Origin of the sequence: Streptomyces sp. NPDC004435, assembly GCF_042873895.1 — a bacterium.
GTDB lineage: Bacteria > Actinomycetota > Actinomycetes > Streptomycetales > Streptomycetaceae > Streptomyces.
In genome coordinates this window covers 274,495-330,237 of sequence record NZ_JBIAMB010000004.1, presented here as the reverse complement: position 1 = coordinate 330,237, position 55,743 = coordinate 274,495, and the positions used below count along the sequence as shown (strand labels likewise).

The following is a 55,743-nucleotide window of genomic DNA, read 5'->3' as shown; positions in this document are numbered from 1 at the left end:
CGGTGACCAGCATGGTCAGCGCGCCGTGCAGCATGGCCGGGTTGAAGCGGGCCGTGCCGGCACCTATCGCCTTCATCTGGGTGAGGAATCCGCCCAGGAGGGAGGCGATGCCGATGATGTGGAGCGCGACGAAGACATTGATGAGGACGTCCATGGGGCGGAGCCTAACCGGGCCCCTAGCACCGCTTTCCGGGCGGGTCCACCCACTCCCCCGCTTCGGTCGCGCGCCCCGCGGAATCCATCTCCGACCGCCCCGGCGGGCGGCACCGATCGGTCCCCGCCGGTCATCCGGCGCCAATAGCGGTCAACCCGCCGCCGGGGCGTGACCCCCGGGTCTAGCGTCCTGCCCCAGGTGGTCGGCTCCCCACCCCGCCGGTCACCCGGCGGTGCCGACCACCCCCGCCGGAGAACCCCGGCGGCGGCCCGTCTCCCCTGTGCGGTCCGCCGCCGGCCCCGGCCGGCACCGTCCCCCACAGGCAGAGGATGTGACCCGCCCTCGTGGCAGCTCACCGAAAACCCGGGCCGTCTCCGCTCGGCCGCCCAGCGGCCCGCACGGCCCTCACGCTCGTCCTGGCCTCGGCCGCCGGCGCCACCCTCTTCGAGGGCTCGGGGCACGCCGACCCGGCCCGCCCCGACCGCACCCCCGCCCAGGTCAGGGCCGAGGTCGACCGGCTCTACCAGCAGGCGGAGGCCGCCACCGAGCGGTACAACGGCGCGAAGGAGCAGGCCACCGCGGCCCGCACCTCCTTCGACGAGCTCCGCGACGAGGCCGCCCGCCGAACCGAGCGGCTCAACACCGCCCGCCGCAGTCTCGGGGCCGTCGCCACCGCCCAGTACCGCTCCGGCGGACTCGACCCCGCCGTCCAGCTCGCCCTCACCTCGGACCCCGACCAGTACCTCCGGCGGGCCGCCCTCGCCGAGAAGGCGGGCGACCGGCAGGCCGCCACGGTCACCGCGGTACGCCGGGAGCTCGCCGCCCTCGCCCAGCTGCGCGCCGAGTCCACGGGCCGGCTCAGCGCCCTGCGCGGCCACGAGACCGAACTGCGCCGCCAGAAGGCCGTCGTCCTCGGCAAGCTCACCGCCGCCCGGGAGCTCCTCGCCCGGCTCACCGCCGAGGAGCGTGCCCGGTACGAGGCAGCCGTCGCCGCCCGCTCGGACCCTTCCGCCCCGGCCTACGCCACAGCCCGACCCGGCACCGCCGCCGCCCCGGCCTCCCGCGCGGACCGCGCCTCGGGCGACCGGCTCCCGGTGGCCGCCGCCACCGGCCGTGCCACGGCCGCCATCTCCTTCGCCCGCGCCCAGATCGGCAAGCCGTACATCTGGGGCGCGACCGGCCCGTCCGGGTACGACTGCTCCGGGCTCACCCAGGCGGCCTGGCGCGCCGCCGGCGTCTCCCTGCCGCGCACCACGTACACCCAGATCAACGCCGGGCGCCGGGTCTCCCGCTCCGAGCTTGCCCCTGGCGATCTGGTCTTCTTCTACTCCGGGATCAGCCACGTGGGCCTCTACATCGGCGGCGGCCAGATGATCCACGCGCCCCGGCCCGGCGCCCCGATCCGGATCGCGCCGATCGACGAGATGCCCTTCGCGGGCGCCACCCGCGTCGCCTGAACCAGGACGGGGGCCGGGCCCTTGGGACCGGATCCGTCCGCCGCGGCTCAGACCAGGCGAGGGGCAGTGACCCAACGGACGGGGGCCGGGCCCGTGAGACCGGATCCGTCCGTCGCGGCTCAGACGAGGCGGCGGGCGCTGACCCAACCGACGGGGGCCGGGCCCCGGGGACCGGATCCGCCCGTCGCGGCTCAGAGGAGGCGAGGGTCGTGGCCCAGCGGACGGGGGCCGGGCCCTTGGGACCGGATCGCCCGTCGCCGGCTCAGACCAGGCGGCGGGCGGTGGCCCAGCGGGTCAGCTCGTGCCGGTTGGAGAGCTGGAGCTTGCGGAGCACCGCGGAGACGTGCGACTCGACGGTCTTCACCGAGATGTAGAGCTGCTTGGCGACCTCCTTGTACGCGTACCCGCGGGCGATCAGCCGGAGCACCTCGCGCTCCCGCTGGGTCAGCCGGTCCAGGTCCTCGTCCACCGGGGGCGCGTCGGTGGAGGCGAAGGCGTCCAGGACGAAGCCGGCCAGGCGCGGGGAGAAGACGGCGTCGCCCTCCTGGACGCGGAAGATCGAGTCCACCAGATCGTCCCCGGTGATCGTCTTGGTGACATAGCCGCGGGCACCGCCCCGGATCACCCCGATCACGTCCTCCGCCGCGTCGGAGACGGAGAGCGCGAGGAAGCGGACCGGGTCCTCGGCCGCGGCCATCAGACCCGCGCAGCGGCGCAGCACCTCGACCCCGCCGCCGCCCGGCAGGTGGACGTCGAGCAGCACGACCTCCGGCCTGGTCGCGGTGATCACGGTGACGGCCTGGTCGACGTCGGCGGCCTCACCGACGACCTCGACCCCGGTGATGTCGGTCCGGCCGATCTCGGCCTGCACGCCGGTGCGGAACATCCGGTGGTCGTCGACGAGGACGACCCGCACCCGGCGCCCGGGTCCGTCCGCCGTGCCGCCCGCGCCCGGCTCCGTCGTCCCGCCGGCCCCGGTCGTCGCCCCGGTCTCGTCACTCATCCGTCCGCCCTCTCCATCTCCAGCTCGACTTCGGTGCCCCCGCCGGGTACGGCCCGCAGACGGGCCGTACCGCCGTTGCGCTGCATCCGGCCGATGATCGATTCTCGTACGCCCATTCTGTCCTCGGGGACCTCGTCCAGGTCGAACCCGGGGCCGCGGTCGCGCACCGAGACGAACACCGTGCGCCCCTCCACCTCGGCGTACACCTGCACCGCCCCGCCCTCGCCACCGTACTTCGCGGCGTTGACCATCGCCTCGCGCGCGGCCTGCATCTGCGCGGTCAGCTTCTCGTCGAGGGGGCAGTCGCCGACGACGACGACCTCCAGCGGCACTCCGTGCTTGTCCTCGACCTCGGCGGCGGACCGCTTCACCGCCTCGGCGAGCGTCTCCGGCTCCTCGTCCTTGCCGGTGCCCTCCGGCTTGTACAGCCAGTTCCGCAGCTCGCGCTCCTGGGCGCGGGCGAGCCGGCGGACCTCTCCGGCGTCGTCGGCGTTGCGCTGGATCAGGGTGAGGGTGTGGAGCACGGAGTCGTGGACGTGGGCGGCGACCTCGGCCCGCTCCTGGGCACGGATCCGCAGGGTCCGCTCGGCGGTGAGGTCCTGCGACATCCGTATCAGCCAGGGGCCGGCGAGCAGCGCTATGCCGGTGAGGACGGCGACGGAGGCGGTGAGCGCGGTGCCGATCTGGGCGACCGAGCCGCGCACGACGACGAAGACGGCGAGGCCGGTGCCGACCAGGGCCACTCCGACGAGCCCGCGCAGCAGGTGGAAGCCGCGCCCGTGCTTGACCGGCCGCCCCTTCCAGGTCTCGGCGCGGGCGTTGTCGGCCTGGCGCCACACCAGGACGACACCGACGCCGATGAGCAGCGTCGGCCACACGTAGCGGCCGGTCTCGCCGTCGATCCGCAGGTTCGCGATGAAGATCGCGGCGCCGATCGCGAGGGCGATGAGAGCGAGGATCTGTCCGCGGTCCGGCTTGCGGAGGCGGCGTCTGCCGTCCTCGGTGGTCTCGAAGACGGGGCGGGGCTCGGCCCGGCCGCCGACGCCGAGCGGGACGACGATCCAGAAGACCGCGTAGAGCAGCAGCCCGAGTCCCTCGGTGAGGACGAGCACCGCGAAGACCGCGCGCACCCAGGCGACGGGCAGGCCGAGGTGTCCGGCGAGGCCGCGGGCGACACCGCCGAGCCACCGCCCGTCGGCGCTCCGGTAGAGCCTGCGCACGGGCGGTTCGTCGAGGTCGGTGACGCGAGCGGTTGCGGACATGGAGCGATCGTCACACGTCCGGCCCTCCCGGGGCATCAGGGTCGGCCCTGACTTCGACCCCGGGTTCGCCTCGGGGTCGTCGGGCCGGCGAATATCAGGGTCGTGCCAGGGTCGATCCCGGTGCCGTCCGGGGGGCGGGGGCGGTCACCATGGACGCATGACGAGTTCGACGCCTCCGCGCCCCGCGGAGCACCAGACCCCGCCGGCGGCCGAGGACGCCCCCGCAGCCCACCTGCGCCGCTCGCGCAAGAGTCGGGTGGTCGGGGGGGTCTGCGGTGGTCTCGGCCGGCACTTCGACATGGATCCGGTGATCTTCCGGATCGTGCTGGCGGTGCTGGCCGTGACGGGCGGGATCGGACTGATCTTCTACGGCTTCGCCTGGCTGCTGATCCCGCTCGCGGGCGAGGAGGAGAGCGAGGCGCGGCGACTGCTGATCGGCCGGGTGTCCGGTGCGGCGCTCGCGGCGATACTGATGGCGCTGGTCGGCTGCGGGATCTTCCTGTCGATGCTGCGTACGGGCTCGCTGGTGGGCTTCGCGGTGCTGCTGTCGCTGGTGACGGCAGGTGCCGCGTACTGGTCGCAGCGGCGGCACCTGGCCGAGGGGGAGACCGAGGGCGATCCCGAGGTGAAGCCGAAGGCACCGCACGTGCGGGTCCCGGTGCCGCCGGAGGCGAAGGCGCCGCCGCTGACACCCCTGGAGAACCAGATGAGTTCGTGGTGGCGCGACCCCATCGTGAAGGACGGTTCGACGGGCAAGGTGGCCTTCGGCTACATGTGGGGGCCGCACGGGATCGTCGACGCGGAGGGCCGGGTCGGCGGCGAGGTGCCGAAGCCCGGGAGACAGTGGGGCGCGCCGGCCGATGCGGCTCGTCCGGAGCCGTCGGTGCGGCGCAGCCCGTACTCGATCGCCGGTCTCATCCATCTGTTCGCGCTGGCCGCGGCGGTCACGGGTACGGCCCTGACGTGGGAGTCGCAGCCGCTGGGCACCAGTCTGGCGACGGGTCTGGCGGGGGCGCTGGCCGTGTTCGGTCTGGGTCTGGTCGTGAGCAGCTTCCTGGGCCGTACCGGGTTCGGCACGATCTTCCAGACGGTGGTGACGACGGCGCTGCTGGTCGGTGCGATCGCCCTGCCGGACCGGATCACCACCGACTGGTCGCGCCAGACGTGGACGCCGGCGACGGTGGCCGCCGTGGAGACGCAGTACGACCTGGGCGCGGGGGTCGGAACGCTGGATCTGTCCCGGCTGTCGGTGCCCGGGGGGACGACGGTGACGACGGCGGTCGACGTGGGCGCGGGGAAGCTGGAGGTGGTCGTGCCGCGGGACGTGGTCGTGAAGGTGCACGCCCAGGTGGGGCTCGGTGATCTCCAGCTGCCGGGGCAGGCGCCGGACGACATCGACATCGCCCCGGACCGCGACGAGACGCGGACGCTGAACCCGCCCGCCGGTACGGATCCGGCGGGGACGCTCGACCTCTCGCTCGAGGTCGGTCTCGGACAGGTGGAGGTCACCCGTGCTGCTTCATGAGTTCCGTCCGGGCCGGCTGGTCGTCGGTGTGGCGGCCCTCGGTCTGGCCGCGGCCTACGGCGGTGACCTCGCCGGCTGGTGGTCGGTGGCGTGGTGGCTGGCGATCCCGGTGATGTGCGGAGGGCTGGGGGTGGCCGGTCTGGTGACGTGGGTCGCCTACGGCATCCGGCGGCGTTCGGCGAGGAGCCGGTCGGCGGAGAGCACGGGCGCCCCGGCGAGCAGCAGCGGCAGCCAGGCCATGAGATAGGCGAGGTCGTTGCCCAGGTAGTAGGGGCTCACCTGCCAGCTCACGGTGAGCCAGAGGCTGAGCGAGAGGAGGGCGCCACCGAGGGCGGCCACCCGGGCGAAGAGGCCGAGGAGGGTGCCGAGGCCGACGGCGAGCTCTCCGAGGGCGATGGCGTAGCCGAAGGCGGTGGGGTTGTTGAGGGCGAGGTCGACGAGCCAGGGGACGGCGGAGGAGTCGCGGACGCCCCGCATGGTCTCGCCGATGGAGCCGGAGCCGGTGTCGGCGAGGAAGGCCGGGTCGGTGAGTTTGTCGAGGCCGGCGTAGACGAAGGTGACGCCGAGGAAGATCCGGAGGGGCAGGAGGGCGTAGCGGGAGGCGGTGGCCTTCCACCCGTCCAGGCGGCGGCGCAGGGCGGTTCCGCCGGTGCGGCCCGGGTACTCGCTCATGATCGTTCACCTCTCCACGCCCCGTACGACAGTTCGCGGATCGATTCTCGCCGCAAGTTCTGTGAACGGACACAGGAGGAGGGGAATCGGGTGTTCAGTCGGCGACGTCGATGGTGACGCGGTTGGTCTCGAAGCCGGCGGCGGTGACGACGGAGACCTCGACCCGGCCGGGCTCGACCTCGGCGGGGAGGGGGACGGTCAGCACGGTGTCGGTGGGGTTGGCGAAGCCTCCGGGGACCGGGACCAGGGGGACGTGGGCGTGGACGGGGCCGATGCGGACCACGAGCCGGGTGAGGGGGTCGGGGGCGGCGGCGCCGGGCGGGACGAAGCCGATGCCGCGGATCTCGATGTCGTCCCCGGTGCGGATGGGTGCGTCGAGATCGCCGGCCTCCCGGGCGCGGACCACTGCGTGGACGGCGGGCCGGCCGCCCTCGGTGCACTTGGCGGCGAGGTGCCAGACGGCGGAGACGGCGACGAGGAGGGCGAGGGACCAGGGCAGCGCGGGGAGACGGGCGGGGTCCGCGGCGAGCCGGACGGCGGCGAAGACCAGGACGGCGCCGGAGACGAGGACGTACTGGACGTCGGCGAGGTCGGCGCGGCCGTTGTCGTCGCAGAGGAGGTCGGCGGCGTGGGGCCGGTCGGCGCGGACCTTCTGGAGCCGGAGGGCGGCGATGCGGGTGGAGACGACCAGCCGGGCGGTGACGGCGACGGCCGAGACCAGGGCGAGGACGGTGACGAGGCCGGCGGCGCCGGAGAGACCGAAGGCGGTGGCGGTGAGCGAGCGGAAGGTGAGGAAGAGGAGGGCGTAGCAGAGGAAGAGGAGCCAGGCGGCGGCGACGGCGCGGGTGGTGGAGAGCCGGTTGTCCTCGCCGGTGAGGGCGGCGAGGAGGCCGCCGCGGGCGCGGTGGGAGTGGGCGGCGGCGGTGAGCGGCACGGCGAGGAGGAGGGCGGTGCAGAGGCCGGCGGTGCGGGCGGCGGTCCAGCCGGTGCCGAGGGCGGTGAGGGCCTGGCCGAGCAGGAGGGCGAGGACGGAGGCCCAGACGGCGGCGAGGCTGCCGGTGCGGACGCGGGCGAGCCAGGCGAGTCCGGCCTCCCGGCCGTGGGCGGTCACCGCCCTGGCGGACTGGGCGAGTTCGTCGGAGACCCATTGGCGGGCGGCGACCGGTGAGTGGGCGACGGCGGCGGGGACGCCGTGGCCGGCGGCGAGTTCCTCGCGGCGGGCGAGGAAGGCGGCGACGGCGCGACGGTGGCCGGTCTCGCCGCAGTGGGCGCAGCCGGCGCAGGCCGTCGGATGCTCGCCGGCGCCGTGGCGCCCGCCGTACTGTCTCGCCTCTTGGATCGCCACGGTGTTGTCACTTCCCGAGTCCGAGGTTTCGAGCTCAACCTGCCGCTGATTCCTCGGAATTGTTCCGCACCGAGGGTGCTCGCGAGGGCCGCGTGCGCCCCGCCGGAGAGTGATTGCCGCACCATCCCATTGACGTACAGAAGGGTGAAGCGATGGTGTTACGACAGGAGTTCGGGCTCCGCTCGGCTGATCCTGCGCCAGAGGGGCTGGTAGTTGATCCAGGCGACGAGGTCGCTGCCGAGCTGTTCGCGGGTGGCGACGGCGTCCTTGTGATCGATGAGGACGGGTTTGCCGGCGGCGCGGGCGGCGAGCTGGATGCGGGCGCAGCGGTCCATGGCGATGAACCACCAGGCGGCGGCGTCGACGGAGGATCCGACGGTGAGCAGGCCGTGGTTGCGCAGGACGATGCCCTTGAAGGGGCCGAGGGCGACGGCGACGCGGCGGGCCTCCTCGGTGTCTACGGTGACGCCGGTGTAGGCGTCGTAGAGGGCGTGGTCCTGGTAGAAGGCACATGCCTCCTGGGTGAGCGGGTCGAGGAGGTCGCCGAGGGCGGCGAGCGCGCGGCCGTGGGTGGAGTGGGTGTGGGCGACGGCGACGACGTCCGGGCGGGCGCGGTGGATCTGGGCGTGGACGGTGAAGGCGGCCTGGTTGACGTGCTGGCCGCCGAGGACGACCTGGCCCTCTCCGTTGGCGAGGACGAGGTCGCTCGCGGTGAGGTCGCCGAAGGGGGCGCCGAAGGGGTTCACCCAGTAGCAGTCGTCGTACTCGGGGTCGCGGACGGTGATGTGGCCGGAGACGCCCTCCTCGTACCCGAGCCGCCCGAAGAGCCGGAGCGCGCCGGCGAGCCGCTGCTTGCGGTGGGCGCGTTCCTCGCCGGCCGTCGCGTGGACGGGCGGCATGGCGAAGTGGAGCCGGTCGAGGGCGACGGGGGCCGGTATCTCGGTCATGCGCCGGAAGGTAACGCCCGGCCGGTCAAGTCACCAGAGTCCGGACGGGATCACGCCGAAGCCGCCGCCCCCGGACGGGGGACGGCGGCTTCGGCGACGTGCGGGAGGGGTCGCACCCGGTCGGGGGCCTACCCGGTCGGGGGCGACCCCACAGGGGGTGGTTCCCGGTCGGAGTCACGCCCCTTCGGGGGTCACTCCCACTCGATGGTGCCCGGGGGCTTGCTGGTGACGTCGAGGACGACGCGGTTGACGTCGGCGACCTCGTTGGTGATGCGGGTGGAGATCTTGGCGAGGACCTCGTAGGGCAGGCGCGACCAGTCGGCCGTCATGGCGTCCTCGGAGGAGACCGGACGCAGGACGATCGGGTGGCCGTAGGTGCGGCCGTCGCCCTGGACGCCGACGGAGCGGACGTCGGCGAGGAGCACGACCGGGCACTGCCAGATCTCGCGGTCGAGGCCGGCGGCGGTCAGCTCCTCGCGGGCGATCGCGTCGGCGTCGCGGAGCAGGTCCAGGCGCTCCTTGGTGACCTCGCCGACGATGCGGATGCCGAGGCCGGGGCCGGGGAAGGGCTGGCGCTGGACGATCTCCTCCGGCAGGCCGAGCTCCTGGCCGACCATGCGGACCTCGTCCTTGAAGAGCTGGCGCAGCGGCTCGACGAGCTCGAACTCGATGTCGTCGGGGAGGCCGCCCACGTTGTGGTGGGACTTGATGTTGGCGGTGCCGGTGCCGCCGCCGGACTCGACGATGTCCGGGTAGAGGGTGCCCTGCACGAGGAAGGCGACCTCGGGGCCCTCCTCCTGGAGGATCTCCAGCTGCGCCTGCTCGAAGACGCGGATGAACTCACGGCCGATGATCTTGCGCTTGGTCTCCGGGTCGGAGACGCCGGCGAGGGCGGTGAGGAAGCGCTCCTGCGCGTCGACGACGACCAGGCGGGCGCCGGTCGCGGCGACGAAGTCCTTCTCGACCTGCTCGGTCTCACCCTTGCGCATCAGGCCGTGGTCGACGTAGACGCAGGTGAGCTGGGAACCGATGGCCCGCTGGACCAGGGCGGCGGCCACGGCGGAGTCGACGCCGCCGGAGAGGCCGCAGATGGCGCGCTTGTCGCCGACCTGGGCGCGGATGGCCGCGACCTGCTCCTCGATCACGTTGCCGGTGGTCCAGGTGGGCTGGATGCCGGCGCCGCGGTAGAGGAAGTGCTCCAGGATCTGCTGGCCGTGCGTGGAGTGCAGCACCTCGGGGTGGTACTGGACGCCGTAGAGCTTCTTCTCGTCGTTCTCGAAGGCGGCGACCGGGACCACGTCGGTGGAGGCGGTGACGCTGAAGCCCTCGGGGGCGGCGGAGCAGGCGTCGCCGTGCGACATCCAGACGGACTGCTCGACCGGGGTGCCCTCGAAGAGGGTGGAGCCGGCCTTGGAGACGTGCAGCGGGGTCCGGCCGTACTCGCGGGCGCCCGTGTTGTCGACGGTGCCGCCGAGGGTCGTCGCCATCAGCTGGAAGCCGTAGCACATGCCGAAGACGGGGACGCCGGCCTCGAAGAGGGCGCGGTCGAGGCGCGGGGCGCCCTCCGCGTACACGGAGGACGGGCCGCCGGAGAGGATGATCGCCTTCGGGTTCTTGGCCAGCATCTCGGCCACCGGCATGGTGGACGGGACGATCTCGCTGTAGACCCGCGCCTCGCGGACGCGACGGGCGATGAGCTGGGCGTACTGGGCGCCGAAGTCGACAACGAGGACTACGTCCGGGTTGGTGACGTCGGGCGCGGCAGCGGGGGACGCTGATGACACTACGGCGGCCTTCCGGCGGTAGGAGGTTCCCGAGGGAGGGGGTCTGTTTGTCGATTCTACCGGCGAGCGCGTGACGCTTTTCGTCTCACCATCCGAACCCGGGTGGCCTTCGTCTCACCATCCGGGCCCGGCTTGCCCCGGGGCGGAGCGCAGGGTCCATACTGGGCGCCATGCGCAAGCACTCGACCTTCGTGTTTACCTATGGCAACCGGCCCACCGGCTGCCATGGTCGTGCTGCTTGAGCAACTGACAAGCGACTTCCCAGGCGCCCCGGGCCGACAAGGCCCGGGGCGTCTGGCGTTTCCCGGGCCGTGCCGATCCGGGGCCCCACACCACCCAGGAGCCCCGCATGACCACGAAGACCCTCACCGAGCAGACCGGCGCCCGCACCGACGAGGCGGCCTCGCTGATCGGCGACGCCCGCGAGCGGATCGACGCGCTGGACGACCGGATCATCGGCCTCATCCAGGAACGGGTGGCGATCTCGGCGGTGATCCAGGAGGCCCGGATCTCCTCCGGCGGCCGACGCGTGAACCTGGCGCGCGAGATGGACGTGCTCGCCCACTACCGGGACGCGCTGGGCAAGCCGGGTACGGCGCTGGCGATGACGATGCTGGAGCTGTGCCGCGGCCGCATCTGAAGGCCGGTACGGGCGTGCGGTGCGGGCACAGCCCAAGCCCGATGCGGGCTCAGCCCGAGCCCCGCGCGGGCGCGGAGTGCGGACACAGCCCGAGCCCGACGCGGGCGCGCGGGCCGGCGGGACGCGTGTGAGTGGGTGCCCGTACCCGAGTTCGGTGCCGGTCTCACCCGTACGGCGCGTGACCGGCGCCCGCCGGGCTTCGTTGAGCGGGGTGTCCGTGCCAGCCAGGGGCGGGCCCGCAGAAACCACGCGTGGCTTCGCTGGGGCGTGTGACGTGCTTCTGGCACGTCGTGGGACCTCGCTCCAGCGCGCGTGACCGGACGGCAGGGGACAGCAGCCCGGTCACCCGAAAAGGGCGGTCGGTCCCGGGGACGCCCGGGACCGACCGCAACCGGCTCACCGGGCGCGGCACCCGCGACCCGCACTCCCTCTCCCCCTCGTCCCCGTCCCCTCCCGAGCCCCTCCCGCGTCCCTCCCCCGACGCGGCGCGACCCCCCGGCGCCGCTCCGCTCGGCACCGCCGCTGCCCTGACACCGGTGCCGACCACGGGCCCGTGCCGCGACCGGAATCGCGGCACGGGCCCTTCTCCATACCCCTCCACCCTATGTGACGCGCGTCACACAAAGATCCCGTACATCGCCTACAACCAAAGGCGGGGGCCGGTGGTCATCTATGCAGCAACACCGAAAAGCCGGAAGGGCGCTGCACTCGGAGGGGGGTGCAGCGCCCTTTCCGTGTCCGCGGACGCGAAAGCGGACCGGACGTCAGGACGTCAGGACACGCTCTTCGGCGGAACGGCCGGGATGCCGAGGAAGGGCAGCCGCAGGGCGCCGAACGCCTCGGCGGGGACCGCCGGGGACTTCGGCTCGACCGCCGCCACGCGCGCGTACACCTCGCCCTGGCGCGGCCGCGGGTCCTCCTCGCCCTTGTTCGGCCAGAAGGACATGGCGCGCTCCGCCTGGGCGGTGATCGTCAGCGACGGGTTCACCCCGAGGTTCGCGGAGACCGCCGCGCCGTCCACGACCGAGATGCCGGGGTGGCCGTAGAGCCGGTGGTACGGGTCGATGACGCCGGAGGCCGCGTCGGCGCCGATCGGGCAGCCGCCGAGGAAGTGCGCGGTGAGCGGGGTGCCCATCAGCTCGCCGACGTTGGAGCCGGCGAAACCGTTGATCTCCTCGGCGAGCAGCGAGGCCGCCCGGGTCGCCGCCTCGATCTGGGTGGGGTTCGGCGCCCCGTGGCCCTGCCGGGCGGTGAGCAGGCCCTTTCCGACGCCGCCGGGCTTGCGGTAGGTCGTCAGCGAGTTGTCGAGGGACTGCATCACGAGGCCGATGATGGTCTTCTCGGACCAGCGCCGGTTGGAGAGCGAGCGGAGCGCGAGGACGGGGTGGCGGGCGATGTTGAGGAGCCATCCGCGGACCCGGTGGGCGCCGTAGGGAACCTGGAGGACGGTCAGCCCGCCCATCGAGTTGGAGCCCTTGCCGTAGCGGACCGGCTCGATGTGGGTGTGCTCGTCGGGGTGGACGGACGAGGTGATGGCGACGCCGCGGGTGAAGTCGGCCCGCTTCCGGCCGTGCCGGCCGCGGTAGCGGCGGTCGGTGGTCTGGGCGCCGACCAGTCCCTCGGAGTTGGTCCGGGTCAGCTCGCCGAGCCGGTCGGAGATCCGGGGCAGCAGCCCGGTGTCCTTCATCCGGTGGAGCAGGGTCTGCGTGCCGTAGGTGCCCGCGGCGACGACCACCCGGGGGGCGGTGAAGGTGCGGCCCCTGCCCTTCTTGCGGTTGTCGGTGGGGAGGGTCTTCACGGCGTAGCCGCCGCGCGAGTCCTCGGTGACGGCGACGACGGAGGTCATCGGGTGGACGACGGCGCCGGCCTTCTCCGCCAGGTAGAGGTAGTTCTCGTTGAGCGTGTTCTTGGCGCCGTGGCGGCAGCCGGTCATGCACTCGCCGCACTCGGTGCACGCCTTGCGCGAGGGGCCCACGCCGCCGAAGAACGGGTCGGAGACCTCCGCGCCCGGCTTCGCCGTCGCCTTCCCGTCCGCGTCCCGGCCGTCGCCGAAGAAGACGCCGACCGGCGCCATGTGGAAGGTGTCGCCGATGCCCATGGCCTGGGCTGCGGCCTTCAGGTGCACGTCGGACGGGGTCATCGTCGGGTTCAGCCGGACGCCCAGCATCCGCTTCGCCTGGTCGTAGTACGGGGCGAGCTCGGCCCGCCAGTCGGTGATGTCCTTCCACTGCGGGTCGTCGAAGAAGGGCGCGAGCGGCTCGTAGAGCGTGTTCGCGTAGTTGAGGGAGCCGCCGCCGACGCCCGCGCCGGCCAGCACCATCACGTTGCCGAGCAGATGGATGCGCTGGATCCCGTAGAGGCCGAGGGCGGGGGCCCACAGGAAGTTCTTCAGGTCCCAGGAGTTCTTCGGCAGGGTCTCCCGGGTGAAGCGGCGGCCGGCCTCCAGGACGCCGACCCGGTACCCCTTCTCGGTGAGGCGGAGGGCGGTGACCGAACCGCCGAAGCCGGAGCCGACCACGAGGACGTCGTAGTCGTACGAGCCTTCGTCGTCCTGAATTCGGGCAGGGGGTACCGCGGTCATGGCTCTCCTCGCAGAACCTCGTAAGGAAAAGGGCGGGAACGGACAGGGCGGGCGGGCCGCGCGTCAGCTCAGACGCAGGGCCTTCAGCGCCCTCAGGGAGAGGGTCATCACCTTCGCGTACGTCTCGTCGTCCATCCCGAAGGAGGGCGCGAGCGGCATCAGGCGCTGCTGGGCGACGGTCTGCGCCTCGGTGTACTTGAGGATGCCCTCGGAGCCGTGGCGGCGGCCGAGGCCCGAGTCCTTCATGCCGCCCATCGGGGCGCGGACGCTGCCGTACGCGGGCGAGTACCCCTCGTTGATGTTGACCGTGCCGGTGCGCAGCCGGGCGGCGACGGCGTGGCCGCGGCGCGCGTCCCTGGTCCAGACGGAGGAGTTGAGACCGTACGGGGTGCCGTTGGCCCGGTCGACGACCTCCTCCTCGTCGGTGAAGCGGTAGATCGAGACGACCGGTCCGAAGGTCTCCTCGGTGCACACGGACATCGGGGCCTCGACGCCTTCGAGGATCGTCGGCTCGTAGAAGAGCGGGCCGATGTCGGGGCGGGCGACGCCGCCGGCGACGAGCCGGGCGCCCTTGGCCACCGCCTCGTCGACGTGCCGGACGACGGTCTCCAGCTGGCGCTCGCCGACGAGGGAGCCCATGTCGGAGCCGTACGCGAGGGAGTTGCCGAGCCGCATGGCCTTGGTGCGGGCGGCGAAGCGCTCGACGAAGGCATCGGCGATCGACTCGTGGACGTACAGGCGCTCGATGGAGATGCAGAGCTGGCCGGCGGAGGAGAAGCAGGCGCGGGCGGCGCCGGCGGCGGCCTTCTCGACGTCGGCGTCCTCCAGCACGAGCATGGCGTTCTTGCCGCCGAGTTCGAGGGTGACGCCGACGAGGCGGGCGGCGGCGCCCTGGGCGATCTCGCGGCCGGTGCGGGTGGAGCCGGTGAAGGAGACGTAGTCGGCGTGGCGGACGACCTCGGGGCCGACGACCGGGCCCTCGCCGAGCACGATCTGGAAGACCTCGGCGGGCAGACCGGCCTCGATGAGCAGGTCACGGGCCCAGAGCGCGGTGAGCGCGGTCTCGGTGTCGGGCTTCATGACGACGGCGTTGCCGGCCACGAAGGCGGGCAGGGCGTCGCCCGCGGAGAGTTCGAGGGGGTAGTTCCAGGGGGAGATCTGGCCGACGACCCCGCGCGCCTGACGCAGCTCGGTGACCTTGGTGAGGGTCGGGACGACCCCGGTGTGGCGCTTGGGGCGCAGGTACGAGGGCGCCTTGCGGCCGTAGTGGCGGGCGGCGAGGGCGACCGCCAGGACCTCCTCGTGGGCGTGCAGCCGGGCCTTGCCGGTCTCCAGCTGGATGAGGTCGAGGACCTCGGACTGGCGGGCGAGGACGAGGTCGTGGAAGCGGAGCAGGACGGCGGCGCGGGCCCGGACGGGCGTGGCGGCCCAGGCGGCCTGGGCGGCGCGGGCGCGCGCGAACGCCTCGGTGACGTCCTCGGGGGTGGCCTCGGGCAGGTCCGCCAGCTTCTCCCCGGTGAAGGGGGTGTGGTTGGCGGTGCGGCCGGAGCCGACGACGCCACGGGTGAGCCGGGCGACCAGCTCGGGCGTCACGACGTCGGCGGCGGTCCGGGCGCCGACCGGAGCGGGCGCGACCGGGTTGGTCGCGCCGGCCGGGGCGGCGGTGCGGGCCGCCTGCGCGGCGTCGGCGGGAACCGTGGGGGCGGCCGTGGCCTGCGAGTCCGTCATGCGCCCGAGCGTAAGCGCCGTTCCGGTCTTTGGGTACCCGTCGGTAACGCGTTTTCACCCCCCGCACACATCACGCCAGTGATCACTGGCACATAAGCCCTGATCAGGGGCTTACGGCCGGCAGGGAGGCACGGGGAAGATTCTTCCGGCACCCGGCGGGCGCCACGGCGGGTGCCGCGACGGGTGCCGTGGCGGGTCTCGCGACAGGGGCTTTGGCGGGTGCCGTGGCGGGTGTCGCGACGACGTCAGGAGGCGGGCGGCTGCCAGTGCTGGAGGACGATGTCGAACTGCTGCCGGGTCGTGTCCCAGCTCGACTCCGGCGAGGTCATGTAGATCGCGTACTCGGTGCCGTTCGCGTCGAAGTACATCTGGTCGATCGCGTGCCGGGGGCCGGGGAAGTTCTGCTTCTCGGTCCAGGTGAACTCCCAGCTCGCGGACTTGATCTGGTCGCGGTAGGTGTTCTGGTTCAGCCACACCCGCCGGTAGTCCATCCGCTTCTGGAGCGCCTTCTCCAGGTCCAGGAGGTGCATGTACGGGTTCTCGAAGTCGGGGCTGGGGTCGATGCTGATCCGCAGGCGGTGGCGGCCGCCGTCCGGGGTGTAGTCGATGTTGGCGGAGCCGTCCGTCTGGCGCTTCCAGCCGTCCGGAACGACCAGGCTGAAGCCCGCCGGATCCTCGACCCGGTGCCAGCCCTCCGGCACTCCGTCCGCCACCGCTTCCTTGCCGTCGGTGGGGGTGGGACCGGCGGTGGCGCTGGTGGTCGGGCCGGGGCCGGGCGTGCCGCCCCCGCCGCCGTAGTGCATCACCGCGAAGACGGCGCCGCCCGCGAGGACGGCGGCGAGCACCGCGGTGAGGACGGCGGAGCGCCGGCGCCCCTTCCCGGACGCCTCGGAAGACGGCGCGGCGGGCACCACGGTGGGCGCGGAGGGCGTCGCCGGGGCGGGCCGCTGGGTGGCGGAGGACTGCGCCGGGGTGGGCCACTCGACCGTACGCGGGGTCTGCGGCGACACCGGCGTCGGCGCCTCCCCGGAGGCACCCGGTCCGAAGGCACCCGGCCCGGAAGCACCCGGCCCGGAGGAGGTGCTCACCGTGTCGACGTCCATCCGCTGCGTCGGCACGTACGCCTGGGCGGCCTCCGGGCTGCGGCCCTCCATCGCGTCGAGCAGCATCCGCTCGGCCTCGTCCACGCGCGGCCGCTGGTCCGGGTCCTTGCGGAGCAGCGCCACGATGACGGAGGCGAGCGGTCCGGCGTTCTCCGGGTACGGCGGCTCCTCGCCGACGACGGCCTGCATGGTGCTGATCGGGGAGGTGCGGCGGAACGGCGAGGAGCCCTCGACCGCCGTGTACAGGGTGGCGCCGAGCGACCAGAGGTCGGAGGCGGGGCCCGGGTCGCCGCCCCGTACCCGCTCGGGCGCCAGATAGTCGATCGAGCCGACGAGTTCGCCGGTCCGGGTGATGGTGGAGTCGCCCTCGATCGCCGCGATGCCGAAGTCGGTGATGAGCACCCGCCCGTCGCGGGCGAGCAGGACGTTGCCGGGCTTCACGTCCCGGTGGAGCACGCCGGCCGCGTGCGCGGCGCGCAGCGCGCCGACGACGTGCAGCCCGACCCGGGCCGCCTCGCGGGGCTCGATCGTCCCGGCCTCCTTGACGGCGTCCGCGAGCGAGGGACCGTCGACGAACTGCATGACGATCCAGGGCCGGTCGTCGTGTTCGAGGACGTCGTGGACGGTCACCACCCCGGGGTGGGAGATCCGGGCGGCGGCCCGGGCCTCCTTCTGGGTGCGGGCGTGCAGCACCAGGCGGTCCGCCTCCGCGACGAACCGACCCGCCGTCAGCTCCTTCACCGCCACCACGCGGTGCAGCACCTCGTCGTGCGCGCGCCAGACCTTGCCCATGCCGCCGCGCCCGATGGACTCGCCGAGCCGGTACCGCCCGGCGAGCAGCAGCCCCGCTCCTGTGCCCTGAGAGTGTTCCACGTGCCCCCGCCCCGTTGCTTCCGATGCCAGGTTACGGATGAGGGGACGGCGGACGGAACCGCGGGGCCCTCAAAGGAACCTCACTGTGACCGCCGAGGGCCCCCGAAGGGGGCGCGAACGGCACCGGCGGGCGTACGAGGGGGGCGCGAACGGCTTCAGCGGCCCGCGCGGAAGCCCTTCACGGCCTCGTCGTAGACCTCCGAGACCTTCTCCCGCTCGCTCTCCGGGCCGATCACCTGGACCACGTGGTAGCGCCCGCCGTCGATCAGGGCGAGGTTGCGGACGAAGACCTCCCGGCCGGTGCTGTCCAGCCAGGTGTAGTGCCCCTCGGCGGTGGGCGTGCGTCCGATGTCCACCCGCCGGGCCTTCACCAGCTGGGACCAGCTGGACTGCCGGTAGGGCTCCAGCTCGCGCTCCTTGGAGTTCTGGTACTCCAGCGGGTCCGAGCCGTGGTCCTGGACGCTGTCCCGGCCCGGCACGACGATCATCGTGAAGTCGCCGCCGGTGTAGCGGACTTGCCCCGCGTCGTTGATGGGGCTGCGCCGCCAGTCGCGCGGCACGCCGATCCGGAAGCCCTCCGGGTCCTCGCGCAGCACGTAACCGGCGGCCAGGGCGGGACCGGTGGCGGGCGCGGTGGTGGTGGGCGCGGGCCGGCTCGACGGTGCCGTCGGGGTCGGGGTGGGGGGCGCGGTGGTGGGTGGGGCCGTGGTCGGCGCGGGCGCGGACGGCGGCGTGGTCGCGGAGGGGCGGGCGTCCGCGGGCGCCTCGCCGCCCCTGGGCAGGGCGAAGGCGGCGTACGCGAGAGCGCCGCCGAGCAGGAGGAGGACCAGCATCAGCAGCCGGCGCCCGAGCGACCGCGGCCGCGCCGGGGCGCGCCGGGGCTCGAACTCGGCTTCCTCCTGGTCGTACGCGTACCCCTGCCCGGGCTCGTGGCCCTGCTCGGGAGCGTAGGGCCGCTCCTGTTCGTACGACCGCTGTGATGCGTACGGCCGCTCCGGCTCGTACGACGGCTCTGATGCGTACGGCCGCTCCGGCTCGTACGGCCGCTGTGATGCGTACGGCCCCTCCGGCTCGTACGACAGCTCCGGCTCGTGCGGTTGTTCGGGCTCGTGCGGTCGGTGCGGGGGCTCCGGTTCGTAGGCTCGGGCGGAGCCGTCCTCGTACGCCTCGAAGTGCCGCGGCGGGGGCTGCTCCCCGGGGGCGGGGGCGGGGGCGGGCGGCGGCGCCTGCTCGCGGCGGGGCTCCTTGCCGCGGCGGTGCCGGTGGCGGCCGGAGCCCGCGGCGGCACGGCGGCGGCGCACCAGCTCGCCCCTGCGGCGCAGGATCGGCAGCCGCCGCGCGTCGAACCGGGAGGGGGCGGGCGCGAGGTCCGCCTCCGGCTCCGGCGCGGACCTGACCAGCGACCGCAGCCAGCCCCGCAGCTCCTCGAAGTCCGGGCGCTCGGTGGGGTCCTGGCGCAGCAGCGACTCCACCACCGGGCGCAGCGGGCCGCACTCCTCGGCGAAGGCGGGCGGCTCCGCGCAGACCAGCTGGACCAGCTCGGCCGCGCTGTCCTCGGGGTACGGGGCATGGCCCTGGACCGCCCGGTAGAGCAGGGCGCCGAGCGCCCACAGGTCGGTGGCGGGGCCGATGGGCGGGGCCAGCCGCCAGTTCTCGTGCACGGGGCCGGCCTGTTCGGGCGCCCAGCGCTCGGTGACGGCGCCGACGACCGCGATGCGGGTCTGTCTGGCCCGTTCGGCGGCGAGCCGGGTCGCCGGGCCGCGGTAGCGCTCCGCCGCCGGGCCCGGCTGCTCCGGGACGGTCGTCCCGGTGGACGGCCGGGCCGGACGGGAGGCCTCGGGGGCGGCGGGCGCGTACCCGGCGGGGAGCGCCGGCCTGCCCGAGCCGGGCAGTACGGAGCCGCCACCGGCCGGGACGTGCGGCGCGCCGTCGCGGGAGGCGTGCGGGCCGTCGCTCCAGGTGCCTTTGAGCATCAGCCGGGGCGGGCGCCGGCCGTCGCCGCCCGGCCCGTCCTCGTCGTCCTCGTCGTCGTCCTCGTCCTCCGCCGTCCGCGCCCACCACTGGGGGGCGGGGCCGGGACGGGTGGTCTCCGGGAGCATGGGCGTCCCGGGCTCCGGCCCGGCTTCGGGAGCGGAGGCGGACCCTGCCCCTGAGTCGGACCCGGACTTCGACCCGGCCCCCGCCCCGGACTCGGACCCGGACTCGGACTCGGCGGAGGGGCGCGGGGCCGGGAGGGCGGCCGTGTCGCCGAGGCGCGCGGCGGCGGCGCGGGTGGCCGCGCGGTACGCGGCGATGGCGCCCGCCCTGGCCGCCCGGGGGTCGGCGCTGGGCGGCACCGCCGGGGCCTGCGGCGGGCTCGCGGGGCGGGGAGCGGGCGTCGCCCGGCCGTAGGGGTCGGCACCGTAGGGAACGGGTTCCGGGGCCGGCGGCGGCTCGGGCGCGGCGGTTTCGAGGCCGACGGGCAGCGCGGCGACGCCCTCGGGAGCCGTGTACGCACCGGTCTCGTAGACCTCGGTCCCGTACGTCCCCTCGTGGGTCTCGTAGGTCTCGTAGGTCCCCTCGTGCGTCTCGTACGTCCCCTCGTGGGTCCCGTACGTCCCCTCGTGCGTCTCGTACGTCCCCTCCGCGTACTCTTCCCGCTCCTCGTACGCCTCCTGACCCTCGTACGCCTCCTGCTCCGCGTACGCCTCCTGGCCCTCGTACCCCTCCTGCTCCGCGTACGCCTCGGTCGCCCCGTGGTCCCCGTACTCCCCCTGCCCCTCGTACGGTTCGTGGTTCCCGTACGCCTCGTGGTCCGGCGGGGGCGCGCGGAAGGCGGGGTCCTCGGGGTCGGGGACGGGGGCGTAGCCGCAGAGGGCCTCCTCGGCGGCGCCGGCGGCGAGGCCGGTGAGGAGGACGCGGCCGTCGTCGCAGACCAGGACCGTGCGGGCGGTGATGTTGCGGTGGACCCAGCCGTGGGCGTGGAGGGCGCGCAGGGCGGTGAGGACGTCCGCGGCGATCTCGGCGGCCCGGAACGGGTTGAGCGGGCCCTCGGCGAGCAGGGCGGAGAGGGGGCGGGCGGCGATGTGTTCGCTGACTATCCACAGCGAGCCGGCTTCCGCGAAGACGTCGAAGACCTGGTCGAGTAAGGGGTGGTCGGGGATCTGGGCCGCGGCCTGCGCCGCCTCGATCGCCCGGCGCGCGACCGGCTCGGCCGGTCTGCGGGTGGCACCCCCGCCGCCGTACGGGCCCGCGGGCGCGGGTCCTTCGCCGAGCACCTCGGCGTCCACGATCTCGGGCAGCGGGACCTGACGGACCCGCACCTCCTGACCGCTGTACGTGTCGAAGGCGCGGGTCTCCGCGAGGTCCACGAGGGAGTCGGCGCCGGCGGGCGGCAGCGGCAGGCGGTAGCGCTCAGCGAGCACTCTTCCCGCGTACTCGTCCACGGCGCCTCCCCCTGCGCTTCGGTCGTCCCCCGCCTCTCACGATACGGGGCCCCGGTCAGTCCTTGGGCGTGAACGTGGCGAACGCCGTGTCCCGCAGCGTCCGGCACTCCGCGCCGTCCCACTCGGCGGCCTTGCAGGTGATCATGATCGAGTAGCCGTGCTTCGCGTCGACCTTGAAGCCGCGGTTGAGGACGCGGACCCGCTCGCCCTTCTGGTTCCGCTCGAAGCTCCAGTCGGCGACGGTCGGGTAGCCCTTCCACGACACCGTGTCGATGCCGTGGTGCTTGTAGCCGCTGCTGGTGAGGCGGACCCCGCCGACGGCGGCGAGCCAGGCGGCCTTGGCGTCGTCCTTGGGGCTGCCGTTGAAGTCGACCTGCACGCGCGGGAAGCCGCCCTTCTCGCTCCATATGGCGCCGCCGCTGTACCCGTCTATGGGGCGCATGACGAAGGAGGAGGGCATGCCCATGGAGAAGCGGAAGCGGTCGTTGGTGACCAGCTTGTAGCCGGCCGGGAGCGTGGCGCCGGTGCCGCTGCCGGCGCTCGGCTTGGCGCTGGGGGTGGTGCCGGTCGGATCGGTGGACGGGTCGGGGGAGCCGGTCGAGCCGTCGGTCGCGCCGCCCGTCGCCGCCGCGCCTCCGTCGGCCGCCGCGCCGTCGCCGCCGGGCTGGGCGTCGCCCTGCTGGCCGGGGTCGCTGGGCGAGCCGCTCGCGCCGCCGTCGGTGCCGGCGCCGCCGTTGCCGCCGGCGGTGGCACCGGCCGAGGCGGTGGTGTCGCCGCCCTTGCCCTCGTCGCCCTTGTCGCCGCCGCTCAGGGAGACGGCGAGGATGGTGCCGAGCACGGCGAGGAGGGCGACCGCGGCGATGATGACCAGGGTGCGGCGGGGGACGACGTCGGTCAGCGGGGCGCGGACCGGAGCCGTACGAGGGCCGTCCTGCGGCGACCCGGTCCGGGACGGGCCCGCGCCGGTCGTCGCGCCCTTGCCCTTGGCGCGGTCCTTCGCCTTCGACTCGCCCTTGGCCGCCGCCGCCGCGTTCCGCACGGAGGCGAGGGCGCCCCGCACCCGCTCGGCGGCGGGCTCGGGAGCCTTCGCCGGGTCGGCGGCCGGGACCTGCGGCTCCCGCTCGGGGCGGGTCGGCAGCGGGACGACCCTGGTCACCTCGGGGCCCGGCTCCGGCGTCGGCTCGGGTGCGTCGAGCACGGCGCGCAGCAGCACCCGGGCGCGGGCGTCGTCGAGCCGCTGCGCCGGGTCCTTGGCGAGCAGCCCGTAGATGACCTTCTCCAGCTCGGGGCCCGCGTTCTTCGGCGGGTCGACGGGCTCGGTCATGACGGCGGTGAGAGTCGCGATCGCGGAGCCCTTGTCGTACGGCGGGCAGCCCTCGACCGACGCGTACAGCAGACCGCCCAGCGACCACAGGTCGGCGGCCGGGCCGGGCTTGTGGCCGCGGGCGCGCTCGGGCGAGATGTACGAGGGGGCGCCGACGAGCATGCCGGTGGAGGTGATGGAGGGGTCGCCCTCCACCTGGGCGATGCCGAAGTCGGTGAGGACGACGCGGCCGTCGTCGGAGATGAGGACGTTGGACGGCTTCACGTCGCGGTGCAGGATGCCCTCGCGGTGCGCGGAGCGCAGCACGTCGAGGATGGCGAGGCCGACCTCGGCGGCGCGGCGCGGGGTGAGCACGCCGTCCTCGCGCACCGCGTCGGCGAGCGACTTGCCCTCGATGAGCTCCATGACGATCCAGGGACGGTCGTCCTCGTCGACGACGTCGTAGACGGTCACGGCGCCGTTGTTGCGGATCTTGGCGATGGCCTTGGCCTCGCGCAGGGTCCGGGTGATCAGACGGCGCTTCTCGTCGTCGTCGATGCTGTTGGGGAAGCGGAGTTCCTTGACGGCGACAGTACGGCCCAGCGTCTCGTCGACGGCGCGCCAGACGGTGCCCATGCCGCCGCGTCCGAGGAGGGCGCCGAGCCGGTAGCGGCCGGCGAGCAGCCGGCCCTCGGTCTCGGCGGTGGTGGACGAGGAGCCCTTGCGGAGCCGGTCGGCCGCGGGGCGCTGCCCGTCGCCGTCCCCGGCGCCGAACCCGGCCCGGCCGGTGGACGGCTCGGTCCCCGGGACCCGGTCCCTCGGCGCGTCCGCGCCCGTACCCGCCCGCGCCTCCCGGGCCACGGCGTCCTGGGGCGCGGTGTCCGCGGACACGGCGTCCTGGGGCGTCGCCCGCCGGGGCTCCGTCTTCTGAGGCTCCGTCTTCTGAGGTTCCGTGCCCTCCGGCTCGGCGACCTGGGGCTTTCCGGCCGCGGCGGGCTCCGTGTCCCGCGCCGCACCGTCCCGCTCCGCCTCGCGCGCGGCCGGAACCGTCCCCCGCCCGCCGTCGGTCGCGGCCCCCGCGGCGGCGTCCCGCCGGGGGTCCTTCGCCGTGTCCCGCGACTGCTCCGACTCCGACATGCGTCCCCTCTGCGATCCCTGATCTCCGCCGCGCCCGCCGCACTCCGCACGCTCCGGCAACCCGCCCTGGAAGAGAGCCCATTGTCCCTCACCTCACGGCGGGCGGCGCCCCCGGGTCCAGACTCCGGTATGACGACGCGCCACCGCCACCCCCGGGTTCCCTCCGGTCCCGGACGGCCCGTCAGGCGGAGCCCCCGTCAGATCGGGACGATGTCGGGCGCACCGAGCCTGGCGGCGTCCGCCGTGAGGTCGTCGGGCTGCCGCTGCGACTCGCGCTCCGCCTCGACCCGCTTCTCGTAGTGCTCGATCTCCTTCTCGATCCGGCTCTCGTCCCAGCCGAGGACCGGGGCCATGAGTTCCGCCGCCTCGCGCGCGCTGCGGGTGCCGCGGTCGAAGGTCTCGATGGAGACGCGGGTGCGGCGGGTGAGGACGTCGTCGAGGTGGCGGGCGCCCTCGTGGGAGGCCGCGTAGACGACCTCGGCGCGCAGGTAGTCGTCGGCGGCGGCGAGCGGTTCGCCGAGCGAGGGGTCCTCGGCGACGAGGGCGAGCAGTTCCTCCGTCAGGGAGCCGTAGCGGTTGAGGAGGTGCTCCACGCGGACGACGTGGAGGCCGGTGCGGGCGGCGATCCTCGCCCGCGCGTTCCACAGCGCCCGGTAGCCCTCGGCGCCGATCAGCGGGGTGTCCTCGGTGACGCAGGGGGCGACCCGCTGGTCGAGGGCGTGCACGGCCTCGTCGACGGCGTCCTTCGCCATCACCCGGTAGGTCGTGTACTTGCCGCCGGCGACGACGACGAGGCCGGGCACCGGGTGGGCGACGGTGTGCTCGCGGGAGAGCTTGCTGGTGGCGTCGGACTCGCCGGCGAGCAGCGGGCGCAGGCCGGCGTAGACGCCCTGGACGTCGTCGCGGGACAGCGGGGTGGCGAGCACCGTGTTGACGTGTTCGAGGAGGTAGTCGATGTCGGCGCTGGAGGCTGCGGGGTGGGCCTTGTCGAGGTCCCAGTCGGTGTCGGTGGTGCCGACGATCCAGTGCCGTCCCCAGGGGATGACGAAGAGGACGGACTTCTCGGTGCGCAGGATGAGGCCGGTGGTGGAGTGGATCCGGTCCTTGGGGACGACGAGGTGGATGCCCTTGGAGGCGCGGACGTGGAACTGGCCGCGCTCGCCGATGAGGGCCTGGGTGTCGTCGGTCCACACCCCGGTGGCGTTGACGATCTGCTTGGCCCGGACGACGTACTCGCCGCCGGTCTCGACGTCCTGGACGCGGGCGCCGACGACCCGCTCGCCCTCCCGGAGGAAGCCGACGACGCGGGCGCGTCCCGCGGCGAGCGCGCCGTAGGAGGCGGCGGTGCGGACGAGGGTGAGGACGAAGCGGGCGTCGTCCATCTGGGCGTCGTAGTACTGGAGGGCGCCGGTGAGGGCGTCCTTGCGCAGGCAGGGGGCGACGCGGAGGGCGCCCTTGCGGCTGAGGTGGCGGTGGACGGGAAGGCCCCGGCCGTGGCCGGAGGAGACGGACATGGCGTCGTACAGGGCGACGCCTGAGCCCGCGTAGAACCGCTCCCAGCCCTGGTGCCGGAGCGGGTAGAGGAAGGGGACCGGCTTCACCAGGTGGGGGGCGAGCCGCTCCAGGAGGAGTCCGCGCTCCTTCAGCGCCTCGCGGACGAGGGCGAAGTCGAGCATCTCCAGATAGCGCAGCCCGCCGTGGATGAGCTTGCTGGAGCGGCTGGAGGTGCCGGAGGCCCAGTCCCGGGCCTCGACGATGCCGGTGGAGAGCCCGCGCGTGACCGCGTCGAGGGCCGTGCCGGCGCCGACCACCCCGCCGCCGACGACGAGCACGTCCAGCTCGCGCTCGGCCATGGCCTCCAGCGCCGCGGTGCGCTCGGCGGGTCCCAGTGTCGCTGTCCTCACGGCTGCCGCCTCCCGTCGTCCTTGCGTCGTCCCTGCGTCCCTGCGTCCCGGCCGCTTCGTCGCTCAGCGGCGAACCGGGCCTCCGTACGGCCCGGCTCATCGTCTCGATTCTGGACCGGTCCGGCGGCATCGGCCACCGCCCCGCACGGACCTGTGGATAACACCCGGTGTGGATAACACTCGGCGACCTTTGATCACGCAATGCCGCATATCGGTCATATTTACTCCTAGTCTGACATTGCATAGGCAGGCTGTTGCGTACGCAACGGACAACGGCTACCGGGAAGGACGGCCCACCCCCCATGCCCGCAGACCTCGCCGTCATCGGCCTCGGCCACCACGGACTCCCCCTCGCCCAGGCCGCGACCGCCGCGGGCATCGCCACCGTCGGCTTCGACACCGACCCCCACCCGGTCGCCGAACTCGCCGCCGGCCGCCCCCCGGTGGACGGCTGCCTCACCGCCTCCGAGATCCGCCGCATGCTCTCCGGCGGCTTCCGGGCCACCACCAGCCCGGCCGAACTCGGCCGGGTCCGCACCGCCGTCGTCTGCGCCCCCACCCCCCTCGGCCCCGACGGCACCCTCGACCTCACCGCCGTCACCGACGCCGCCCGCGCCCTGGCCGCACGGCTCCGCCCGCACACCACCGTGCTCCTGGAGTCCCCCGTCCCGCCCGGCACCACCGAGGGCGTCCTCCGCGAGCTCCTGGAGGACGGCTCGGGCCTGCGGGCCGGCCGCGACTTCCACCTCGCGTACTCCCCCGGCCGCCTCGACCCCGGCAACCGCATCCCCGGCACCGCCGGCACCCCGAAGGTCATCGGCGGCCTCACGCCCGCGTGCACCGAGTCCGCCGCCGCCTTCTACGGCCGCTTCACCGACAAGGTGGTACGCGCGCGTGGCCCCCGCGAGGCCGAGACCGTCAAGCTCCTGGAGACCAACTTCCGGCACGTCAACATCGCCCTCGTCAACGAGATGGCGGTGCTCTGCCACGAACTCGGCGTGGACCTCTGGGACGTGATCCGCTGCGCCGAGACCAAGCCCTTCGGCTTCCAGGCGTTCCGCCCCGGCCCCGGCGTCGGCGGCCACGGCCTCCCCGTCGAACGGCTCGGCACCCACCGCCCGCTCCGCCTCGTCGAACTCGCCGGCCAGGTCAACCAGCGGATGCCGCAGTACGTCGTCCAGCGCGCCGCCGCGCTCCTCAACGAACACGGCAAGTCCGCCCGCGCCGCCCGGGTCCTGCTGCTCGGCATCACGTACAAGCCCGACCTCGCCGACCGCGAGGGCTCCCCCGCCGACGAGATCGCCCACCGTCTGATGGACCTCGGCGCGACGGTCAGCTTCCACGACCCGCACGTCCCCGACTGGCGCGTGCGGGACCTGCCCGTGCCCCGCGCCGACTCCCTCTACGAGGCCGCCGCCCACGCCGACCTGACGATCCTGCTCCAGCACCACCGCGTCTACGACCTCCAGGGCCTCGCGGTGAAGGCGCAGCTCCTCCTCGACACCCGGGGCGCCACCCCGGCCGGCACGGCGCACCGCCTCTGACCACAGCGAACGCCTCGGCGAGCACCACCGCGAACCCCGACCGAAAAGATCCGGCCACGGCCCGCCCCCGCCCCGAGCACTCGGTAACGGGTGGGCCACTGTCCGAACGGACTGCTAGTCTCCGGCCCTCTCGATCGCACAACCGTGCGCCATCCACCGTAGGGGGACCCGTCATGAGCCAGCCCGTTCCGCCGCCCGGCAACCCGTACGCCGAGGGCACGCCCGGCCAGCAGCCGGCCGGCCAGAACCCCTACGGCCAGAACCCGTACGGTCAGCCCCCCGCCGGCCAGCCGCCGGTCGGACAGCCCCCGGTCGGGCAGAACCCCTACGGCCAGGCGCCCGCCGGCCAGAACCCCTTCGGCGCCTACCCGCCGGCGCCCGCCCCCCGCCGGAACAACGTGGGCCTCGGCATCCTCACCGCCGTCGTCGCCGCGCTGGTCACCGCCGGCATCTACGGCGCCATCCTCGGCGGCTTCGAGGCCGAGATCGGCTGGGCCGCCGTCGGCGTCGGCTTCGCGGTCGGCTTCGCCGCCGGCAAGGTCGGCGGCAACAACCCGGTGCTGCCCGTCGTCAGCGCGATCCTCTCGCTCGGCGCGGTCTACCTCGGCCAGCTCGTCGGCATCGCCGTCTTCGTCTCCAAGGAGTTCGGCGCCTCCTTCACCGAGCTCTTCTTCCAGGAGTTCGGGATGCTGACCGAGGCATGGAGCGAGGCCAAGGACCCGCTCACCTTCCTCTTCCTCGCGCTCGGCGCCGTCGCCGCCTTCTCCGGCGCCAAGAAGGCCGGCGCCTCCGACTGACCCGGAGCACGCGCGCGTACGGGAGAGGGCCCCGCACCGACCGGTGCGGGGCCCTCTCCCGTACGTACCGAGAGCGTCAGCGCTTGTGCTGCGCGTCCGCGACGGTGACCTCGACGCGCTGGAACTCCTTGAGCTCGCTGTAGCCCGTGGTGGCCATCGCGCGGCGCAGGGCGCCGAAGAAGTTCATCGAGCCGTCCGGGGTGTGCGACGGACCGGCGAGGATCTCCTCGGTGGTGCCGACGATGCCCAGGTCGACCAGCTTGCCGCGCGGCACGTCCTCGTGGACGGCCTCCATGCCCCAGTGGTGGCCCTTGCCGGGCGCGTCCGTGCCGCGCGCCAGCGGGGAGCCGATCATCACGGCGTCCGCGCCGCAGGCGATGGCCTTGGGCAGGTCGCCGGACCAGCCCACGCCGCCGTCGGCGATGACGTGCACGTACCGGCCGCCGGACTCGTCCATGTAGTCGCGGCGGGCCGCGGCCACGTCGGCGACGGCGGTCGCCATCGGGACCTGGATGCCGAGGACGTTGCGGGTGGTGTGCGCGGCGCCGCCGCCGAAGCCGACCAGGACGCCCGCGGCGCCGGTCCGCATCAGGTGCAGGGCGGCGGTGTACGTGGCGCAGCCGCCGACGATGACCGGGACGTCCAGCTCGTAGATGAACTGCTTCAGGTTGAGCGGCTCGGCCGCGCCGGAGACGTGCTCGGCGGAGACCGTGGTGCCGCGGATGACGAAGATGTCCACGCCCGCGTCGACGACGGCCTTGGAGAACTGGGCGGTGCGCTGCGGGGAGAGCGCGGCGGCGGTGACGACGCCGGAGTCGCGCACCTCCTTGATGCGCTGCCCGATCAGCTCCTCCTTGATCGGAGCGGCGTAGATCTCCTGCAGACGGCGGGTCGCGGTGGCCTCGTCCAGCTCGGCGATCTCGTCGAGCAGCGGCTGCGGGTCCTCGTACCGGGTCCACAGACCTTCGAGGTTCAGGACGCCCAGGCCGCCGAGCTCGCCGATCCGGATGGCGGTCTGCGGGGAGACGACCGAGTCCATGGGGGCGGCCAGGAAGGGCAGCTCGAAGCGGTAGGCGTCGATCTGCCAGGCGATCGAGACCTCCTTCGGGTCCCGGGTGCGCCGGCTCGGTACGACGGCGATGTCGTCGAACGCGTACGCCCTGCGGCCGCGCTTGCCGCGCCCGATCTCGATCTCAGTCACGATGTGTGGCCTTTCCCTCTATGTCTGCGCCTACCAGTATCCCCGACACACGCGTGGGGGGCGGCTCCGGCCACATGCCGGAACCGCCCCCTCCCGCGTGCGCGGACTACTTCCTGCTGTAGTTCGGCGCCTCGACGGTCATCTGGATGTCGTGCGGGTGGCTCTCCTTGAGGCCCGCCGAGGTGATCCGCACGAAGCGGCCCTTCGACTCCATCTCCTCGATGGTGGCGGCGCCCACGTAGCCCATCGTCTGGCGCAGGCCGCCGACGAGCTGGTGGACGACGGAGGAGAGCGGGCCGCGGTAGGGCACCTGGCCCTCGATGCCCTCGGGCACGAGCTTGTCGTCCGAGGTGACGTCGGCCTGGAAGTAGCGGTCCTTGGAGTAGGACCGGCCCTGGCCGCGCGACTGCATGGCGCCGAGCGAGCCCATGCCGCGGTACGACTTGAACTGCTTGCCGTTGATGAAGAGCAGCTCGCCGGGCGACTCCTCGCAGCCCGCGAGGAGGCTGCCGAGCATCACCGTGTCGGCGCCGGCGGCGAGCGCCTTGCCGATGTCGCCGGAGTACTGGAGGCCGCCGTCGCCGATCAGCGGGACGCCCGCGGCGCGGGCCGCGAGACCCGCCTCGTAGATCGCGGTGACCTGCGGGACGCCGATGCCGGCGACCACGCGGGTGGTGCAGATGGAGCCGGGGCCGACGCCGACCTTGATGCCGTCGACACCGGCGTCGATCATCGCCTGAGCGCCGTCGCGGGTGGCGACGTTGCCGCCGATCACGTCGACGTTCACGCTCGACTTGATCTTCGACATCCAGCTCAGGGCGTTGCTGTTGTGACCGTGCGAGGTGTCGACGATGAGGAAGTCGACGCCGACGGCGGCGAGCGCCTGGGCGCGCTCCAGGGCCTCGGGGCTGGCGCCGACGGCGGCACCGACGAGCAGACGGCCCTCGGAGTCCTTGGCGGCGTTCGGGTACTTCTCCGCCTTGACGAAGTCCTTGACGGTGATGAGGCCCTTGAGCACGCCCGCGTCGTCGACGAGGGGCAGCTTCTCGATCTTGTGGCGGCGCAGCAGCTCCATGGCGTCCACGCCGGAGATGCCGACCTTGCCGGTGACCAGCGGCATGGGCGTCATGACCTCGCGGACCTGACGGCTGCGGTCGGTCTCGAAGGCCATGTCGCGGTTGGTGACGATGCCGAGGAGCTTGCCGTCGGGGGCCGTGACCGGGACGCCGCTGATGCGGAACTTGGCGCAGAGGGCGTCGGCCTCGGCGAGGGTCGCCTCCGGGTGGACCGTGATCGGGTCGGTCACCATGCCGGACTCGGAGCGCTTCACGAGGTCCACCTGGTTGACCTGGTCCTCGACGGACAGGTTCCGGTGGAGCACGCCGACGCCGCCCAGGCGGGCCATGGCGATGGCCATGCGGGACTCGGTCACCTTGTCCATCGCCGCGGAGAGCAGCGGGATGTTGACCCGGACGTTGCGAGAGATGCGGGACGAGGTGTCGACCGCGTTGGGGAGCACCTCGGAGGCTCCCGGCAGCAGCAGCACGTCGTCGTAGGTCAGCCCGAGTGTCGCGAATTTACCGGGCACTCCGTCGACGTTGGCAGTCATGACACCTTCCCAAATGGCCTTGATCGGTGCGGGATGTCCATGCTAACGGGCTGGAGCGGTGTCTCATTCCACGAGCAAGATCAGCGGGAAGCTTTGGACGTTCGCACGTGTACGAAAGGGACGACGGCGGCCGGTGAGGCTTACTGCTCGGCCAGCGCCCGCAGCCGGCTGAGGGCGCGGTGCTGGGCGACCCGGACGGCGCCCGGGGACATGCCGAGCATCTGGCCGGTCTCCTCGGCGGTCAGCCCGACGGCGACCCGGAGGACGAGGAGCTCGCGCTGGTTCTCCGGGAGGTTGGCGAGGAGCTTCTTGGCCCATTCGGCGTCGTCGCTGAGGAGGGCCCGCTCCTCGGGACCGAGGGAGTCGTCGGGCCGCTCGGGCATCTCGTCGGAGGGCACGGCGGTGGAGCCGGGGTGGCGCATGGCGGCCCGCTGGAGGTCGGCGACCTTGTGTCCGGCGATGGCGAAGACGAACGCCTCGAAGGGGCGGCCGGTGTCCCGGTAGCGGGGCAGGGCCATGAGGACGGCGACGCAGACCTCCTGCGCGAGGTCCTCGACGAAGTGGCGGGCGTCGCCGGGCAGCCGGTTGAGCCGGGTGCGGCAGTAGCGCAGCGCGAGCGGGTGGACGCGCGCCAGCAGGTCGTGGGTGGCCTGCGCGTCCCCTTCGACGGCACGGTGGACGAGCGCGCCGATCTCCCCCTGCCCGGCAGGCATGGGGGAACCCATGGTCTCGTCGTCGCGCATCGCTCCATGGTGCCTTGACGCCTGTCCGTCCGTGGCACCCTGTCCGTTGTTGTGCACCGAAGCGTTATGAGCAGGTGCGCCGGGATTCATCTCTGGCGCCCTCCCCTTCCGCTCGATCGACTCGTCCCCGAGGAACTCCACACCTCAAGGATGCGGCATCGGGCGGGGAAGTGACACAGGCCCGCCCCGTCCGCCCCTCGGCGGACGGGGGTACGGACGGGGAGGCGGCGGGTGTCCGCCGATTCAGCGGACCAGACCCCAGCGGAATCCGAGCGCGACGGCGTGCGCCCGGTCGGAGGCGCCGAGCTTCTTGAAGAGGCGTCGGGCGTGGGTCTTGACGGTGTCCTCGGAGAGGAAGAGCTCGCGTCCGATCTCGGCGTTGGACCGGCCGTGGCTCATGCCTTCGAGCACCTGGATCTCGCGCGCAGTGAGGGTGGGCGCGGCGCCCATCTCGGCCGAACGGAGCCGGCGCGGGGCGAGTCGCCAGGTCGGGTCGGCCAGCGCCTGGGTGACGGTGGCCCGCAGCTCGGCGCGCGAGGCGTCCTTGTGCAGGTAGCCACGGGCGCCCGCGGCGACCGCGAGGGCGACGCCGTCGAGGTCCTCGGCGACGGTGAGCATGATGATCCGGGCGCCGGGGTCGGCGGAGAGCAGCCGGCGGACGGTCTCCACACCGCCGAGGCCGGGCATGCGCACGTCCATCAGGATGAGGTCCGAGCGGTCCGCGCCCCAGCGGCGGAGGACTTCCTCGCCGTTGGCCGCGGTGGTCACGCGCTCCACGCCGGGCACGGTCGCGACCGCGCGGCGAAGCGCCTCTCGGGCAAGCGGGGAGTCGTCGCAGACGAGAACGGAGGTCATGACTGACCTCCGCGGCTCTCGCAGCTGATGCGCGTCACCTTGAGCCTCCAGGGCTGGTACGTATCGTCACCTGTGCGGTTGACGCTCCCGGACACCTGCCCGATCGCTTGTTCATTCAACCGCCTCGCACTCTCAACGATGGTCACTCGAAAGAGTTACGGGTCGGACGGGACCTTCGCCACTCCTTGTGAGGGGCCGTGCACGGAGAAGAGCGCCGCAGGTCACGTTGTCCATCATCAGAAGCTATGCCCCATTTAGCGGGTTTTCTTCCCTTTTCGCGGTGTCTGTGGCTAGATTCGCAATGAGTCATATTTACATCTACTTCGACAGTAGTCGGATAGATCGGACCGACCGGGGAACGAGGACCCCGGGACGACAGCCACTTCCCGCCCACCCACCAACCCGTCTCGACACGGTTTCAAGGGGACTAGCGCAATGGCAGATTTCTCCCGCCTTCCCGGACCCAACGCCGATCTGTGGGACTGGCAACTGCTCGCGGCCTGCCGCGGCGTCGACAGCTCCCTGTTCTTCCACCCCGAGGGAGAGCGCGGCGCGGCACGGAGTGCGCGTGAGAACTCGGCGAAAGAGGTCTGCATGCGGTGCCCGGTCCGCGCGCAGTGCGCGGCACACGCACTCGCCGTGCGGGAGCCCTACGGCGTATGGGGCGGCCTCACCGAGGACGAACGCGAGGAACTCATGGGACGCGCGCGCAACCGCCTGATCGCGGCCGCGCCGGCGACGTCCGCCGGCCGATCGATCGTGGGGCACGCCTGAAGGAACGTTTCCTCACGAGGGGAGACCCGACCCCGGGGGCCCTGCCGGGAGGGGGCTACGCGCGCGTGGCGGCCCTGGTCAGCTCGTCCAGGGTGGCCGCGACCGCCGGGACCTGGGCCAGGTCCGGCAGGGTCAGCGCCACGATCTCCCGCTCCACGGCGGGCTCGACGGCGACGGTCCTGGCCCCCTTGGGCCGCACGGACTCGATGGCCAGCTCCGGGAGGACGGCCACGCCGAGCCCCGCGCCGACCAGGCCCACCACCGCCGGATAGTCGTCGGTGGCGAAGTCGATGCGCGGGGTGAAGCCGGCCTCCTCGCAGACGTCGACGAGCTGGCGGCGGCAGCGGGGGCAGCCGGCGATCCAGGAGTCCCCGGCGAGTTCGGCGATGGAGACCGAGCCGGCGCCGGCGAGCGGGTGCGCCTCGGGGACCAGGCCGACGAGCCGGTCGGCGAGGAGCGGGCGGACCACCAGGTCGTCCCACTCGCCGGCCGTGTGGCCCGAGCCGTACCGGAAGGCGAGGGCGATGTCGCAGTCGCCCTCGCGGAGCATCTCGACGGAGCGCGGCGGCTCGGCCTCGACGAGGGAGACGCGGGTGCCGGGGTGGGCGGCGCGCAGGGCGGCGAGCGCGGTGGGGACGAGGGTGGAACTGCCGCTCGGGAAGGAGACGAGCCGGACCCGGCCGGCCCGGAGGCCCGCGATGGCGGCGACCTCCTCCTCCGCGGCGGTGAGCCCGGCGAGGATGCCGGCGGCGTGCCGGACGAGGACCTCGCCCGCCTGGGTGAGGCGCATCTCGCGGCCGGTCCTGATGAGCAGCGGGGTGCCGGCCGAGGTCTCCAGGGCCTTCATCTGCTGGCTGACGGCGGGCTGGGTGCAGCCCAGTTCGCGCGCGGCGGCGGAGAAGGAGCCGGTGGCGGCGACGGCCCGCAGGACGCGGAGGTGGCGTGCCTCGATCATGAGTCGAGCATAAGGGGTTCTTGGATGCGAGCGCGAATATTCGACCACATCTTTGAGGCGATGCCGGAAAGGTCCGCTTAGGCTGCCCCCATGACGCTACTGAGTGTGAACGCGGGCCGGGCGAAGGCCGTCGGCTACACCGACTCCGCCTCCGGGATGACGGGCATCGACAAGCGCCCGGTCGACGGGCCCGTACGGATCGAGGCGCCGGGTGCGAACGGGGTCGGACGGAGCGGGGTCGCCGGGGACGACGTGTGCGACCCGCGCTTCCACGGCGGCGCCGACCGCGCGGTGTACGCCTTCGCCCGCGAGGACCTGGACCGCTGGGAGCGGGAGCTGGGCCGGGAGCTGGCGAACGGTTCCTTCGGCGAGAACCTGACGACGAGCGGCCTGGACGTGAACGGGGCGCTGATCGGCGAGCGGTGGCGGATCGGCGAGGACGTGGTCGTCGAGGTGACCGGCGGACGGATCCCCTGCCGCACCTTCCAGGGCCACCTGGAGGAGCGGGGCGTGGACGCGAAGGGCTGGGTCCGGCGGTTCACCCAGGCCGAGGCCGGTCCCGGCGCGCTGCTGCGGGTGATCGAGCCGGGCGAGGTGCGGGCCGGCGACCCGGTCACCGTCGTGCACCGGCCGGACCACGGCGTCACGGTCGCCTCCCTGCACCGGGCCGCGACCACCGAGCGGCGGCTGCTGCCGGAGACGCTGGTGGCCGCCGAGTGGATGGAGTCCGGACTCCTCGCGCTCGCCCGCCAGTACGCGGACAAGTACGCGGACGGGACCGAGGGCTGAGTTTGGGGAGCGCGGAGGAGAACGCGGTCCGAGCGCGGGGAGCGCGGACGGGTACAGCGGCTGAACCCCGGTCGTACGGGAGCCCGGTGGCGCGGTCCAGGGCACTACGGTTCCGGGTATGACCACTGCACTGATCACGGGAGCCACCGCCGGCATCGGGGCCGCCTTCGCACGTCGGCTCGCGGCCGACGGCCATGACGTCGTCCTGGTCGCGCGGGACCTGGCGCGCCTTCGGGAGCAGGCCACCGAGCTGCACGACCGGCACGGCGTGGAGGCCGAGGTGCTCGCCGCCGACCTCTCCGGGGAGGAGGGGATCGCCGCGGTCGAGGCCCGGCTCTCCGACCCGCGCCGCCCGGTCGACCTGCTGGTGAACAACGCGGGCTTCGGCAACAAGGGCCGGTTCCTCGACGTGTCGATGGCCGACGAGCTGAGGATGCTGACCGTGCACTGCGAGGCGGTGCTGCGGCTGACCTCGGCCGCGGCCGCCGCGATGAAGGGCCGCGGGCGCGGCGGGGTGGTGAACGTGGCCTCGGTGGCGGCCTTCGTGCCGCGCGGCACCTACGGTGCCTCGAAGGCGTGGGTCGTGCAGTTCACGCAGGGCGCGGCCAGGGACCTCGCGGGCAGCGGGGTGCGGCTGATGGCGCTCTGCCCGGGCTTCGTGCGCACGGAGTTCCACGAGCGGGCCGGGATGGGGACCGACAACATCCCCGGCTGGATGTGGCTGGACGCGGACAAGCTGGTGGCGGCGGCCCTGTCGGACCTGGCGCGGGGCAAGACCCTGTCGATCCCGGACCCGCGCTACAAGGCGCTGATGGGCGTGGTGAAGCTGGCGCCGCGGGCGCTGCTCGGCGGGGTGTCGTCGAAGGCCGGACGGAAGTACGGGCCTCAGTAGGGCGGTTCTCCGCCGGCGGTGACGTGCGAGACGGTTCCGTCCCGCCAACGGACGTGGAGCGAGGTCCCGTCGGTGAGCCGGACGTCGGCGAGGGTCGCCGCGGGGGCCGGGTCGGGCTCGCCGGTGAGCGAGACGAGCGCGGCGAAGAGCGCGACGGGCCCGCGGGTGGTGCCGTGGACGGCGGGGGTACGGGTCGGGGCCGGGCCCTGGAGGGTGGGGCCGGTGCGGAGCGCGGCGACCTCGGGGCCGTAGCCGTGGACGGGGTGGAGCTGGGAGACCGGCGCGCCGGGGCCCTCGGCGGCGGCCCAGCCGGTCTGCCGTACGGGGGTCCCCTCCGGGGCGTCGAGGACGAGGTGGACGCGGAGTTCGGCGCGGCCGTGGACGACGGTGGTGGAGACGACCCGGACGCCGGGGAGCGGGGTGTGGGCGGAGACGGCCCGGTCGGGTCCGGTGGCGAGCGGTTCTGCGGGGCCCCGGTGGGTGGCCGTGCCGTCGGGGCCGAGCAGCGCGAAGTGGTTGTCGGCCGGGTCGGGGGCGGCGGTGGGGCCGGTGCGGGTGGCGTAGGCGAAGCGGGCGTAGCCGGGGTCGTCGCCGTCCTCGCCTCCGGCGGCGATGTGGTTGCTGCCGTGGTTGTGGAGGCGGACGAGGCCGTCGGCGGCGGTGGTCTGGACGAGCAGGCCGGTGGGGCCGAGGGGGCGGGCGGTGTCGGCGCGTTCGGCCGGGAGGGGTTCCTCGGGGTCGGTCCAGGCCGGGTGGTCCGGCGGGAGCAGCAGCCCGAGGAAGCCCTTGGAGGCCCAGTAGGGGGATCCGGGTCCCGAGTAGGGCTGGACGAGCGGGGCGTGGGGGCCGTGCCAGCCGAGGGTGAGCAGGCCGCGCGGGTCGGTGGCGCCGCGGTCGAGGAAGTACCGCAGGGAGCCCGAGGCGAGGCGGCGGGTGGCGCCGGGGGTGAGCGGGGTGTGGCCGGTGAGGGTCCCGAGCCAGGGGGCGGCGGCCGCGGCGAAGCGGTAGATCAGGGAGCGGCCGTAGGGGACGGGGGCGCCTTCGGCGTCGAAGAGGTGGGCGTGGTCGGCCAGGTGGGCGTGGAGCCGGGGGCCGTACCGGTCGAGGAGGGCCCGGTCGCCGGCGAGGTGGGCGTGGAGCACCGGGTAGAGGTGGAGGGCCCAGGAGTTGTAGTGGTCGAAGGCGCGGTTGGCGCCGTCGCTGTACCAGCCGGCGCCGAGGTACCACTCCTCGATCCGGGCGAGGGAGCGGTCGACGGTGGCGGCGGCGCGGTCGGTCTCGGCGCCGGCGTCCTGGAGGAAGCCGGCGACGGTGAGGCCGAAGAGCCACCAGTTGTTGTCGACGGGGGACGGGGCGAGGGCGGGTCGCAGCCAGTCGGCGACGCGCCGGCGGGTGCGGTCGTCGAGGCGGTCCCAGAGCCAGGGGCGGGTGAGGCGCAGGGCGAGGGCGATCGAGGCGGACTCGACGATCGCCTGGCGGGTGTCGGCCATCAGCGGCCACGCGTCCGGGTCGTGGTCCGTGCCGGGCGCGGCGGTGCCGGCGGCGAGCCCGGCCGCGTACCGGTCGAGGTGGCCGTGCGGGTCCTCGCCGCGGGCGCCGGCGACGCGGAGGGCGGCGAGCAGGAAGGTGCGGGCGAAGCCCTCCAGGCCGTCGGACCGGGCGCCGGACCAGCTGGGGCGGGGGCCGGGGAGGTCGATCCGGCCGCCGCGCGGGGAGGCGTACGGACGGACGGCGAGGAGGAGCCGGTCGGCGGCGTCCTCCCAGTGGGCGCGGGTCCAGCCGGTGTGCGGGCTGAGCCCACGGTCCTCCGGTGGCGTGGGCATGATGCTCCCTGGGATCCGTGGGGGTCGACGGCCGCGCCGCCGGGCCCGGCGGGCTTCGGCCGGTCGCCGGAATCCTGGGCGCGGTCCGATCGAATCGTCAAGAGTCCTGGATCGAATGATCGAAACTCCCGCCGTTCGATCATTTCGTCTATGGTCGGAGCATCCCAGGCCGGGAACCACCACCACCGCGAGGGGGAACCGCACGTGCGCGAGAGTGCCGCCGAACGACACGCCCGACTGCTGGACCTGGTCCGCGAGCGCGGCACCGTCCGCGTCGCCGAGCTGGCCGGCCTGCTGGGGGTCTCCCCCGTGACCGCGCGCCGGGACGCGGAGGCGCTGGCCTCGCGGGGGCTGCTCGACCGGGTGCACGGCCAGGTCTCCTGGCCGCGCGCGACCGCCCCGGGCACCCCCGCGGGCGGCCCCGGCGCCGGTGAGGGCCTGGTGCTCGGCCTGCTGGCGCCCTCCGCCACGTACTACTTCGCCGAGGTCATCCGGGGCGCCCACGAGGCGGCGGCCCGGGCCGGCGCCCGGCTGGTGCTGCGGATCTCGGACTACCGCCCGGAGGAGGACCGGGCGCGCACCGAGGGGCTGCTCGCGGCCGGCGCCGAGGGGGTGCTGGTGGCCCCGGGCTGGCGCGGACCTGAGGACCGGCTCGCGTACGGGAACTGGCTGGCCGGGCTGCCGGTGCCGGCCGTGCTCCTGGAGCGGCGGGCCGAGCCGGGCAGCCCGCTCGACGGGCTCGACCGGGTCTCCTCCGACCACTCCCACGGGGTGCTGCTCGCCCTGCGCCACCTGCTCGGGCTCGGGCATTCGACCCCGCTGCTCGTGGCCCGCGGCGACTCGCCGACCGCGCTCGCGGTACGGGCCGGCTACGCGGAGGCGCTGACCGTGCTGGGCCTGGAGGCGCCGGGGCCGGTGATCGACTCCGTACCGGCCGAGGCGGACCCGGAGGGGTTCGAGCGGGCGGTGCGGGCGCTGTACGAGGCGGTCCGCTCGGGCCTGGCGAGCGCGGCGCTCGTCCACAACGACGTGGACGCGATCGAGATCACGCAGCGGCTCGCCCCGCTCGGCGTGCGGGTCCCGCAGGACCTCGCCCTCATCGCGTACGACGACGAGGTCGCCGCGCTGGCCGACACCCCGCTGACGGCGGTCGCCCCGCCGAAGCGCCAGGTGGGCAGGCACGCCACGGAGCTGCTGGTGGAACGGCTGACCGGGGGCGCGGACGAGGACGCGGCGAGCCGGCACGTGAGCCTGCTGCCGCGGCTGCGGGTGCGGGCGTCCTGCGGGGCCGCCGGGCCCGTTCCCACACTCTGATCGATCTGATCTTTTTTCGATCATTCAATCTTTCGCTCTTGACTTCGTTCAGAAACGGTCCCAGGATCACGGCCAACCCCCTCCACGCCGCCGATCAGGAGCCGTGCCGTGAGCCTCAGCTGGAGCAGAACGTCCCGTGTCATAGCCGGCACCGCCACCGCCCTCGCCGTCCTCACGGCCTGCGGCGGGGGCGGTGACGCGACCGATTCCGCCGACGGGAAGCCGGTCACCCTCACCTTCTGGGGCTGGACCAAGGGATCCAAGGACGTCGTCGACGCCTTCAACGCCTCCCACACCGACATCAAGGTGAAATTCGAGGAGATCCCCTCCGGCAACGCCGGCGGCTACGCCAAGATCTCCAACGCCGTGAAGGCCGGGAACGCCCCCGACCTCGTCTCCATCGAGTACCCCTCGCTCCCCGAGTTCGTCTCCTCCGGCGCCCTCCAGGAGATCGGCGACGTCTTCCCCGAGTCGGCCAGGGCCGGCCTCCTCCCCCAGGCCGTCGAGCTCACCACGCTCGGCGGCAAGAACTGGGCCGTCCCCTTCGACGCCGCCCCGCAGGCCTTCTACTACCGCAAGGACCTCTTCGAGAAGCACAAGATCGAGGTCCCCACCACCTGGGACGCCTTCAGGAAGGCCGCCGAGCAGGTCAAGAAGGCCGACGCCGAGGCCCGTATCGCCACCTTCTTCCCCGACGACCCCACCACCTTCGAGGCCATGGCCTGGCAGGCCGGAGCCCAGTGGTTCAAGGCCGAGAACGACACCTGGAAGATCGACACCACCGACCCCGCCACCACCAAGGTCACCACCTACTGGCAGGGCCTCCTCGACGCCGGCCTCGTCCACAAGAACGCCTCCTTCAGCCCCGAGTGGACCGGCTCCCTCAAGAACGGCACCACCCTCGGCTACCTCGGCGCCTCCTGGGGCGCCGGCGTCCTCAAGGGCACCCTCCCCGAACAGTCCGGCAAGTGGGCCGTCGCCCCCATGCCCACCTGGGACGGCAAGCCCGCCTCCGGCATGCTCGGCGGCTCCACCTTCGCCGTGCCGAAGAACAGCACGAAGAAGGCGGCGGCCGTCGAGTTCGCGACCTGGATGTCCACCACCGAGGAGGGCGTCAAGGCCCGCATCGCCTCCGGCACCTCCAGCGCCTTCCCCGCCGCCACCGCCCTGCGCCCCGCCGCCAGGAAGGCCTTCGACGCGGGCTTCTACGGCGGCCAGGACATCTACGCCCTCTTCGAGACCGCCGGAGCCTCCATCTCCTCCCGGTGGGCCTGGGGCCCCACCACCGGCACCACCAACACCGCCATCAAGGACCGTTTCGGCGCCGTCGCCCCCGGCGGGCCCACCCTCGCCGACGCGGTGAAGGCCGGCCACGACGCGACCGTCGCCGAACTCACCAAGCGCGGTCTGAAGGTCGAGGGCTGACAGCACATGAAGGCCCGCACCCGTGCCGCGGCACTCCTGCTGACCCCGTTCTTCCTGCTCTTCACCGCGGTGCTGGTGGTGCCGATCGGCTACGCGGTCTGGCTGAGCCTCTTCACCGAGAAGCAGTCGGGACTCGGCTTCGGCGGCTCCGAGACCGTCTTCACCGGACTCGGCAACTACGCCGCGGCGCTGGGTGACCGGGCCTTCCGCGAGGGCTTCGGCGTCCTGCTCGGCTACTGCCTGCTCTACGTGCCGCTGATGCTCGGCGGCGCCCTCGGCCTCGCCCTGCTCCTCGACAGCGCCCTCGCCCGCGCCCGCCGCTTCTTCCAGCTCGCGCTCTTCCTGCCGCACGCCGTGCCCGGCATCATCGCCGCCCTGATCTGGGTCTACCTCTACACGCCCCAGCTCAGCCCGGTCGTCCAGGCGATGGAGGCCGGCGGGATCGGCTTCGACTTCTTCTCCCCCGAGGGCGCCCTGCCGTCCGTCGTCAACATCGCGCTGTGGGAATGGCTCGGCTACAACCTGATCATCTTCTACGCCGCCCTCCAGGCCATCGACCGCTCCGTCCTCGAAGCCGCCACCGTCGACGGGGCCGGCGCCTGGCGCGTCGCCTTCTCCGTCAAGATCCCGCTGCTCCGCGGCTCCCTCGCGATGGTCGGCCTCTTCACCGTCATCGGCTCCCTCCAGCTCTTCACCGAACCGCTGATCCTCAGCAGGGGCACGGGCTCCTCCGTCACCTCCACGTGGACACCGAACATGTACGCGTACTCCGCCGCCTTCGACCGCAACGACTACGGCCTCGCCGCGGCCGCCTCGATCCTGCTGGCGCTGACGGCCGCGCTGCTCTCCTTCGCCGTCACCCGCCTGACCCGGGCCCGGAAGGAGAAGGCCGCGTGACCACCTCCCGCTGGATGTCGAGGACCGCCGTCAACGGCGTCCTCCTCCTCGCCACCTGCTACATGCTCTTCCCGCTCGTCTGGCTGGTCACCGCCGCCACCAAGGACGCCGGCGGCCTCCTCGCCGGGAACGCCTTCTCCTTCGAGGGCTTCGACCTCGGCGGCAACCTCGCCCGGATCGCCGAGTACAACGACGGCGTCTACTTCCGCTGGTACCTCAACAGCCTCCTCTACGCCGGGGTGGGCGCCGCCGCCTGCGCGCTGATCAGCGTCGCCGCCGGATACGCCTTCCACGTCTACGACTTCCGGGGCAAGGAGAAGCTCTTCGGCCTCGTCCTCCTCGGCGTCCTCGTCCCCACCACCGCGCTCGCCCTGCCGATGTACCTGCTCGCCAGCGAGATCGGCATCGTCAACACCTACGCCGCCGTGCTCCTCCCGGTCCTGGTCAACCCCTTCGGCGTCTACCTGTCCCGGGTGCTGTGCGCCGCCTACGTCCCCGACGAGGTGCTGGAGGCCGCCCGGATCGACGGCGCCGGAGAGCTGCGGGTCTTCTGGTCGATCGGTCTGCGCACGGTCATGCCGGGCTTCGTGACCGTCTTCCTCTTCCAGTTCACCGCCGTCTGGAACAACTTCTTCCTGCCGCTGGTGATGCTCTCCGACCAGAAGCTCTTCCCGCTGAGCCTCGGCCTCTACGCGTGGAACAGCAACGCCCACGCCGAACCCGGCTTCTACCCGCTCGTCGTCACCGGCTCGCTGCTCGCCGTCGTCCCCCTCGTCCTCGCCTTCGTCTCGCTCCAGCGCCACTGGAAGGCCGGTCTCACCGCCGGCAGCGTCAAGTGAGGAGCCCCGGTCCCGCCATGCCCCCGACCACCGACCACCGTCCCTCCCTCCTGCTCGCGATGGGCCCCGGCGTCGCCGGGCGGCTCCTCACCGACGTCCACCGCACCCGCCTCGCGGCCCTGACCCGCACCGACCCGCGTCTGGTCGCCCACGACCTGACCGCCCCGGACCCGCGCACCGCCGCCGCGCTCGCCGAGGCCGAGATCCTCCTCACCTGCTGGGGCGCCACCCCGCTCACCCCGGAGGTGCTGGCCCGGGCACCGCGTCTCAAGGCCGTCGTGCACGCGGCCGGTTCGGTGAAGCACCACATCACCGACGCCTGCTGGGAGCGCGGCCTCCAGGTCACCACGGCGGCGGCCGCCAACGCCCTGCCGGTCGCCGAGTACACCCTCGCCGCGATCCTCTTCGCCGGGAAGCGGGTGCTGCGCTCGGCCCAGCGGTACGCCGAACTCCGCACCGACGACGCCTGGCTCGCCGAGTCCGCCGCCTGGGGCAACTACCGCCGCACGGTCGGCATCGTCGGCGCCTCCCGCATCGGCCGCCGGGTCGTCGAACTCCTCCGCCCCTTCGACGTGGAGGTGCTGCTGTACGACCCGTACCTGAGGGAGCCGCCGCCCGGCGCGTCCCTCGCCGGCCTGGACGAACTCTGCTCCCGCAGCTCGGTCGTCTCGGTGCACGCGCCCCAACTCCCCTCCACGTACCGCATGATCGGGGCCCGCCAGCTCGCCGCCCTGCCCGACGGCGCCACCCTGATCAACACCTCCCGGGGCTCCCTGATCGACGAGGACGCCCTCCTCCCCCACCTGACCACGGGCCGCCTCCACGCGGTCCTCGACGTGACCGACCCCGAACTCCCGCCCCCGGACTCCCCCCTCTACGCCCTCCCCAACGTCCTGCTCACGCCGCACATCGCCGGCTCCCTCGGCAACGAGCTGCACCGCATGACCGACCAGGCGCTGGACGAGATCGCCCGCTACACCCGCGGCGAACCCTTCGCGGAGGAGGTCAGGGCCGCCGACCTGACGCACTCGGCCTAGACCGGCCTAGACTGGAGGGGTCCATCCGCGGCTTCGCCCCGTCGGAGGCGGCCATGACCTTCGTGCAGATCATCGATTGCAGGACGAGCCGGGTCGAGGAACTGAACCGGCTCATGGACCGGTGGGTCGAACAGACCCGGGGGAAACGCACCGCCACCCACAGCATCGTCGGGACCGACCGGTCCGACGCCCAGCACGTCGTGGAGATCGTGGAGTTCCCCTCATACGCCGTGGCCATGCGCAACTCTCAGCTCCCGGAGACCGACCGGATCTTCCGGGAGATGGTCGCCCTCTGTGACGAGATGCCGACCTTCACCGACCTGGACGTGGTCCGGGACGAGGCGCTGTACAAGGCGAACGCGCGGCAGATGTTCGAGCAGATGGCCAACGGTTCCGACCTGGCCCTGCTCGACACCCTGCTCGCCGAGGGCTATCACGACCACGATCCGACGAACCCGGTGGACACCATCGGGATGGACGCGGTCCGGCGCGAGGTGGAGCAGTGGCGCGCGGGCTTCGACTTCGCCTTCACCGTCGAGGACCAGCTCGCCGACGGTGACCGGGTGTGCACCCGGTGGAGCTGGAAGGGCAACCACGTCGGCGACTTCATGGGCCTCCAGCCGACCGGCATGGAGGTCACCATGACCGGCACCACCATCCACCGCTTCCGCGAGGACGGGAAGATCGCCGAGGGCTGGTGGCAGTACGACCTGCTCGGACTGATGGGGCAGCTCGGGGCGGTGGAGGCGTAGGAACGCCGCCTCCGCGACGCGGCGAGACGCACCGAGGCCCGGTGCTCCCGCGACGGGAGCACCGGGCCTCGGTGGTTCAGTCAGTGGCCTCAGTGGGAGTGGCCGTGACCGTGGCCGTGACCGTGGTCAGCCGGCTCCTCCTCCTTCTTCTCCACCACGAGGGTCTCGGTGGTGAGGAGCAGGGAGGCGATGGAGGCGGCGTTCTCCAGGGCGGAGCGGGTGACCTTCACCGGGTCGATGACGCCGGCCTTGACCAGGTCGCCGTACTCGCCGGTGGCGGCGTTGAAGCCCTGGCCCTTGTCGAGCTCGGAGACCTTGGAGGTGATGACGTAGCCCTCCAGGCCGGCGTTCTCGGCGATCCAGCGCAGCGGCTCGACGGCGGCGCGGCGGACGACGGAGACGCCCGTGGCCTCGTCGCCGGTCTTGCCGAGGTTGTCGTCCAGGACCTTGACGGCGTGGACGAGCGCGGAGCCACCACCGGAGACGATGCCCTCCTCGACCGCGGCGCGGGTCGCGGAGATGGCGTCCTCCAGACGGTGCTTCTTCTCCTTCAGCTCCACCTCGGTGGCGGCGCCGACCTTGATCACGCACACGCCGCCGGCCAGCTTCGCGAGGCGCTCCTGGAGCTTCTCGCGGTCCCAGTCGGAGTCCGTGGACTCGATCTCGGCCTTGATCTGCGCGACGCGGCCCACGACGTCCTCGGACTTGCCGCCACCGTCGACGATGGTGGTGTCGTCCTTGGAGACGGTCACGCGGCGGGCGGTGCCCAGCACGTCCAGACCGGCCTGGTCGAGCTTGAGGCCGACCTCCTCGGCGATGACGGTGGCACCGGTGAGGGTGGCCATGTCCTGGAGCATCGCCTTGCGGCGGTCGCCGAAGCCGGGCGCCTTGACGGCGACGGCGTTGAAGGTGCCGCGGATCTTGTTGACGACGAGGGTGGAGAGCGCCTCGCCCTCGACGTCCTCGGCGATGATCAGCAGCGGCTTGGAGCCACCGCCCTGGATGACCTTCTCCAGGAGGGGCAGCAGGTCCTGGATGGAGGAGATCTTGCCCTGGTTGATCAGGATGTACGGGTCGTCGAGGACGGCCTCCATACGCTCCTGGTCGGAGACCATGTACGGCGAGAGGTAGCCCTTGTCGAAGGCCATGCCCTCGGTGAACTCCAGCTCCAGGCCGAAGGTGTTGGACTCCTCGACGGTGATGACACCGTCCTTGCCGACCTTGTCCATCGCCTCGGCGATGAGCTCGCCGACCTGCTGGTCCTGCGCGGAGAGCGCGGCGACGGCGGCGATGTCGGACTTGTCGTCGATCGGGCGCGCGGTGGCGAGCAGCTCGTCGGAGACGGCCTTGACCGCGGCGTCGATGCCCTTCTTGAGGGCGGCCGGGGAGGCGCCGGCGGCGACGTTGCGCAGACCCTCGCGGACGAGCGCCTGGGCGAGCACGGTGGCGGTGGTGGTGCCGTCACCCGCGATGTCGTTGGTCTTGGTCGCCACCTCCTTGACGAGCTGGGCGCCGAGGTTCTCGTACGGGTCGTCGATCTCGACCTCGCGGGCGATCGTGACACCGTCGTTGGTGATGGTGGGGGCGCCGAACTTCTTGTCGATGACGACGTTGCGGCCCTTGGGGCCGATCGTCACCTTCACCGTGTCGGCCAGCTTGTTGACGCCGCGCTCAAGGGCGCGACGGGCGTCCTCGTCGAACTTCAGGATCTTCGCCATGGGAGCGGTTCAGCCCTCTCGGAAATCGTGTGGGAAAAACGAACCGCGCCCCTGGACGCCCAAGAGATCAAGGGGTCAGGGGCGCGGTCAAAGCAGGTACGTCGTCTTACTTCTCGATGATCGCGAGCACGTCGCGGGCCGAGAGGACGAGGTACTCGTCGCCGTTGTACTTCACCTCGGTGCCGCCGTACTTGCTGTAGAGCACGACGTCGCCGACCTTGACGTCGAGCGGCAGGCGCTCGCCGTTCTCGAAGCGGCCCGGGCCCACGGCGAGGACGGCGCCCTCCTGGGGCTTCTCCTTCGCGGTGTCCGGAATGACCAGGCCCGAGGCCGTGGTCTGCTCGGCGTCGAGCGGCTGGACCACGATGCGGTCCTCGAGCGGCTTGATGGCAACCTTGGAGCTGACGGTCGTCACGATCCGACCTCCCCCTTCGGAGATCTCGCGGGGTTAACTGTCTGGGGTGGCGACCAGGTGGATCCGTCGTCGCGGGTGCCGGACCTGCCCGTCGCTGTGTTGGCACTCTCCAGTGGGGAGTGCCAGAGCCGAGACTATGACCGCGATTAGCACTCGGTCAAGCGGAGTGCCAATTCCTCACTCCGTGGCGGCCTCCGCGCGGACGGCGGAGCCGGCCGGGTCCCGGTCGCCGACGCTCTCGACCGCCTTGCGGCCGAGGCGTTCGAGCGGGTCGACGGCGGAGGCGCAGCCGGTGAGGGCGAGGAGCAGGACGGCGAGCACGAGGGGGCGGAGCCGGGTCATACGTAGTCCTCCAGCTTGCCGACCGCGTAGCCCTTCGACGTGATCACGTTCATCACCCGGCGGATCATGTCCGGCATGCTGCCCTTCCAATCCTCCTCGCCGCGGAAGTGGGTGAGGACGATGTCGCCGGGGTGCAGGTCGCGGTCCCACTCGCGCCACTCCATGTGGTCGGGGAACGCCTCGGAGGCCCAGAGCGGTACGGCCTTGACGCCGCAGGACCTGGCGGCGCGCAGGGTGTTCTCGTTGTAGTTGCCGTACGGGGGCCGGAAGAGCTCGGGGCGCTTGCCGTACTTCTTCTCGATGACGTCCTGCATGCCGCAGATCTCGCGCTTCTGGCGCGCGTAGGAGAGTCCGGGCAGGTACTTGTGGTTGAGGGTGTGGTTGTGGAGGGCGACCCCGCCCGGCTGCGACTTCTGCATCTTCGCGAAGTAGGCGTAGTCGTCGCTGACGACGTAGTCGCTGAGGAAGGCGCTGTACGGGATCTTCAGGTCGCTCATCATCCGGATGAGCTCGGGGTCCTTCTCGGATCCGTCGTCGATGGTGAGGAAAACGACCTTCTCCTTGGTGGGGACGGTGGTGAAGACGGGCGGCAGTCCCTCGCCGTCGGTCTCGAACCCCTTCCGGGTGGTGATCTTCGGCTTGGTCCTGGGCGGTGCGGGCGCTTCGAGGGGGGTCAGCTTGAGGCCCCACTTCTTCGCGGCGGCGGCCCGGGCGGCCCGCCGCTCGGCCAGAGCGGCCTTCTTCTCCGCGGCGAGCCGGGCCGCGGCCTGCGCCGCTGTCTGGGCCGGGGCCTGCTGGCCGGCGGCGGGGGCGGGAGCGCCGGAGGCCCCGGGCTCGGAACCGCCCGCGCAGGCGGCGGTGGAGGTGAGCGCGGCGACGAGGAGCGCGGCACCCAGGGCGCGACGCGAAGAGCCCTTTGCCATCATTTCTTCCTTTTGTCGTACGAGCGGTATGGCGCCGCATCCTGTCAGCGCGACCCGCTCCTCCGGCCGCGACACCGCCGTACCGGCCCCACCGTCCCCCGCCCGGCCCACAGGGAGAATGGAACGGTGACCGACCTCGCCACCTTCACCGCCCTGCTCGCCCCCGAGGGCCAGACGCTCCTCGCCGCCCTGCGCGACTACGACCCCGCGCAGGAGTTGGCGGTCGCCTCCCGGCTGCGCCGCGACCACCCCGTCGAGCTGGTCTCCGCGGCCCTCGGGCAGGCCCGGCTGCGGCAGCGCGCGGTGGCGAAGTTCGGCGCCGAGGACGCGTACCGCATGTACTTCACGCCCAACGGCGTCGAGCAGTCGACCAGGGCGACCGTCGGCGCCTACCGCGCGGCCCGCCTCAAGGCCCTCGGCGTCGGCTCGGTCGCCGACCTCTGCTCCGGGATCGGCGGCGACGCCCTGGCGCTCGCCCGCGCCGGCATCTCCGTCCTCGCCGTCGACCGCGATCCGCTCACCGCCGAGGTCGCCCGCGCCAACGCCGCCGCGCTCGGCCTCGCGGACCTGATCGAGGTCCGCCGCGCCGACGTCACCGAGATCGACACCAGCCCCTACGACGCCGTCTTCGTCGACCCGGCGCGGCGCGGAGGGCGGGGCCGGATCTTCGACCCCGAGGCGTACTCCCCGCCGCTCTCCTGGGCCATGGAGGCGGCCCGCAAGGCCCCGCACGCGGCCCTGAAGATCGCCCCCGGCATCCCCCACGAGACCGTCCCCGACGAGGCCGAGGCCGAGTGGATCTCGGACGGCGGCGACGTGAAGGAGGCCGTCCTCTGGTTCGGTACGGAGCCCGGCGCCCGCCGCGCCACCCTGCTGCCCTCCGGCGCGAGCCTCACCGGCCGGGGCCTGCCCGACCCCGCGGTCCGCCCCGTCGGCCGCTACCTCTACGAGCCGGACGGCGCCGTCATCCGCGCCCACCTCGTCGCCGAGGCCGCCGAGGAACTGGGCGGCGGCCTGATCGACCCGACGATCGCCTACATCACCGCCGACACCCTGAGCCCCACCCCGTACGCCTCCGCCTACGAGATCACCGACGAACTCCCCTTCAACCTCAAGAAGCTGAAGGCGCTGCTCAGGGAGCGCGAGGTGGGCACGCTGACGGTGAAGAAGCGCGGCTCGGCCGTCGAGCCCGAGGAGATCCGGCGCAGGGTCGCGCCGAAGGGGCCGAACTCCGCGACGGTGCTGCTCACACGTGTCGCGGGGGCCCCGACGATGCTGATCGGCCGGCCCGCGCGGGCGGAGCGATCCTGATCACCGTCCGGTAGTGCCCGACGGCCTTGAAGAGCCCGATCAGGCCGTTGATCCAGAAGATGAGGGCGACGCCCATGCCGTACGCGACGACGTAGAGGCCCCCACGGCTCACTGGCGTCCCGGCCGGCACGGCGAAGCCCAGCCACAGCCCGAGGCCGCACAGCACGGCGGAGAGCAGCATCCAGCAGGCGCTCTGCACGGGCCGGCGCAGCCGGGCGTCCGCCACCGCGTCCCGGTCCAGCGCGGCCCAGGCGAGGAATCGTTCCCGCGCCACGCGGTCCCGCCGCACCCCGCGCACGGCGAGCCAGACGCCGGGCACCATCACGCCGAGGCCGAGGACGGCGGCGATCAGCCCGATCAGGAAGGTGATCGGATCGAGGATCGCCCGGTCGGAGTCGGCCAGCAGCACGCCCACCATGCCCCAGCCCAGCTGGAGCACCAGCACCGAGCCGGCGAACAGCGCGAACCGCCCGCCGCCGAGCAGCCGCCGCCCCAGCGCGTCGAGCGCCCTCGCCCGGTCGGCCAGGAGCGCCTCCCGGTCGGGCCAGCTCCGGACCTCGACGGGCGGGGGCGGCGGGGGCAGGGGTGTACGCGGAGACATGCCCAGAACCCTAGGGCGTGCCTCCCCGGTCGGCCCGGACACCCCCCGGCTCCCCCAACTCCCCCGCGCGGCCCAGCAACAGCGCCCGCTCGCTCTCGTTGCGGGTGAGCTCGGCCGCCCGCGCGAACTCCGCCCGCGCCTCGTCCGCGCGCCCGAGCCGGGCCAGCAGGTCGCCGCGGACGCTCGGCAGCAAGTGGTAGCGGCTCAGGGCCGGTTCGGCGGCGAGCGCGTCGACGAGCGGGAGCGCGGCGGCCGGCCCCTCGGCCATCGAGACGGCCACCGCCCGGTTCAACTCGACCACGGGCGAGGGCGCGAGCTCCATCAGCCGCCCGTACAGCCCGGCGATCACCGCCCAGTCCGTCTCCGCGTAGGACCCGGCCCGCGCGTGGCAGGCGGCGATCGCGGCCTGGAGGGCGTAGGGCCCGTACCCGCGCCCTTCCCCGGCCCGGGCGAGGGCGTCGTAACCGCGCCGCACGAGGAGGCGGTTCCACCGGCCCCGGTCCTGGTCGGCGAGGAGCACCGGCCGGCCGCCGGGCCCGGTCCTGGCGGGGACGCGGGAGGCCTGGAGTTCGAGGAGGGCGGCGAGGCCGTGCGCCTCGCTCTCGCCGGGCATCAGGGCGGCGAGGCCGCGGGCCGGCCGGAGCGCGTCCTCGCAGAGCCCGGGCCGCAGCAGGTCGTCGCCCGCGGTGGCCGCGTACCCCTCGTCGAAGACCAGGTAGACGACCTCCAGGACGGAACCGAGCCGGGCCTCCCGCTCCGCCCCGTACGGCACCTCGAACTCCACGCCCGCCTTCGCGAGCGCCCGCTTGGCGCGGGTGAGTCCGGGCGGCGACGGTCGCCTCCGGGACGAGGAAGGCGCGGGCGATCTCGTCCGTCCGCAGCCCGCCGACCAGCCGCAGGGTGAGCGCCGCCCGGGCCTCGGCGTAGAGCACCGGGTGGCAGGTGGCGCACGTCGCCTGGACCGCCCGGCCGCGCGTGCCGCGTACCGCCTCAGAGGCTGTCGAACGGAGGAATGATCCGGACGACCACGATCAGCCGGGCCCTGGGAGCGGCGAGGAAGTAGAACCATCCGCCTGCCGCGTCCATGCGCCGCAGCCCGCCCGGACGCGGTCCCTCACCCAGCTCGCCGACGTCCACGCCCATCTCGGCGAGGTCCACCAACTGGGACGTGAGCCGCTCGACCTCCGCGACCACCGCCACCGGGACGCCCCCGGCGACATGGGCGCCGTCGGGGTCGTACTCCCAGCGCCACCGGTCACTCACCGTCGGCGCTCGCCAGTGCGCCACGGGCACCGTCGAGCAGGCGTCCCAGCTGGGCCGCCGCCTCACGCACCTGGTCCGCGTCACCGGTCGCGGTGACGGCCTCCAGTTCGCGGAAGCGCGCCGCCAGGAGGGGCTGACGCTGAATGTGGACGTACACGGCCCAGTGCGCGGTGAAGCGCCGCAGCGGCGCCAGATCCGATCCGAGGCGGGCCTGGTCGGCAGCCAGATCCAGCTCGCGCGTGAAGGCCGGCAGGGCCGCCGGGGCGATCTGCGCCACCGCCTGCCGCAGCGCCGTCACCGTCGACGGCGGTTGCGGGATCAGCGGCTGTTCGGAAGCACGGGCGGTCATGTGTTCTCCCATAGCCGGGATTCTGAACCGTACGTCAAGCCTAGCGAGCGGCAACGCGGAGCCGTCATCCGATCCGGTGATCGCTCAGACGTAGTCCTCCAGGCGCGCCACGGTGAAGCCCTGCTCCTGGATCCTGCGGAGCATCGTCGCCGTCATCTCGGTCATCGTGCGGCCCTTGAGCTCGGCGGGGCCGCGGAAGTGGGCGAGGACGATGTCGCCGGGGTGGAGCTTCCGGTCGCCGCGCTGGTACTGCATGTTCCTGATCTGCATGGACTCGCGCCAGAGGACGATCGCGTCGACGCCGCACCGCCCGGCCGCCGCGCGGGTCGCCTCGTTCCAGTTCCCGAACGGCGGGCGGAAGAGACGCGGGGTGGTGCCGTACCGCTGCCGCAGCTTCTCCTGCTGGCCGCATATCTCGTGGCGCTGGGCCTCCGGGGAGAGGGTGCGCAGGTTCGGATGGGTCAGGGTGTGGTTGGCGACGCCGTGGCCCTGCCGGACGAGCGGGTCGAAGTAGCCGTAGTTCCCGCGGATCACCGAGTCGGTGAGGAACATCGTGAAGGGGACGTCCAGCTCGTCCATCATCCGCACGAACGCGGGGTCCTTCTCGGCCCCGTCGTCGATGGTGAGGAAGACGACCTTGTCCCGGGTGGGTATGTCGCTGATCACCGGGACCGGGCCGCCGGGCGCGCGCTTCACCGGCTTGACGGCGGGCGGGGCGGGCGGCGCGGGGAAGGGCTTCAGACCCCACTTCTCGTACGCGGCGGCCCGGGCGGCCCCGGGGGCGGGGGCCGGCTCCGGGGCGGCGGCCTTCGCCGGGGGCGTCGCGACCGGGACCGCCGCCGGGGCCTGAGCCGTGCAGCCCGTCATCAGGAGCGTCACGGCGGTCAGCGCCGCCCACACCGCGATCTGCTTCTTCACGGGCTGTGGGATGCCCGAACCGCACGAAAGGTTGCCCGATCGTCGAACGGATCGGCGATTCGACCGAACGGATCGGCTGTCCGACCGAACGGACCGGCTATTCGACCGATTCGAAGCGCCAGCGGTGGACCGGCCGGGTGATCAGCTCCGCGTCCGGCTCGGGCAGCTCGGGCAGTTCGGCGTCCAGGGTGTCCGCCTCCCACCAGGTGAGGACGAGGACCCGGTCCTGGGGCGCCCGGAAGACCTCCCGGCGCAGCGGCTCGCGCGCCAGGACCCGGGCCCGGGCCCGCGCCCACTCCAGGAGCTCGGGGCCCCGGCCCTGCACGGCCCGGGCCTCCCACATGAGCGTGACCCTCACGAGTACAGGTTCTCCTTGCTGATCTCGTGCACGTGGTCGTGGTCGTGGTCGTGCGCGTGGGCGTGGGCGCCGGGCACGTGCGGGTCCGTCACCGGCAGCGAGGAGTCCGCCGACAGCTCCAGGTCGGAGGCGGCGCGGTTGCGGGCGACCATCTCGGCGCCGAGCGCGGCGACCATCGCGCCGTTGTCGGTGCACAGGCCCGGCCGGGGCACCCGGAGCCGGATCCCGGCCCGCCCGCAGCGCTCCTCGGCGAGGGCGCGGAGCCGCGAGTTGGCGGCGACTCCGCCGCCGATCATCAGGTGGTCGACGCCCTCGTCCTTGCAGGCCCGGACGGCCTTGCGGGTGAGGACGTCGACGACGGCCTCCTGGAAGGAGGCGGCCACGTCCCGGACCGGCACCTCCTCGCCGGCCGCCCGCTTGGCCTCGATCCAGCGGGCCACGGCGGTCTTCAGGCCGGAGAAGGAGAAGTCGTACGCCGGGTCCCTGGAGCCGCTCAGGCCGCGCGGGAACGCGATGGCGGCCGGGTCGCCCTCCTTGGCGAGCCGGTCGATGACGGGGCCGCCGGGGAAGCCCAGGTCGAGGACGCGGGCGATCTTGTCGAAGGCCTCGCCGGCGGCGTCGTCGATGGTGGCGCCCAGCGGCCGCACGTCGGAGGTGATGTCGGCGGAGAGCAGCAGCGAGGAGTGCCCGCCGGAGACCAGGAGGGCCATCGTCGGCTCGGGCAGCTTGCCGTGCTCCAGCTGGTCGACGCAGATGTGCGAGGCCAGGTGGTTGACGCCGTAGAGGGGCTTGCCCAGCGCGTAGGCGTACGCCTTGGCGGCGGAGACGCCGACGAGCAGCGCGCCCGCGAGGCCGGGGCCCGCGGTGACCGCGATGCCGTCGAGGTCCTTCGCGGAGACGCCGGCGGTCTTCAGGGCCCGCTCGATCGTCGGGACCATCGCCTCCAGGTGGGCCCGGGAGGCGATCTCGGGCACGACGCCGCCGAAGCGGGCGTGGGTGTCGACGCTGGAGGCGACGGCGTCGGCGAGCAGGGTGGTGCCGTGGACGACGCCGACGCCGGTCTCGTCGCAGGAGGTCTCGATGCCGAGGACCAGCGGTTCGTCAGCAGCCATCAGATCTCAGTCCCTGTTCCTTGAACGGTGAGTCGCATCACGAGCGCGTCGATGTTGCCCGGCTGGTAGTAGCCGCGGCGGAAGCCGATGGGCTCGAAGCCGAAGCGCTCGTACAGCTTCTGCGCCCGGGTGTTGTCCACGCGCACTTCGAGCAGGACCTCGTCGCACTCGAAGGCCGTGGCGTGCTGGAGGAGGTCGGTGAGGAGCCGGGCGCCGAGCCCGGTGCCCCACTGCCCGCGGGCGACGGCGATGGTCTGGACGTCCCCGAGCCCGCCGGCCGCGGCGAGGCCCGCGTAGCCGGCCAGCTCCCCGGCGGCGGTCTCCGCGACCACGTACCGCCGGGTGGCCCGGGGCCCGCGCGCGTGCGCCAGCTCGGACCAGAACATCCCCTCCGACCAGGCGTCCTCGGGGAAGAGGTCCGCCTCCAGGGCGAGCACCTCCGGCAGGTCCCACCAGCGCATCTCGCGCAGGACGGCACCGCCGGTCGCCGCTTCCCCGCTCACTGGGGGGTGACCACCTTGTAGTTCTTCGGCACCTGCGCGTCGGGGCGCCGCAGGTACATCGGCTGCGGGTCGAGGAAGCCCTCGCCGCCCGCCGCGAGGCGCTCGGCCGCGAGGGCGGCGAGCGCGGCGGCGGACTGGTGCTCGGGGCCGCGGGCGTCGGGGAAGGCGTCGGGGTAGAGCAGGGCGCCCGCGCCGACGACCGGCAGTCCGGCGAGCTCGGCGGCGATGTCGGCGGGCCGGTCGACGGAGGCGTCGGTGACGCGGGTGCGGGCGTCGTCGTACCGCGCCCAGTAGACCTCCTTGCGGCGGGCGTCCGTCGCCACGGCGAAGGGCCCTTCGAGGCCGGAGGCGTAGGCGAGGCCGTCGAGGGTGCACAGGCCGTGCACGGGCACCCCGCCGAGGGCGGAGGAGAAGGCGGCGGCGGTGACGAGCCCGACCCGGAGGCCGGTGTAGGGGCCCGGGCCGACCCCGACCACGATGCCGGTCACCGCGTCGAGCGCGGTCCCGGCCTCTTCGAGGACCCGGTCGACGGCGGGGAGCAGCAGCTCCCCGTGGCGGCGGGCGTCGACGGAGGTCGACTCGGCGACGACGGCCGTGCCGTCGTGGAGGGCGACGGTGACGGCGGGGGTGGCGGTATCCATGGCGAGCAACAGCACGCGAACAGCCTACGGCGCCACGAGCGGGCGATGCGGCGCGCGGCCCTCCGGGGGCCCGGCTGCTACCGTCGGGCCGGACAGCTCGTCAGGCTCGGCACGTACGTACGAAGAGGTGGAGACGGTGGCAAGGAGCAGCTCGGGATTTGTGGCCGGGCTCACCGCGGCGGCCGTCGCCGTGGTCGCCTTCCTCGCCTACCAGGCGTCGGCGAGCGTGCCGGCCGACCTCGCGGAGCCCTCGCGGACGCCGAGCGCGGTCGCCCCGTCGGCGTCGGCGTCGGCCGGGGCGAAGAAGCCCGCGAAGAACCCGCTGGCGGTGCCGGCGGCCTCGGGCACGGGCGAGCGGGTGGTGTACGCGCTGAAGGACCGCCGGGTGTGGCTGGTCGACGGGAAGAACAAGGCGATCCGCACCTTCGTGGTGGCGCCGAGCTCGGTGAGCCCGGAGCCGGGCGCGTACGCGGTGACCTCGCGGTCGGGTTCGGTGACCGGCTCGGACGGGGTGCAGATCGAGCACGTGGTCCGCTTCGCGACCGTGCAGGACGTGACCGTCGGCTTCAGCGCGGCGCTGGACGGCTCGATGCCGTCGCCGGACCCGGCGAGGAAGACCGGCGGCATCCGGATGAAGCGGGCCGACGGCGACGCGATGTGGACCTTCGCGACGGTCGGCTCGAAGGTCGTCGTCGTCGCCTGACGCGGGACGCGGGGACGCGCCGCTCTCGGCACCCCTAGGGGCTGCTGAAGCCCCCTCGGGACCCCGGAGGGTCACCCCGGCGCCCGTCGCGCCACCCCCGTAAGGGTTACGCGGCCTCGTCCCTCAGGTCCCGTTCCGGCTCGTCCTCCGAGGGCGCGTGCTCACGCGCCGGCGGGGTCGATACGGCGCTGGCCGCGGCGCAGGCTGCCAGCAGCTCGCTCATCGAGACGCGCTCCTCGGCGGTGCGGTCGTCGCGCTCCGGCATCTGCGTCGCCATGCATGCCTCCCGTAGGTTAGGTAGACCTAACCAGCTCGTGCATCCATGTGACCACGGCACCGAGCGGCGGCGCAACATTTTCCCGACATGCTGTCGGAACCTACGTGGCCGTCACAGCACCGCGAGGTCCTCACCGGCCCACCGTCCGCCGACCCCGCGCAGCACGACCGTGCGCCGGTCGTCGTCGGTGTCGCCGGTGACCCGGTGGATGAGCACGTGCAGCCGGTCGTCGGTCAGCTCCTCGACCTTCCCGTCGCCCCACTCCACGACCACCACGGACTCGGGCAGCGAGACGTCGAGGTCCAGGTCCTCCATCTCGTCCAGACCGCCGCCGAGCCGGTAGGCGTCGACGTGCACCAGGGAGGGACCGCCGACGAGCGACGGGTGGACGCGGGCGATGACGAAGGTCGGCGAGGTGACCGCGCCGCGCACGCCCAGGCCCTCGCCGAGGCCGCGGGTCATCGTGGTCTTCCCGGCGCCCAGCTCGCCGGTGAGCATGACGAGGTCGCCGGGGCGGAGGATCTTCGCGAGCCGGCGGCCGAGCTCCTGCATCCGCTCGGGGGAGTCGACGGAGAGGGTGGCGCCGGAGACGGGCGGGTGCGCTGCTTCCATACCCGCCAACCTATCCGTTCCCGGGGCCCTCCCCCGAGTCCGCCGGAACGGCCCCGGCCCTGGCCAGGAGGGCGAGGAGCGCGCCGGTGACCGCCTCCGGGCGCTCCAGCATCACCAGATGGCCGGCGTCGGGGACGACGACCAGCTCGGCGCCGGGCAGCTCGGCGGCGATGGCCTCGGTGTGCGAGGCGGGGGTGACGAGGTCCTGGTCCCCGGCGAGGGCCAGCACCGGCAGGTCGCGGAAGCCAGCGAGGGCGAGCCGCTTGTCGTGCGCGGCGAAGGCCGGATAGAACTCGGCGACCACGTCCACGGGGGTCGCCTCGATCATCCGCTCGGCGAAGCGGACGACGGCCGGGTCGACGTCCTCGGAGGCGAAGGAGTACTTCTTCACCAGCCCGGCGAAGAGGTCGGCGGTGGCCCGGCGGCCCTTCTCGACCAGCTCCGCCTGGGAGCCGAGGGCCCGCAGCACCCCCGGCAGGACCCGGCGGACCGCGTTGACGCCGGCGAGCGGCAGCCCGTACGAGACCTCCTCCAGGCGGCCCGCGGAGGTGCCGACCAGGGCGACGCCGACCACCCGGTCCCGGATCAGCTCGGGGTACCGCTCCGCG

The 55,743-nt window shown here is 73.4% G+C and carries 50 protein-coding genes and 1 pseudogene (2 of these 51 cut by a window edge); 16 read left to right on the top strand and 35 right to left on the bottom strand.

Going from position 1 to position 55,743, the window contains the following annotated elements; genetic code table 11:
• Positions 1-154: the 5' end (the start) of a hypothetical protein gene (locus tag ACFYT9_RS09480; protein ID WP_389161976.1), read on the bottom strand. Its footprint begins 200 nt before the window's first position; 154 of the gene's 354 nt are visible here — the first part of the coding sequence; it begins with the start codon at positions 152-154; its stop codon lies beyond the left edge, outside the window.
• Between the two features lie 344 nt (positions 155-498).
• On the opposite strand from ACFYT9_RS09480, the gene ACFYT9_RS09475 reads away from it, so the two are divergent.
• Positions 499-1,611: an NlpC/P60 family protein gene (locus tag ACFYT9_RS09475; RefSeq protein WP_389161975.1), complete on the top strand. Its 1,113-nt coding sequence runs from the start codon at positions 499-501 to the stop codon at positions 1,609-1,611.
• Between the two features lie 262 nt (positions 1,612-1,873).
• On the opposite strand, the gene ACFYT9_RS09470 is transcribed toward ACFYT9_RS09475, so the two are convergent.
• Both ACFYT9_RS09470 and ACFYT9_RS09465 read right to left on the bottom strand, forming a co-directional pair.
• A complete protein-coding gene (locus ACFYT9_RS09470) occupies positions 1,874-2,614 on the bottom strand; it encodes a LuxR C-terminal-related transcriptional regulator (RefSeq protein WP_376600516.1) in 741 nt (246 codons plus the stop codon).
• On the bottom strand, positions 2,611-3,876 hold the full coding sequence (locus ACFYT9_RS09465; RefSeq protein WP_376600515.1) for a PspC domain-containing protein: 1,266 nt from the start codon (positions 3,874-3,876) through the stop codon (positions 2,611-2,613). Before ACFYT9_RS09465 ends, ACFYT9_RS09470 begins: the two co-directional genes overlap by 4 nt.
• Positions 3,877-4,033: 157 nt before the next feature.
• Between ACFYT9_RS09465 and ACFYT9_RS09460 the strand changes: the two genes are divergently transcribed.
• Positions 4,034-5,401 carry a PspC domain-containing protein gene (locus ACFYT9_RS09460; RefSeq protein WP_387279599.1) on the top strand — a complete coding sequence of 456 codons (1,368 nt, stop codon included), beginning with the start codon at positions 4,034-4,036 and terminating at the stop codon, positions 5,399-5,401.
• Positions 5,402-5,557: 156 nt separating this feature from the next.
• On the opposite strand, the gene ACFYT9_RS09455 is transcribed toward ACFYT9_RS09460, so the two are convergent.
• The 4 genes from ACFYT9_RS09455 to guaA all read right to left on the bottom strand — a co-directional run bounded on the left by ACFYT9_RS09455 (position 5,558) and on the right by guaA (position 10,149).
• A complete protein-coding gene (locus tag ACFYT9_RS09455) occupies positions 5,558-6,073 on the bottom strand; it encodes a DoxX family protein (protein ID WP_376600512.1) in 516 nt (171 codons plus the stop codon).
• Between the two features lie 94 nt (positions 6,074-6,167).
• Positions 6,168-7,418 (bottom strand): hypothetical protein, encoded by a 1,251-nt coding sequence (locus tag ACFYT9_RS09450; RefSeq protein WP_389161973.1) that lies wholly within the window; start codon positions 7,416-7,418, stop codon positions 6,168-6,170.
• Between the two features lie 158 nt (positions 7,419-7,576).
• A complete protein-coding gene (locus ACFYT9_RS09445) occupies positions 7,577-8,365 on the bottom strand; it encodes a class II aldolase/adducin family protein (RefSeq protein WP_387279603.1) in 789 nt (262 codons plus the stop codon).
• Between the two features lie 191 nt (positions 8,366-8,556).
• A complete protein-coding gene (guaA, locus tag ACFYT9_RS09440; protein ID WP_376600507.1) occupies positions 8,557-10,149 on the bottom strand; it encodes a glutamine-hydrolyzing GMP synthase in 1,593 nt (530 codons plus the stop codon).
• Between the two features lie 349 nt (positions 10,150-10,498).
• Between guaA and ACFYT9_RS09435 the strand changes: the two genes are divergently transcribed.
• Positions 10,499-10,789, top strand: a complete 291-nt coding sequence (locus tag ACFYT9_RS09435) for a chorismate mutase (RefSeq protein ID WP_376600506.1) — start codon at positions 10,499-10,501, stop codon at positions 10,787-10,789.
• Between the two features lie 772 nt (positions 10,790-11,561).
• Here the strand turns inward: ACFYT9_RS09435 and ACFYT9_RS09430 are convergent.
• From ACFYT9_RS09430 to ACFYT9_RS09405, 6 genes are all read right to left on the bottom strand, one after another.
• Positions 11,562-13,370, bottom strand: a complete 1,809-nt coding sequence (locus ACFYT9_RS09430) for a GMC oxidoreductase (RefSeq protein ID WP_389161970.1) — start codon at positions 13,368-13,370, stop codon at positions 11,562-11,564.
• A gap of 63 nt (positions 13,371-13,433) precedes the next feature.
• Complete coding sequence (locus ACFYT9_RS09425) at positions 13,434-15,098, bottom strand: succinic semialdehyde dehydrogenase (RefSeq protein WP_389161968.1); 1,665 nt, start codon at positions 15,096-15,098, stop codon at positions 13,434-13,436.
• Between the two features lie 245 nt (positions 15,099-15,343).
• Positions 15,344-17,074, bottom strand: a complete 1,731-nt coding sequence (locus ACFYT9_RS09420) for a protein kinase (protein WP_387279701.1) — start codon at positions 17,072-17,074, stop codon at positions 15,344-15,346.
• 155 nt (positions 17,075-17,229) lie between these two features.
• Positions 17,230-20,499 carry a protein kinase gene (locus ACFYT9_RS09415; protein WP_389161966.1) on the bottom strand — a complete coding sequence of 1,090 codons (3,270 nt, stop codon included), beginning with the start codon at positions 20,497-20,499 and terminating at the stop codon, positions 17,230-17,232.
• 55 nt (positions 20,500-20,554) lie between these two features.
• Positions 20,555-22,939: a protein kinase gene (locus ACFYT9_RS09410; protein WP_389161964.1), complete on the bottom strand. Its 2,385-nt coding sequence runs from the start codon at positions 22,937-22,939 to the stop codon at positions 20,555-20,557.
• 197 nt (positions 22,940-23,136) lie between these two features.
• Positions 23,137-24,843: a glycerol-3-phosphate dehydrogenase/oxidase gene (locus ACFYT9_RS09405; RefSeq protein ID WP_376599718.1), complete on the bottom strand. Its 1,707-nt coding sequence runs from the start codon at positions 24,841-24,843 to the stop codon at positions 23,137-23,139.
• Between the two features lie 302 nt (positions 24,844-25,145).
• On the opposite strand from ACFYT9_RS09405, the gene ACFYT9_RS09400 reads away from it, so the two are divergent.
• Positions 25,146-26,387: a nucleotide sugar dehydrogenase gene (locus ACFYT9_RS09400; protein ID WP_389161962.1), complete on the top strand. Its 1,242-nt coding sequence runs from the start codon at positions 25,146-25,148 to the stop codon at positions 26,385-26,387.
• Positions 26,388-26,560: 173 nt separating this feature from the next.
• Complete coding sequence (locus ACFYT9_RS09395) at positions 26,561-27,184, top strand: hypothetical protein (protein ID WP_387279693.1); 624 nt, start codon at positions 26,561-26,563, stop codon at positions 27,182-27,184.
• A gap of 76 nt (positions 27,185-27,260) precedes the next feature.
• Here ACFYT9_RS09395 and ACFYT9_RS09390 read toward each other — a convergent pair whose 3' ends face one another.
• The 4 genes from ACFYT9_RS09390 to ACFYT9_RS09375 form a co-directional block, all read right to left on the bottom strand.
• Complete coding sequence (locus tag ACFYT9_RS09390) at positions 27,261-28,385, bottom strand: GuaB3 family IMP dehydrogenase-related protein (protein WP_376599565.1); 1,125 nt, start codon at positions 28,383-28,385, stop codon at positions 27,261-27,263.
• 106 nt (positions 28,386-28,491) lie between these two features.
• Positions 28,492-29,994, bottom strand: coding sequence for an IMP dehydrogenase (gene guaB, locus ACFYT9_RS09385; RefSeq protein WP_376599563.1), 1,503 nt, complete (start codon positions 29,992-29,994; stop codon positions 28,492-28,494).
• A 140-nt stretch (positions 29,995-30,134) separates the two neighbouring features.
• Positions 30,135-30,737: a sigma-70 family RNA polymerase sigma factor gene (locus tag ACFYT9_RS09380; RefSeq protein ID WP_376599561.1), complete on the bottom strand. Its 603-nt coding sequence runs from the start codon at positions 30,735-30,737 to the stop codon at positions 30,135-30,137.
• A 243-nt stretch (positions 30,738-30,980) separates the two neighbouring features.
• Entirely contained in the window at positions 30,981-31,592 is a 612-nt protein-coding gene (locus ACFYT9_RS09375) for a response regulator transcription factor (protein WP_003948568.1), read from the bottom strand.
• A 435-nt stretch (positions 31,593-32,027) separates the two neighbouring features.
• On the opposite strand from ACFYT9_RS09375, the gene ACFYT9_RS09370 reads away from it, so the two are divergent.
• Entirely contained in the window at positions 32,028-32,366 is a 339-nt protein-coding gene (locus ACFYT9_RS09370; RefSeq protein ID WP_376599559.1) for a WhiB family transcriptional regulator, read from the top strand.
• A gap of 55 nt (positions 32,367-32,421) precedes the next feature.
• On the opposite strand, the gene ACFYT9_RS09365 is transcribed toward ACFYT9_RS09370, so the two are convergent.
• Positions 32,422-33,321, bottom strand: coding sequence for a LysR family transcriptional regulator (locus tag ACFYT9_RS09365; protein ID WP_376599557.1), 900 nt, complete (start codon positions 33,319-33,321; stop codon positions 32,422-32,424).
• 90 nt (positions 33,322-33,411) lie between these two features.
• On the opposite strand from ACFYT9_RS09365, the gene ACFYT9_RS09360 reads away from it, so the two are divergent.
• Both ACFYT9_RS09360 and ACFYT9_RS09355 read left to right on the top strand, forming a co-directional pair.
• The gene (locus ACFYT9_RS09360; RefSeq protein WP_389161960.1) at positions 33,412-34,110 is read left to right on the top strand and encodes an MOSC domain-containing protein; all 699 of its coding nucleotides are present in this window, start codon (positions 33,412-33,414) and stop codon (positions 34,108-34,110) included.
• A 118-nt stretch (positions 34,111-34,228) separates the two neighbouring features.
• Entirely contained in the window at positions 34,229-35,002 is a 774-nt protein-coding gene (locus ACFYT9_RS09355; RefSeq protein WP_376599553.1) for an SDR family NAD(P)-dependent oxidoreductase, read from the top strand.
• On the opposite strand, the gene ACFYT9_RS09350 is transcribed toward ACFYT9_RS09355, so the two are convergent.
• Positions 34,996-36,825 carry a DUF2264 domain-containing protein gene (locus ACFYT9_RS09350; protein ID WP_389161958.1) on the bottom strand — a complete coding sequence of 610 codons (1,830 nt, stop codon included), beginning with the start codon at positions 36,823-36,825 and terminating at the stop codon, positions 34,996-34,998. The two genes, ACFYT9_RS09355 and ACFYT9_RS09350, sit on opposite strands and share 7 nt — an antisense overlap.
• 204 nt (positions 36,826-37,029) lie before the next feature.
• Between ACFYT9_RS09350 and ACFYT9_RS09345 the strand changes: the two genes are divergently transcribed.
• The 6 genes from ACFYT9_RS09345 to ACFYT9_RS09320 all read left to right on the top strand — a co-directional run bounded on the left by ACFYT9_RS09345 (position 37,030) and on the right by ACFYT9_RS09320 (position 43,089).
• On the top strand, positions 37,030-38,139 hold the full coding sequence (locus tag ACFYT9_RS09345) for a substrate-binding domain-containing protein (protein WP_389162114.1): 1,110 nt from the start codon (positions 37,030-37,032) through the stop codon (positions 38,137-38,139).
• Between the two features lie 108 nt (positions 38,140-38,247).
• Positions 38,248-39,564: an ABC transporter substrate-binding protein gene (locus ACFYT9_RS09340; protein WP_389161956.1), complete on the top strand. Its 1,317-nt coding sequence runs from the start codon at positions 38,248-38,250 to the stop codon at positions 39,562-39,564.
• Positions 39,565-39,570: 6 nt separating this feature from the next.
• Entirely contained in the window at positions 39,571-40,461 is an 891-nt protein-coding gene (locus tag ACFYT9_RS09335; RefSeq protein ID WP_387271306.1) for a carbohydrate ABC transporter permease, read from the top strand.
• A 14-nt stretch (positions 40,462-40,475) separates the two neighbouring features.
• Entirely contained in the window at positions 40,476-41,300 is an 825-nt protein-coding gene (locus ACFYT9_RS09330; protein ID WP_376599566.1) for a carbohydrate ABC transporter permease, read from the top strand.
• 17 nt (positions 41,301-41,317) lie between these two features.
• A complete protein-coding gene (locus tag ACFYT9_RS09325) occupies positions 41,318-42,337 on the top strand; it encodes a hydroxyacid dehydrogenase (protein WP_389161954.1) in 1,020 nt (339 codons plus the stop codon).
• Positions 42,338-42,390: 53 nt separating this feature from the next.
• On the top strand, positions 42,391-43,089 hold the full coding sequence (locus tag ACFYT9_RS09320; protein WP_387271310.1) for an ester cyclase: 699 nt from the start codon (positions 42,391-42,393) through the stop codon (positions 43,087-43,089).
• 89 nt (positions 43,090-43,178) lie between these two features.
• On the opposite strand, the gene groL is transcribed toward ACFYT9_RS09320, so the two are convergent.
• The 4 genes from groL to ACFYT9_RS09300 all read right to left on the bottom strand — a co-directional run bounded on the left by groL (position 43,179) and on the right by ACFYT9_RS09300 (position 46,487).
• On the bottom strand, positions 43,179-44,807 hold the full coding sequence (groL, locus tag ACFYT9_RS09315; RefSeq protein ID WP_376599704.1) for a chaperonin GroEL: 1,629 nt from the start codon (positions 44,805-44,807) through the stop codon (positions 43,179-43,181).
• 106 nt (positions 44,808-44,913) lie between these two features.
• Positions 44,914-45,222 (bottom strand): co-chaperone GroES, encoded by a 309-nt coding sequence (gene groES, locus ACFYT9_RS09310; protein WP_309053476.1) that lies wholly within the window; start codon positions 45,220-45,222, stop codon positions 44,914-44,916.
• 177 nt (positions 45,223-45,399) lie between these two features.
• Positions 45,400-45,564 carry a hypothetical protein gene (locus ACFYT9_RS09305; RefSeq protein ID WP_387271314.1) on the bottom strand — a complete coding sequence of 55 codons (165 nt, stop codon included), beginning with the start codon at positions 45,562-45,564 and terminating at the stop codon, positions 45,400-45,402.
• A complete protein-coding gene (locus tag ACFYT9_RS09300; RefSeq protein ID WP_389161952.1) occupies positions 45,561-46,487 on the bottom strand; it encodes a polysaccharide deacetylase family protein in 927 nt (308 codons plus the stop codon). The genes ACFYT9_RS09305 and ACFYT9_RS09300 overlap by 4 nt, the downstream gene beginning before the upstream one ends.
• Positions 46,488-46,613: 126 nt before the next feature.
• On the opposite strand from ACFYT9_RS09300, the gene ACFYT9_RS09295 reads away from it, so the two are divergent.
• A complete protein-coding gene (locus ACFYT9_RS09295) occupies positions 46,614-47,798 on the top strand; it encodes a methyltransferase domain-containing protein (RefSeq protein WP_389161950.1) in 1,185 nt (394 codons plus the stop codon).
• Here the strand turns inward: ACFYT9_RS09295 and ACFYT9_RS09290 are convergent.
• From ACFYT9_RS09290 to tsaB, 9 genes and pseudogenes are all read right to left on the bottom strand, one after another.
• Complete coding sequence (locus ACFYT9_RS09290; protein WP_389161948.1) at positions 47,734-48,399, bottom strand: hypothetical protein; 666 nt, start codon at positions 48,397-48,399, stop codon at positions 47,734-47,736. The two genes, ACFYT9_RS09295 and ACFYT9_RS09290, sit on opposite strands and share 65 nt — an antisense overlap.
• A 10-nt stretch (positions 48,400-48,409) precedes the next feature.
• Positions 48,410-49,340 (bottom strand): annotated as a pseudogene (locus ACFYT9_RS09285) (RNA polymerase sigma factor); the annotation flags it as partial.
• 49 nt (positions 49,341-49,389) lie between these two features.
• Positions 49,390-49,662, bottom strand: a complete 273-nt coding sequence (locus ACFYT9_RS09280; RefSeq protein ID WP_387271320.1) for a hypothetical protein — start codon at positions 49,660-49,662, stop codon at positions 49,390-49,392.
• Complete coding sequence (locus tag ACFYT9_RS09275; RefSeq protein ID WP_387271322.1) at positions 49,655-50,011, bottom strand: hypothetical protein; 357 nt, start codon at positions 50,009-50,011, stop codon at positions 49,655-49,657. Before ACFYT9_RS09275 ends, ACFYT9_RS09280 begins: the two co-directional genes overlap by 8 nt.
• Before the next feature lie 84 nt (positions 50,012-50,095).
• Positions 50,096-50,929 carry a polysaccharide deacetylase family protein gene (locus ACFYT9_RS09270; RefSeq protein ID WP_389161946.1) on the bottom strand — a complete coding sequence of 278 codons (834 nt, stop codon included), beginning with the start codon at positions 50,927-50,929 and terminating at the stop codon, positions 50,096-50,098.
• A gap of 97 nt (positions 50,930-51,026) precedes the next feature.
• Positions 51,027-51,287 carry a hypothetical protein gene (locus ACFYT9_RS09265; RefSeq protein WP_376599689.1) on the bottom strand — a complete coding sequence of 87 codons (261 nt, stop codon included), beginning with the start codon at positions 51,285-51,287 and terminating at the stop codon, positions 51,027-51,029.
• Positions 51,284-52,399, bottom strand: a complete 1,116-nt coding sequence (gene tsaD, locus ACFYT9_RS09260; RefSeq protein ID WP_389161944.1) for a tRNA (adenosine(37)-N6)-threonylcarbamoyltransferase complex transferase subunit TsaD — start codon at positions 52,397-52,399, stop codon at positions 51,284-51,286. Before tsaD ends, ACFYT9_RS09265 begins: the two co-directional genes overlap by 4 nt.
• Positions 52,399-52,860 carry a ribosomal protein S18-alanine N-acetyltransferase gene (gene rimI / locus ACFYT9_RS09255; RefSeq protein WP_376599706.1) on the bottom strand — a complete coding sequence of 154 codons (462 nt, stop codon included), beginning with the start codon at positions 52,858-52,860 and terminating at the stop codon, positions 52,399-52,401. The genes tsaD and rimI overlap by 1 nt, the downstream gene beginning before the upstream one ends.
• Positions 52,861-52,898: 38 nt before the next feature.
• Positions 52,899-53,558 carry a tRNA (adenosine(37)-N6)-threonylcarbamoyltransferase complex dimerization subunit type 1 TsaB gene (tsaB, locus tag ACFYT9_RS09250; RefSeq protein WP_376599685.1) on the bottom strand — a complete coding sequence of 220 codons (660 nt, stop codon included), beginning with the start codon at positions 53,556-53,558 and terminating at the stop codon, positions 52,899-52,901.
• Between the two features lie 121 nt (positions 53,559-53,679).
• Between tsaB and ACFYT9_RS09245 the strand changes: the two genes are divergently transcribed.
• Positions 53,680-54,246 (top strand): hypothetical protein, encoded by a 567-nt coding sequence (locus ACFYT9_RS09245; protein ID WP_387271327.1) that lies wholly within the window; start codon positions 53,680-53,682, stop codon positions 54,244-54,246.
• 106 nt (positions 54,247-54,352) lie between these two features.
• Here ACFYT9_RS09245 and ACFYT9_RS09240 read toward each other — a convergent pair whose 3' ends face one another.
• The 3 genes from ACFYT9_RS09240 to ACFYT9_RS09230 all read right to left on the bottom strand — a co-directional run.
• Entirely contained in the window at positions 54,353-54,523 is a 171-nt protein-coding gene (locus ACFYT9_RS09240) for a hypothetical protein (RefSeq protein WP_376599681.1), read from the bottom strand.
• A gap of 111 nt (positions 54,524-54,634) precedes the next feature.
• Complete coding sequence (gene tsaE / locus ACFYT9_RS09235; protein WP_387271329.1) at positions 54,635-55,135, bottom strand: tRNA (adenosine(37)-N6)-threonylcarbamoyltransferase complex ATPase subunit type 1 TsaE; 501 nt, start codon at positions 55,133-55,135, stop codon at positions 54,635-54,637.
• Positions 55,136-55,145: 10 nt separating this feature from the next.
• Positions 55,146-55,743, bottom strand: the 3' portion of a protein-coding gene (locus ACFYT9_RS09230; RefSeq protein WP_389161940.1) for an alpha/beta fold hydrolase. The gene runs 563 nt beyond the window's last position; 598 of the gene's 1,161 nt are visible here — the last part of the coding sequence; the start codon falls outside the window, past its right edge — the gene reads right to left on this strand; the stop codon is at positions 55,146-55,148.

What these genes read in the sequence shown, in the direction of transcription:
- ACFYT9_RS09470 (WP_376600516.1), bottom strand. Translation starts at nt 2,614, where the DNA reads ATGAGTGACGAGACCGGGGCGACGACCGGGGCCGGCGGGACGACGGAG.
- ACFYT9_RS09465 (WP_376600515.1), bottom strand. Translation starts at nt 3,876, where the DNA reads ATGTCCGCAACCGCTCGCGTCACCGACCTCGACGAACCGCCCGTGCGC.
- ACFYT9_RS09460 (WP_387279599.1), top strand. Translation starts at nt 4,034, where the DNA reads ATGACGAGTTCGACGCCTCCGCGCCCCGCGGAGCACCAGACCCCGCCG.
- ACFYT9_RS09455 (WP_376600512.1), bottom strand. Translation starts at nt 6,073, where the DNA reads ATGAGCGAGTACCCGGGCCGCACCGGCGGAACCGCCCTGCGCCGCCGC.
- ACFYT9_RS09445 (WP_387279603.1), bottom strand. Translation starts at nt 8,365, where the DNA reads ATGACCGAGATACCGGCCCCCGTCGCCCTCGACCGGCTCCACTTCGCC.
- ACFYT9_RS09435 (WP_376600506.1), top strand. Translation starts at nt 10,499, where the DNA reads ATGACCACGAAGACCCTCACCGAGCAGACCGGCGCCCGCACCGACGAG.
- ACFYT9_RS09430 (WP_389161970.1), bottom strand. Translation starts at nt 13,370, where the DNA reads ATGACCGCGGTACCCCCTGCCCGAATTCAGGACGACGAAGGCTCGTAC.
- ACFYT9_RS09425 (WP_389161968.1), bottom strand. Translation starts at nt 15,098, where the DNA reads ATGACGGACTCGCAGGCCACGGCCGCCCCCACGGTTCCCGCCGACGCC.
- ACFYT9_RS09410 (WP_389161964.1), bottom strand. Translation starts at nt 22,939, where the DNA reads ATGTCGGAGTCGGAGCAGTCGCGGGACACGGCGAAGGACCCCCGGCGG.
- ACFYT9_RS09400 (WP_389161962.1), top strand. Translation starts at nt 25,146, where the DNA reads ATGCCCGCAGACCTCGCCGTCATCGGCCTCGGCCACCACGGACTCCCC.
- ACFYT9_RS09395 (WP_387279693.1), top strand. Translation starts at nt 26,561, where the DNA reads ATGAGCCAGCCCGTTCCGCCGCCCGGCAACCCGTACGCCGAGGGCACG.
- guaB (WP_376599563.1), bottom strand. Translation starts at nt 29,994, where the DNA reads ATGACTGCCAACGTCGACGGAGTGCCCGGTAAATTCGCGACACTCGGG.
- ACFYT9_RS09380 (WP_376599561.1), bottom strand. Translation starts at nt 30,737, where the DNA reads ATGCGCGACGACGAGACCATGGGTTCCCCCATGCCTGCCGGGCAGGGG.
- ACFYT9_RS09375 (WP_003948568.1), bottom strand. Translation starts at nt 31,592, where the DNA reads ATGACCTCCGTTCTCGTCTGCGACGACTCCCCGCTTGCCCGAGAGGCG.
- ACFYT9_RS09370 (WP_376599559.1), top strand. Translation starts at nt 32,028, where the DNA reads ATGGCAGATTTCTCCCGCCTTCCCGGACCCAACGCCGATCTGTGGGAC.
- ACFYT9_RS09365 (WP_376599557.1), bottom strand. Translation starts at nt 33,321, where the DNA reads ATGATCGAGGCACGCCACCTCCGCGTCCTGCGGGCCGTCGCCGCCACC.
- ACFYT9_RS09360 (WP_389161960.1), top strand. Translation starts at nt 33,412, where the DNA reads ATGACGCTACTGAGTGTGAACGCGGGCCGGGCGAAGGCCGTCGGCTAC.
- ACFYT9_RS09355 (WP_376599553.1), top strand. Translation starts at nt 34,229, where the DNA reads ATGACCACTGCACTGATCACGGGAGCCACCGCCGGCATCGGGGCCGCC.
- ACFYT9_RS09350 (WP_389161958.1), bottom strand. Translation starts at nt 36,825, where the DNA reads ATGCCCACGCCACCGGAGGACCGTGGGCTCAGCCCGCACACCGGCTGG.
- ACFYT9_RS09335 (WP_387271306.1), top strand. Translation starts at nt 39,571, where the DNA reads ATGAAGGCCCGCACCCGTGCCGCGGCACTCCTGCTGACCCCGTTCTTC.
- ACFYT9_RS09330 (WP_376599566.1), top strand. Translation starts at nt 40,476, where the DNA reads ATGTCGAGGACCGCCGTCAACGGCGTCCTCCTCCTCGCCACCTGCTAC.
- ACFYT9_RS09325 (WP_389161954.1), top strand. Translation starts at nt 41,318, where the DNA reads ATGCCCCCGACCACCGACCACCGTCCCTCCCTCCTGCTCGCGATGGGC.
- ACFYT9_RS09320 (WP_387271310.1), top strand. Translation starts at nt 42,391, where the DNA reads ATGACCTTCGTGCAGATCATCGATTGCAGGACGAGCCGGGTCGAGGAA.
- groL (WP_376599704.1), bottom strand. Translation starts at nt 44,807, where the DNA reads ATGGCGAAGATCCTGAAGTTCGACGAGGACGCCCGTCGCGCCCTTGAG.
- ACFYT9_RS09305 (WP_387271314.1), bottom strand. Translation starts at nt 45,564, where the DNA reads ATGACCCGGCTCCGCCCCCTCGTGCTCGCCGTCCTGCTCCTCGCCCTC.
- ACFYT9_RS09300 (WP_389161952.1), bottom strand. Translation starts at nt 46,487, where the DNA reads ATGGCAAAGGGCTCTTCGCGTCGCGCCCTGGGTGCCGCGCTCCTCGTC.
- ACFYT9_RS09290 (WP_389161948.1), bottom strand. Translation starts at nt 48,399, where the DNA reads ATGTCTCCGCGTACACCCCTGCCCCCGCCGCCCCCGCCCGTCGAGGTC.
- ACFYT9_RS09275 (WP_387271322.1), bottom strand. Translation starts at nt 50,011, where the DNA reads ATGACCGCCCGTGCTTCCGAACAGCCGCTGATCCCGCAACCGCCGTCG.
- tsaD (WP_389161944.1), bottom strand. Translation starts at nt 52,399, where the DNA reads ATGGCTGCTGACGAACCGCTGGTCCTCGGCATCGAGACCTCCTGCGAC.
- rimI (WP_376599706.1), bottom strand. Translation starts at nt 52,860, where the DNA reads ATGCGCTGGTGGGACCTGCCGGAGGTGCTCGCCCTGGAGGCGGACCTC.
- ACFYT9_RS09240 (WP_376599681.1), bottom strand. Translation starts at nt 54,523, where the DNA reads ATGGCGACGCAGATGCCGGAGCGCGACGACCGCACCGCCGAGGAGCGC.
- tsaE (WP_387271329.1), bottom strand. Translation starts at nt 55,135, where the DNA reads ATGGAAGCAGCGCACCCGCCCGTCTCCGGCGCCACCCTCTCCGTCGAC.